The organism is Dankookia sp. P2, from assembly GCF_050632255.1.
In the GTDB taxonomy this organism is placed as follows: domain Bacteria; phylum Pseudomonadota; class Alphaproteobacteria; order Acetobacterales; family Acetobacteraceae; genus Paracraurococcus.
The window spans coordinates 4,471,804-4,529,474 of record NZ_CP192581.1 but is presented as its reverse complement, the minus strand read 5'-3'; the positions used below and the strand labels follow the sequence as shown (position 1 = coordinate 4,529,474).

Genomic DNA, 57,671 nt, shown 5'->3' with positions numbered 1-57,671 from the left:
TAGCGGGCAACCGCCTCGCGGTCGATGATGATCCTGAGGTAGGGCTGCCCGGCGGTTTGCTCCGCCTTCACGTCGGCCGCGCCCGGCACCCGCGCCACCGCCTGCACCGTGGCCTCGGCGGCCCGGCGCAGCGCCGCCGGGTCGTCGCCATAGATGATGACGGCGACGTCGGAGCGCACGCCCTGCAGCAGGTCCTGCATGCGCATCTCGATCGGCTGCGACCAGGAAAGCTGGAGGCCGGGCACTTCCCGATCGAGCGCCTCGCCATAGGCGGCGATCAGCCCCTCGCGGTCGGGTGCCGTGGTCCATTCCTCGCGCGGCTTCAGGATGATGAAGCTGTCGCTCTGCTCGACCCCATCGGATCGGTCGGGATCTCCGAACTGCCGGAGAGGCTGACCACGGTCTTCACCTCGGGGAAGCGCAGCAGCGTCTTCTCCACCAGCGTCGTCGTCTCGACCGCGGTCGAAAGCCCGATGCTCGGCAGCTTGGTGATGGTGACGGCCAGCGCGCCCTCGTCGAGGCGCGGGATGAACTCGGCGCCGAGCCGCGTCGCCAGGATGCCGCTGCCGACCAGCAAGGCGAGGGCGATGCCGATGGCCGGCACCGGATGCCGCTCCGACCGCTCGAGCAGCGGGGCATAGGCGCGGCGGACCCGGGCGATGACCCAGCTGTCGTGCTCGGAGACCGGGCCGCGCAGCGCGAAGCTGGCCAGCACCGGCATCAGCACCAAGGTCAGCACGAGGGAGGCGACGAGGGCGAAGATCACCGTCAGCGCCATCGGGCGGAACATCTTGCCCTCGACCCCCTGCAGGCTCAGCAGCGGCAGGTAGACGACGGTGATGATGGTGACGGCGAACAGGATGGGACGGCCGACCTCATGCGCCGCCTCCCGCACCACCTGCTCGACCGGCCGCTGCGGCGCCTCGCCGCGGCGGCGGACGACGTTCTCGATCATCACCACCGCGCCGTCGACGATCAGGCCGAAATCGATGGCGCCGAGGCTCATCAGGTTGCCGGAGATCCCGGCATGCACCATGGCGGTGGCGGCGGCGAGCATCGACAGCGGGATCGCCAGCGCCACCACCAGCCCGGCGCGGATATTGCCCAGCAGCACCAGCAGCACCACCACAACCAGGACGGCGCCCTCGATCAGGTTCTTGGCGACCGTGTGGATGGTGCGGCTGATCAGGTCGGCGCGGTCGTAATAGGGGGCGATCTCGACGCCCGGCGGCAGGCTGCGGCCGATGCTCTCGACCGCCGTCCGCACCCGGTCGCCGACCTCCCGCGTGTTCTCGCCCAGCAGCATCAGGGCGATGCCGACCACCGCCTCGCCGCGGCCATCGCGGGTGACGGCGCCGAGCCGCGGGCGCGGCGCCGCGGTGACCTCGGCGATGTCGCGGACATAGAGGGGGACGCCCCCTCCCCGGTCCGCAGCACGACGCGGCCGATATCCGCCGGGTCGGCGATCAGACCCTCGCCGCGGATCACCGCCTGCTCGCCGTTCCGCTCCAGCGTCGCGCCGCCGCGGGCGCCGTTGTTGCGCTCGATGGCGGCGAAGACCTCGGCCAGCGACAGGCCGAAGCGGGTCAGCGCATCGGCCGCGACCTGGACCTCGTAGGTCTTCAGCTCGCCGCCATTGGCATTGACGTCGATGATGCCCGGCACCTGGCGCAGCCTTGGTGCGACCTGCCAGTCGAGGATGCTGCGCAGCTCCATCAGGCTGCGGCCGGCACCGCGCAGCTCGAACTGGAAGATCTCGCCCAATCCGGTCGAGACCGGCCCCATCTCCGGCCGGCCGGATTCGGGCGGCACCTGCACCGAGGGCAGGCGGGAGAAGACCAGGTTGCGGGCGGCGTAGATGTCCGTCTCGTCCGAAAAGCGGACATAGACGACCGAAAGCCCGTAGCGGGAGACCGAGCGGAGGTTCTCCATCCGCGGCAGGCCCTGCAGGGCGAGCTCCACCGGGAAGGTGATGAAGCGCTCGACCTCGAGCGGGCCGAGGCCGGGCGCCTGGGTGATGACCAGCACCTGCCGGGGGAGATGTCGGGCTGCGCGTCGATCGGCAGGCGGCGGAGGTCGTAGAGCCCCATCGCCACCAGCAGGCCGACCAGCATCAGCACGACGATACGGTTGGCCAGCGCCGCATCGACCAGGCGGGCGATCATGGCGCGTTAGTCCTTGGCATCGACGCGGCCCTGCAGCAGCAGGGCCTTGAGGCGGAAGCTGCCCTCGGTGGCGATGCGGTCGCCGGCCTCGAGCCCCTCGGCGATCTCGGTCATGCCGTCCTGCCGCAGGCCGGGCCGCACCGCGCGGGGGCGAAGCGCGCCTCCCCCAGCGCCAGGAAGACCACCGGCTGGTCGTCCACCGATTGCAGCGCCGCATCCGGCACCAGCAGCCCGTCGCGGCCCAGGGGGGCCGAGATCTCGACGATGGCGAACATGTTGACCTTCAGCGCGCCGTCCGGGTTGGGGATCTCGCAGCGCACCTTGGCGGTGCCGGTGCGGACATCGAGCTGGTCGGCGACATAGGCGACGCGGCCGGGAAAGCGCCGCCCGGGATAGGCCTCGACCGCGATGGCGACCGCGGCGCCCGGCTTCACCGCGGCCAGGTCGCGCTCGGGCACATCCGCCATGACCCAGACCAGGGAGAGGTCGGCGAGGGTGAAGATCTCCCGGTTGGTATCGACCAGCTCGCCCGGCGTCGCGCCGATCGCCAGCACGGCGCCGTCGAAGGGCGCCAGGATGGCGCCGCGGGCGTCGACAGGCGTCGGGGCGGAGAGCCGCACCGCATCGGCCGGCTCCTGCGCCATCGGTCCGGTCGGGCTGTAGCGGGCCAGCATCTCCCGCCAGTGCTCGACCTCGGTCGCCCGGGTCTGCACCGCGGCATCGGCCCGGGCCAGGTCGGCGCGGCGCCGCTCCAGCTCGCTCTGCGCCAGGGATCCGCCGCGGACCAGCTCGGTGGCCCGGTTCAGCGCGGCGCGGGCGGTCTGGGTCTCCGCCTGGGCCTGGCGGAGCGCCGCCTCGGCGCCGGAGAGCTGGTGCCGCGCCTCGGCCAGGTCGAGCGCGTCGAGGATGGCCAGGCGCTGGCCGGTGCGGACCCGGTCGCCGATCGCCACCTCGATCGCCTGCACCCGGCCGCGGGCGAGCGGCTGGATATGCGCCAGGCGCAGCTCGTTGAAGCCGACGCTGCCGGTGACGCGGACGCTGCGGACCAGCGGCCGGCGCTCCACCGGGGCGGTGCGCAGGCCGAAATTGGCGGCCGCCTCGGCCGAAAGCGTCACCTCCTGCGGCAGGACGGGCTCGGGCGCGGCGGCGGTCGCCTCGGGCGGCGGCGGCGCGGCGCCATGGCCAAGCAGGTATCCGCCCGCGCCGGCTGCAGCCGCCGTGGCGCCGAGCAACAGCAACTCACGGCGCGTCATGGCGCGGCGGCGGTCCCTTCGGTCATCGTGAACTCCCCGGCGCCACCAGATGGCAGGCAAGGCACCCGTCGCAGGATGCACCCCTGGCAAGTGCGGCCGCCCTGTCCTATATCAATGCCGTCGTCCGGGAGCGATCCCGACCGACTATGGTGATAAACACGGCTCGGGATAAGCGTTGCGGACCCGGGGGCAGTGCCCGGCGCCTCCACCATCTCAAGCGTCCATGTCGGGACGCCGGCGAGGGGCGAAACAGGCTCGACGCGCGTGGTAATGGGGCCGTTTTTGCCCGGCATGGTTCCGCCGTCATCGGGCCATTGATAAGTGCGAACGACAACGACGCACTCGCTGTTGCTGCGTAAGCAGTAAACAAGCGCGGTTCGGGGGGCACCGGGCAACAGAAGCCCCCCACTTTCCGAAAATCTCCCGACGGTTAATGAATCCTCCCACTTCCGTGAGTTGATCTCCTCGCTTATTTATAGGGGAAGGGTTGGATCATGAACGAGACCACTGCGCCCGTTGACAGTCTGTTGCCCTATGCCGAATGGGCCGAGGAAGCGCTGCGCGCCGTCGCGGTCGAGGCGCTGGATCATGCCGGCCGCCGCGGCCTGCCGGGCGAGCACCATTTCTACGTCACCTTCCGCACGGGATTCCCCGGCGTGGCCATCCCGGGCCACCTGAAGGCGCGCTACCCGCAGGAGATGACCATCGTCCTGCAGCACAAATTCTGGGATCTGAAGGTGGATCGCGGCGCCGGCAGCTTCTCGGTCGGGCTGTCCTTCGGCGGCGTGCCGGCGACGCTGGTGGTGCCTTTCAAGGCGCTGACCGCCTTCGCCGACCCGCAGGCGCGCTTCGGCCTGCGCTTCCCGGCGCCGGAGCCGGCCGCCGCCGCGCGCCGGTCGCGAAGCCGGCGGCAGCCGCCCCCGATGCCAAGCCGCAGGTGGTCAGCCTGGACGCCTTCCGCCGCAAGCGGGACTGACGCGGCCAGGACCTGAGCTCCCGCCGCCGCGCCGGTTGGCTTCGCGCCCGCGCTGGAGTAATCCCGCCGAGGATTGACGGCGCCGCCCGGTCGCCCCTGCACCCGGCAGGGGCCCCGCGGTGCCCCCGTGCGGAGATCGCCCGTGACCCCTCCCCAGGATGCCGCCGCCGCGCTGTCGAAGGACGACCTGCGCGGCCCCGCGCAGGATGTCGATGCCGGCCCGGTGAGCCAGCCAAGCCGCCCCTCCGGCTTCCTCTACAGCCCGATGTTCCCGCTGGCCGAGGACACCACCCCTACCGCAAGCTCCCGATCGAGGGCGTCTCGACCATCGAGGTCGAGGGCAGGACGGTGCTCAAGGTCTCGCCCGAGGCGCTGGAGCAATTGGCCTTCCAGGCCTGCAAGGACGTCTCCCACCTGCTGCGCCCCGGCCACCTGCAGCAGCTGGCGAATATCCTGAAGGACCCCGAGGCCTCGGCGAACGACCGCTTCGTCGCGCTCGACCTGCTGAAGAACGCCTCCATCGCCGCCGGCGGCAGGCTGCCGATGTGCCAGGACACCGGCACGGCGATCGTCTTCGGCAAGAAGGGCCAGCGGGTCTGGGTCGAGGGCGACGAGGAGGAGGCGATCAGCTACGGCGTCGCCCGCACCTATACCGAGACCAACCTGCGCTACTCACAGATGGCGCCCTTGAGCATGTTCGAGGAGGTCAACACCGGCAACAACCTCCCCGTCGACTTCTCCATCATGGCGGCGCCCGGCGAGCACCACGCCGACGAACTGCACCTGATGTTCGTCCTCAAGGGCGGCTGGCTCGGCTAGCAAGACCTTCCTCTACCAGCAGACCCGCGCGGTGCTGAACAAGCCGAAGCTGCTGGCCTTCATCGAGGAGAAGGTGAAGACCCTCGGCACCAGCGCCTGCCCGCCCTACCACCTGGCGGTGGTCATCGGCGGCACCACGGCCGAGACGGCGCTGAAGGCGGTGAAGCTTGCCAGCACGCGCTACCTCGACGGGCTGCCGACCGAGGGCGACCGCTCCGGCCACGCCATCCGCGACACGGCGCTGGAGGCCGAGGTGCACAAGCTGACGCAGAATCTCGGCATCGGCGCGCAGTTCGGCGGCAAGTACTTCTGCCACGACGTGCGCATCGTGCGGCTGCCGCGGCACGGCGCCTCGCTGCCCATCGCCATCGGCGTGAGCTGCTCCGCCGACCGGCAGATCAAGGCGAAGATCACGCCGGAGGGCGTGTTCCTCGAGGAGCTGGAGCACGACCCCGCCCGCTTCCTGCCGGAGACCACGGCCGACATCCTGGGCGGCGAGGTGGTGAAGATCGACCTCAACCGCCCGATGGCGGAGATCCGCGCCGAGCTTTCGAAGCACCCGGTGAAGACGCGCGTCTCGCTGACCGGCACCATGGTGGTGGCGCGCGACATCGCCCATGCCAAGCTGCAGGAACGCATCGACGCCGGCCAGGGACTGCCCGACTACATCAAGGACCACCCGGTCTATTACGCCGGCCCGGCCAAGACGCCGGAGGGCATGCCGACCGGCAGCTTCGGCCCGACCACCGCGGGGCGCATGGACAGCTACGTCCAGGCCTTCCAGGCGGCCGGCGGCAGCCTGGTGATGCTGGCCAAGGGCAACCGCAGCAAGGCGGTGCTGAACGCCTGCAAGGCGCATGGCGGCTTCTACCTCGGCAGCATCGGCGGCCCGGCGGCCCGGCTGGCGCAGGACTGCATCAGGAAGGTCGAGGTGCTGGAGTATCCCGAGCTCGGCATGGAGGCGGTCTGGCGCATCGAGGTCGAGGATTTCCCCGCCTTCATCGTCATGGACGACAAGGGGAACGACTTCTACGAGGGGCTGGAGTAGGCGCCGATGCGCAAGCTGATTTCCTCCGGTAGCCGCTTCGAGGAGGAGATCGGCTACAGCCGCGCCGTGGTGGACGGCGACCATGTCTGGGTCTCCGGCACCACCGGCTACGACTATGCCGCGATGACCATCGCCGACGACGTCGTTGCCCAGGCCGACCAGGCCTTCCGCAACATCGCGCAGGCCCTGGCCGAGGCCGGCGCCAGCCTCGACGACGTCGTCCGCGTGCTCTTCATCGTGCCGCGGCGGGAGGACTGGGAGCCCTGCTGGCCGGTGGTGAAGCGCCACCTGGGCAAGGCGAAGCCTGCCTCCACCCTCATCCATGCCGGGCTGCAGACCGATGCCATGCGCATCGAGATCGAAGTGACGGCACGCCTGCCGAAGGGACATCCGTAACCATGCGTTTCGCCGTGGATCGCCTCGACCACCTGGTCATCAACTGCACCGACATCGAAAAGATGGCGAGCTGGTACCAGCGCGTGCTGGGCATGGAGCGGGAGGATTTCGGCAGCCCCTCCCGCGTTGCGCTGAAATCTCGGCGGGCAGAAGATCAACCTACGGCCGCATGACGCCAGCCAGGCGGATTGGCTGGCGGCCAAGACCTGCCTGCCCGGCACCCAGGACCTCTGCTTCATCGTCGCCGTCGCGGTGGACGACATCGTCGGCCAGTTCCACAGCTGCGGCGTGACGATCGAGCTCGGCCCGGTCACGCGGCAGGGCGCGCTCGGCGCCATGGGCTCGGTCTATTGCCGCGACCCCGAGGGCAACCTGATCGAGGTCTCCTCCTACTCCCCGTGACCGCCGGCGCTTGACGGGCGGGTGATCTTCCCGCCCCCTCGGCGTTCTTCCGCAGACCATCCCTGCAGGGAGTGCGCCATGGCCGACCAGACCCGCACCGAGACCGACAGCCTCGGCACCATCGACATCCCGGCCGCCCGCTACTGGGGCCCGCAGACCGAGCGCGCCCCGGCAGCTCTTCCGCATCGGGACGGAACGCTTCCCGCCCGGGCTGATCCGCGCCGTCGGCCTCCACAAATGGGCCTGTGCCGAGGCCAATGGCCGGCTCGGCGAGCTGCCGGCCGAGCTGGTGGATCCCATCAAGCAGGCGGCGCAGGAAATCGCCGACGGCGCCCGCGACGCCGATTTCCCGTTGCCGGTCTGGCAGACCGGATCGGGCACCCAGACCAACATGAACGCCAACGAGGTGATCTCGAACCGCGCCAACGAGATCCTCGGCCAGCCGCTGGGGTCGCGGAAGCCGGTGCATCCGAACGACCACGTCAATCGCGGCCAGTCCTCCAACGACAATTTCCCGACCATGATGCACCTTGCCGCGGCCGAGGCGGTGGCGGGGCGGCTGCTGCCGGCGCTGGGGCGGCTGCATGCGGCGCTCTGGAAACGGTCGGAGGAATGGGCGGGCATCATCAAGATCGGCCGCACCCACATGATGGATGCGGTGCCGGTCACGCTCGGTCAGGAATCGGCGCCTGGGCGCGGCAGGTGGAGCTGGCTCAGGAACGGCTGCGCGGGGTCATGCCGCGGCTGCTCTCGCTGCCGCAGGGCGGCACCGCGGTCGGCACCGGGCTGAACCGGCACCCGGATTTCGACACGGTGTTCTGCGCGATCGTCGCCGAGCGCAGCGGCGCTGGCCTTCACCCCCAACCCGAACAAGTTCGAGGGCATGGGGGCACATGACGCCATGGTCGAGCTGCAGGGGGTGATGAACGTCATCGCCGTCTCGCTCAACAAGCTCGGCAACGACATCCGCCTGCTCGGCAGCGGGCCGCGCTCCGGCCTTGCCGAGCTGATCGTGCCGGCGGACGGGCTCTCCTCCTCCATCATGCCGGGCAAGACCAACCCGACCCAGTCGGAGGCGCTGACCATGGTCTGCGCCCAGGTGATGGGCAACACTACTACCGTCACCGTCGCCGGGGCGCAGAGCTTCCTCGAGCTCAACGTCTTCAAGCCGGTGATCATCCAGGCCGTGCTGCAATCGGCGACGCTGCTGGCCGACGCGGCGGAGAGCTTCGCCGAGAACATGGTGGCCAAGCTGCAGCCGAACCACGAGCGCCTGGCGGAGAACATGGCCAAGTCGCTGATGCTGGTGACCGCGCTGAACCCGCATATCGGCTACGACAAGGCGGTGCGGATCGGCAAGAAGGCGCTGGCGGAGAACCTGACCCTGCGCAACGCGGCGCAGCAGCTCGGCTTCGTCAGCGGAGAGGATTTCGACCGCTGGGTCCGGCCGGAGGACATGGTGGCGCCCGGCGCCTCGCTCGGGGATTGAGATGGCGGCGGCCCGTCATCTGCGGAAGCGCAGCTTCCAACTGGCGGGCCACCGCACCTCCGTCGCGCTCGAGCCCGAGTTCTGGACGGCGCTCGAGGCAGCGGCGCAGCGGCATGGGCTGAGCCTGGCGGCATTGGTGACGCGGATCGACACCGCCCGCGGGGACGCGGCGCAGCCGCTGGCCAGCGCGCTGCGGGTGCATGCCCTGGCGGAGGCGGCGCAAGGCTGACGCGGCGCGCCGCCGCCCATCGATGCGGCAAATGCGGGCACGTCGCCTATTCGTGCGGCACAACAAATGCCTTGCCGGCCAACTGCCCCTGTGGTGTTCAATTGCCCCATCGCGGAACGCGCCTCGTGCCGCGCCGCCTGACGGAGCAGCAGCCCCCATGCAGATCGGCGTCTTCATCCCCATCGGCAACAATGGCTGGCTGATCTCCTCCACCTCTCCGCAATACAAGCCGAGCTTCGACCTGAACCGCGAGGTGACGCAGCGCGCCGAGCGCCACGGCTTCGACTTCGCGCTGTCGATGATCAAGCTGCGCGGCTTCGGCGGGCCGAGCCGCTACTGGGACTTCAACCTGGAAAGCTTCACGCTGATGGCCGGCCTCGCCGCCGTCACCAGCCGGATCAAGCTCTTCGCCTCGGTCGCCGTGCTGTCGATCCCGCCGGCGCTGATCGCCCGCATGGCGGTGACCTGCGACAGCATCAGCCATGGCCGCTTCGGGGTGAACATCGTCTCCGGCTGGCAGAAGGCCGAATACACCCAGATGGGCATCTGGCCCGGCGATGCGCATTTCGAGCGGCGCTACGAATTCTGCGAGGAATACGTCACCGTCCTGCGCGACCTGTGGACGACCGGCGTGTCGAACCACAAGGGCCCCTATTTCCAGATGGAGGATTGCCGGCTGGACCCGCAGCCGATGGCGCCGATCGAGATCATCGCCGCCGGCCAGTCGAACCGCGGCATGCGCTTCGCGGCCGAGCACGCCGACTACAACTTCCTCTCGGGCGGCGGCATCAACACGCCGCAATCCCTCGCCCCGCATGTCGAGCGGCTGCGTGCGGCGACCGCTGCCTCGGGCCGCAACTGCGGCGCGCTGGCGCTGACCATGATCATCGCCGACGAGACCGACGAACTGGCCATGAAGAAGTGGGACCACTACGTCGCCGGCACCGACCTCGAGGCGCTGGCCTGGCGTGATGGCCAAGCCGGCCAGGATGTGAAGGCGGAGGCGCATTCGACCGTCGGCCGCATGGTGCGGTCGGACCGCGTGCCGACCAACATGCTGCGGCTGATCGGGTCCTACGAGACGGTGGCGCGGCTGCTCGACGAATGCGCCGAAATCCCCGGCCTGCAGGGCGTCATGCTGACCTTCGACGAGTTCGTCTCGGGCGTCGAGAATTCCGGCACCCGCATCCAGCCCATGATGAGGAGCCGCGCCAATCTCGGCATCGCGGCCTGAGCCGGCGATGCAGGAAAGCCCGCTGACCGCGCGACAGCTCTGGGCGGCGCTGCAGGTGGCGCCGCCGCGGCGGCGTTTCGGCTTCGGCCGGCGCGCCGCGCTGATCAACGTGGACCTGCAGCGGGCCTATACCGACCTCGTCGCCTTCCCAACTACGGCCTACGAGACCGATCCGCGGCAGCTGGACCAGGTGGACCGCCTCGCGGCGCTTTGCCGCACCCGCGGCTTCCCCGTCGTATGGACCCATGTCGCCTACGACGCCGACGGCGCCGATTGCGGCGTCTGGGGGACCCGCAGCGACACGCCGGACAGCCTGCAGAACATCAGGCCAGGCTCGCCGCGCGCCGCGCTCGACCCGCGGCTGAACATCGCCGCCGGCGACATCCTCCTTCGCAAGCGCATGGCCTCGGCCTTCTTCGAGACCCATCTCCGCTCCCTGCTGACCTTTCGCGGCGTCGACACCATCGTCGTCACCGGCGGCTCCACCTCAGGCTGCGTCCGCGCCACCGCGGTGGATGGCCTGTCCTGCGGCTTCCGCGTCATCGTGCCGGTGGAGTGCACCGCGGACCGGCATGAGGGCCCGCATTTCGCCAATCTCTACGACATGGCTGTCAAATACGCGGATGTGCTGCCGGTGGAGGAGGTGCTGGCCGGCCTCGCCGCCATGCCCGGCGCCTGAAGCCGCCGCCTCGTGACCGATGCCGCACGCTGACGTGTAGGGGAGCCGCCTCGCGCCGCCCTGCCCCGCAGCGCATCATCGGCGCCGCTCGCCCGGACCGGGGCCGCAATCACGCCTTTTCGGCCAGACGGCGGGGTCGTTGCGGGATTTTCGGTTGTGGGGCAAGCTTCGCCGGCCCGTAAGGGCGTGGGAGGAAATCAATGCGAGTCCTGGCCATCCAGCCGGTTCCGGCGTCGCGTGCCGGGCGGGCGGAGCGCCACCGGCTCCCATCCCAGCTGCAATGATCCCCGCAACGAGGGAACCGTCCGCTTGAAGCCGACCGACATCCGCGATCCGGACTACTTTCACAAGGTCGTCGATTGCCAGTGGGCCTGCCCCGCCCACACCCCGGTCCCCGAATACATTCGGATGATCGCCGCGGGACGGTACAGCGACGCCTACATGGTCAACTGGCAGTCCAATGTCTTCCCCGGAATCCTCGGCCGCACCTGCGACCGGCCCTGCGAGCCGGCCTGCCGCCGCAGCCGGGTGGAGGACGAGCCCGTCGCCATCTGCCGGCTGAAGCGCGTGGCGGCCGACAACAAGGCCGATATCCGTGGCCGGCTGCCCGCCATCCCCGCAGCCGGCAACGGCCGCCGCATCGCCTGCATCGGCGCCGGCCCGTCCAGCCTGACCGTCGCCCGCGACCTCGCCCCGCTCGGCTACGAGGTGCATGTCTATGACGGGGAGAAGCAGGGCGGCGGCTTCATCCGCAGCCAGATCCCGCGCTTCCGCCTGCCAGCCGAGGTGATCGACGAGGAGGTCGGCTACATCACCGACCGTGGCGGCGTCACCACGCATTACGGCCAGCGGGTCGAAAGCCTGAAGGCGCTGCTGGCCGAGGGCTATGACGCGGTCTTCGTCGGCTCCGGCGCCCCGCGCGGGCGGGAGCTGGACGTGCCCGGCCGGGCCGAGGCCGCGGCCAATATCCATATCGGCATCGACTGGCTCTCCTCCGTCTCTTTCGGCCACATCAAGGAGGTGGGTAGGCGGGTCATCGTGCTCGGCGGCGGCAACACCGCGATGGATTGCTGCCGCTCCGCCCGCCGCCTCGGCGGGGAGCAGGTCACGGTCGTGGTGCGGTCCGGCTTCGAGGAGATGAAGGCGAGCCCCTGGGAGAAGGAGGATGCGCTGCGCGAGGGCATCCCCATCCGCAACTTCCTGGTGCCCAAGGAAGTGCTGCACGACAATGGCCGGCTCACCGGCATGGTCTTCGAGAAGGTGCGCGCCGAATACGACGCCCGCGGCCGCCGCCAATTGGTGCCCTCCGGCGAGCCGGACGAGGTGATCGAGGCCGACGACGTGCTGGTGGCGATCGGCCAGGAGAACTCCTTCCCCTGGATCGAGCGCGACATCGGACTCGAATTCGACAAATGGGGCCTGCCGAAGCTCGACGAGGTGACCCACCAGTCCACCATCCCCAACGTCTTCTTCGGCGGCGACGCCGCCTTCGGGCCGAAGAACATCATCTGGGCCGTGGCGCATGGCCATGCCGCGGCGATCTCGATCGACCTCTTCTGCCGCGGGGAGGATGTGGCGAAGCGCCCGCCGCCCGACACCGCGCTCGTCAGCCAGAAGATGGGCATCCACGAGTGGAGCTATGACAACGACGTCTCGCTCGACCTGCGGTTCAAGGTGCCGCATGCCGAGGACGCGGTGGCGCTGCGCGACATCACGCTCGAGGTCGAGCTCGGCTACGACCGCGAGATGGCCTTCAAGGAGGCCGAGCGCTGCCTGAACTGCGACGTGCAGACGGTGTTCAGCGCCAGCCTCTGCATCGAATGCGATGCCTGCGTCGACATCTGCCCGGTGGACTGCATCACCTTCACCCCGGACGGGGAGGAAGCGGAGCTGCGCACCCGGCTGAAGGCGCCGGCGCTGAACCTGACCCAGGATCTCTATGTCCAGGACGGGCTGAAGACCGGCCGCGTCATGGTCAAGGACGAGGATGTCTGCCTGCACTGCGGCATGTGCGCCGAGCGCTGCCCGACGGGAGCCTGGGACATGCAGAAATTCCTGCTGGAAGCCGCCAAGGCCGTGAAGGGGGTGCACGCATGCGCAGCGGAGTGACGGCGACGAACGACTTCGTCGTCACACTCGCCAATGTCAACGGCTCGGGCTCGGCCAGCGCGAACCAGCTCTTCGCCAAGTCGATCCTGCGCATGGGCATCCCCATCGCCTCGCGCAACATCTTCCTCCAACATCCAGGGCCTGCCGACCTGGTTCGAGGTGCGGGTCAGCGGCGAGGGCCATCTCGGCCGCCGCGGCGGCGTCGATCTCATGGTCGCCATGAACCCGCAGACCTGGGATCGCGACATCGCCGAGATCGATCCCGGCGGCTACCTGCTCTACGACAGCACGCGGCCGATGCCGGCCTCCCGCTTCCGCAGCGACATCAACGTCATCGGCGTGCCGCTGACCCAGATCTGCAACGCCAACTACACCGATGCGCGGCAGCGCCAGCTGCTGAAGAACATCATGTATGTCGGCGCGCTCTCGGCCCTGCTCGGGATCGAGCCGCCGGTGATCGAGCAGCTGCTCGCCGAGCAGTACAAAGGCAAGGAGAAGCTGGCCAAGCCGAATCGCGACGCCTTCCACATGGGCCGCGACTGGGCGCTGAAGAACCTCGACTGCCCGCTCGGCCTGACCCTCCAGCGCTCGGACGCGGTCGGCGACCGCATCTACGTGGAGGGCAATGCGGCCGCCGCGCTCGGCGCGGTCTATGGCGGCGCCACGGTCTGCGCCTGGTACCCGATCACCCCCTCCACCTCGCTCGCCGAGGCCTTCGAGCGCCATTGCAAGCGCTTCCGGACCGAGCCGGAGACGGGCAGGAAGCGCTACGCCATCGTCCAGGCGGAGGACGAGCTGGCCTCGATCGGCATCGTCATCGGCGCCGCCTGGAACGGCGCCCGGGCCTTCACCGCGACCTCCGGCCCCGGCATTTCCCTGATGCGGAATTCTTCGGCCTGGCCTATTTCGCCGAGATCCCGGCCGTCATCTTCGACGTCCAGCGGGCCGGGCCCAGCACCGGCATGCCGACCCGCACCCAGCAATCCGACGTGCTCTCGGCCGCCTATGCCAGCCATGGCGACACCAAGCAGGTCGTGCTGCTGCCGGAAGATCCGCGCGAGTGCTTCGACTTCGGCGCCAGCGCCTTCGACCTGGCCGATCGGCTGCAGACCCCAGTCTTCGTGCTGCTCGACCTCGACATCGGCATGAACGACTGGCTCTGCGAGCCCTTCGCCTGGGACGACACGCGCCAGCTCGACCGTGGCAAGGTGATGACCGCCGAGGAGCTCGAGGCCGGGCGCACCTTCGGCCGCTACCTCGACGCCGATGGCGACGGCATCCCCTTCCGCACCTATCCCGGCACCCATCCGCAAAAGGGCGCCTTCTTCACCCGCGGCACCTCGCGCGACCGCTTCGCCAAGTACACCGAGGTCGGCAGCGCCTATGTCGACAACATGGAAAGGCTGCTGCGGAAGTTCGACACGGCGAAGCAGATCGTCCCCCATCCGGTCGAGCGCCCCGCCGCCCAGCCGACCCGCACGGGCGTGCTGTACTACGGCAGTTCCTCGGCGGCGATGAAGGAGGCGCTGGGGCAGCTGGAGGCCGATGGCATCCATCTGGATGCCATGCGCATCCGCGCCTTTCCCTTCCATGACGACGTGCTGGACTTCATCGCCCGGCACGACCGGGTCTTCGTGGTCGAGCAGAACCGCGACGCCCAGCTGCGCACCCTGATCATGACGGAGGGCAATGTCGATGCCTCCCGCCTGATCCCCATCCTCCACTACGACGGCACGCCGATCACCGCGCGCTTCATCCGCGCGGCCATCGCCGACCGCGCCTCGGCGCTGAAGGTCGTGCCCTTTGCCGGAGCCGCCGCGGAATGAGCTTCCTTCCCAAGCCCAAGCTGCACCACCCGAAGCTGCCGGTGAACGCGCTCGGCTTCACCCGCCGCGACTACGAGGGCGCGATCAGCACGCTCTGCGCCGGCTGCGGCCATGACAGCATCTCGGCCGCCATCATCCAGGCCTGCTTCGAGCTCGACATCGAGCCGCATCGCGTCGCCAAGATGTCGGGCATCGGCTGTTCGTCCAAGACGCCGGACTACTTCCTCGGCGCCAGCCACGGCTTCAACTCGGTGCATGGCCGGATGCCGTCGGTGCTCACGGGGGCCAACCTGGCGAACCGGGAGCTGACCTATCTCGGCGTCTCGGGCGATGGCGACAGCGCCTCGATCGGCTTCGGCCAGTTCGCGCACAGCATTCGCCGCGCCGTGAATATGACCTACATCGTCGAGAACAACGGGGTCTACGGCCTGACCAAGGGCCAGTTCTCGGCGACCTCGGACAAGGGCTCCAAGGCCAAGAAGGGCGCCATCAACAACGACGAGCCGATCGACTTGGTCGGCATCGCGCTGCAGCTCGGCGCCACCTTCGTCGCGCGCAGCTTCTCCGGCGACAAGACGCAGCTCGTGCCGCTCATCAAGGCGGCGCTACGGCATCCCGGCCCGGCCTTCATCGACTGCATCAGCCCCTGCGTCGCCTTCAACAACCACGAGGGCTCGACGAAGAGCTACGACTTCGTCCGCGAGCACAACGAGGCGATGAACCAGCTCGACGTCATCCTCGGCCGAGACCCGATCAGCGCGGAATATGCGCCGGGCGAGGTGCGGGAGGTGACGCAGCATGACGGCTCCGTCCTGCGGCTGCGGAAGCTGCACGAGGACTACGACCCGACCGACCGTGTCGCCGCCATGCACCACCTGCACGAGCGCAAGGCGGCCGGCGAGATCGTCACCGGCCTGCTCTACATCGACCCGGAGCCCGAGGACCTCCACCACCACCTGGATACGGTCGCCCTGCCGCTGAACCGGCTGGACGACGCATCGCTGGTGCCGGGCTCCGCGGCCCTCGACAAGATCAACGCCGCGCTGCGCTGAATTCCTCCGGGGGAGGCACCGCCCTCCCCCTTGGACCAGGGTTGTCGAGCCGGCGATTCAGCCGCCTGAATGCTTCCACTCAGGATGATCGCAGGTTAGCGACGCGTGGCGCAGCCGTTACGCACATGCGCCTGCTCGGCCGGCGACAGCGGCAGGCCCTGCTGGAAGCGGAACACCGCCTGGGTGCAGGCACGGTCGATCCGGTCCGGCGCCCGGGCCGCAGCCTTCTGCACCGGGGCCTTCGGCACGGTTGGCGGCAGCGGCAGGCTAGCCGAGGCGACCTCGGCCGGCTCACCGGTATCGGACCCACCGAAACTAGGTGCCGGCACCGCCGGCGGCAGGACCGGCGGCGCCTCGGCGACCCGCTCGGTGGCCGTCTCCGGGATCGGCTGCGGCACGGCCGGCATCGCGGCGACCACCGGCTCCGCCTCCCGCAGGACCGCCGCGGGCGGCGCGGCCGCCGGGGCCGCCGCCTCGCGCGGCGGAGTCGCCGCGGGGATGGGCAGCGCAGCCAGGTTGATGGGGGGCGGGGCGGCGGGGGTAGCCGGGGGAGCATCCGACAGCAGCATCACGCCGCTGGCCAGCCCGACCACGAAGGTCGCTGCGAAGCCCAGCATCAGGCCCAAGCGCCCGTGCCAGGGGCGCCGCGCCTCCACCGGGACGTCATCCACATCCTCGTCGTCCATCGGCGTCGCAACGGGCATCGCCCGCGGGCCACGCGCCGCGGCGCCGGGCACGTCCCAGGCGCCATCCTCGGCCAGCGCGGCCCGGGCAGCGGCGATCCAGGCACCCTTCCCCGGCACGGTCAGCGGCGGCAATCTGGAAAAACCCTCGGCCATGATGCCGGGCAGCGACCGCCAGGCGGCGAGCTCGATCCGCCCGTGCCAGACCGGCAGGTAGCCAGGAAAGGCCGGCCAGAAATTCGCCGCGCCCAGCGCCCGGCGCAGCCGCGCTTCGGCATTCGGGGTCGCGTCCGGCGCGACATCCACCAGCGCCACGCCGGTGGTCGGGTGCGCCAGTGCCCAGCAGCCGGTCGGATATCCCACCGGCCCGGCGGTGCCGGTCCGGCAACGACCGAGCATCGCCCAGCCTTCGGGCAGCGCGCCCAGCAAGCCTGCCGCGGCATCCTCAGTCGTCGCGGTCGGCCAAGCCCCTGCGGGGTGCAGTCCAGTTCCTTCGTTCACGCTGGGCTCCCCGTTTCCCATCCCTGTGCTTTAGGGAACGGAACCGGGATGTGGGGGTTGCAATCCCGTGATGGCAGGCCTTTCCACACCAATTACAGATCGGCGCGCCATATCCACAATCCGATCGCACCACTGACCACGGCACCACTCACCAGTGACGCGATATTGCCAACACCCAAATCGCGTGCAAGCGCCTGCCACAGCACGAAGACGCCGATCGCTACCGCGATCCCGCCGAACAACGAGGCGCGGGAGGTCTTGATGCCGCCGCCATCCAGCGGCGTCAGCGCGGCCACCGCCGCTACTCCGCCGCCACGGCCTGGGGCCGCGGCATGCCGGCCTGCGGGTCGTCCAAGGTATGGCGCACCCGCTTGAGGTCGCCGCGCACGAAGCGCACGTCATAGCCGTTCAGCAGATGGCCGAGCAGCCCACGCTTCAGGTCGCTGGTGCCGAAGAACCAATCGGCGATCGGATAGGTCAGGTTGAAGTTCCGCTCCATCATGATGGCCGTGTTGTGGTGCGCGGCATGGTGGCGGCGGATGGTGTTGATGAAGGGAAGGTGCCGGACGATCCGGTCGTCCTTCACGTGGCAGCAGAAGTGGAAGAATTCGTAGTTCAGGTAGAGCGCCGTGTTGGTCATCAGCAGCAGCCAGCCGGCATCCGGCAAGCCCGCCGCGCGCAGCACCCAGGCCGGCACCAGTGACATCGCCAGGAAGGTGATCAGCGCATAGGGCGGGAAGAAGACGATGCGGAAGTCCCGCGCATTGTCGATGGTGTACTCGTTCTCGGTGAAGAACTGGTGGTGCGCCAGGGTGTGCCGCTTGTAGATGCCCATCAGCCCCTTGAGCGGCCGGTGCATGACATACTTGTGGATCCACCACTCGAACGCATTGGCGCCGAGGAAGGCCGCGGGCACCACGAGCCATTCGTACCAGGCCGGGCTGCCGAGCTGCCGCGCGCTGTACCAGATGGCGGCGCCGCCGATCGCGTAGATCAGCGCGACATGCGCCCAGCCGTGATAGAGCCGGCCGATCCGCGCGCGGAAATCCGCCCGGAAGGCCTGTTGCCGGCGGGAGAGGCGTTCCCGCTTCAGCGCCGCCGTCGCCTGTGTCGCGATGCCATCCATCCCGCGTCTCCCCGGCGCAAGGCCAAGCCTGATATATCAGGCCCGTGTCGCGGGGGTCAAGGCGAGGGCTCGGGCGCGCGCGCCAGGGTCCGCCGGGTGAAGGCCTCGATGAAGTCGACCAGCGCGTCGGATGCCGCGGCGGCCTGCTCGGCATCGCCCGCCGCGATCGCCCGCGCCAGCGCCGCATGCACGGCGGCCGATGCCTCAAGCCCGGTTGCCTCGCGCCAATGCAGGAACCAGAAGCGCCGCGACAGCCCATGCATCAGCGCCATGGCGGCAGTGGCGAACTCGTTCCGCGCCGCCTCAAGCACCAGCAGGTTCAGTGCGCGGTCGAGCCGCAGGAAGCCGGTCTCGTCCTCCGTCGCCGCGGCCGCCTCCATCCCCGCGGCGATCTCGCGGAACCGCGCCCGCTGCGCCGCATCGGCCCGACTGGCCGCGGCACGCGCGATCAGCCGCTCGATCTCCCGCCGCACCTCCAGCAGGCGCAGCTGCTCACCCACATCGACGGCGGCGACGACGATGCCGCGCCGCGGCAGGATCCGCACCAGCCGCTCCCGCGCCAGGCGCTGCAGCGCCTCCCGCACCGGCGTGCGGCCGAAGCCGAGCCTGCTGGCGAGCTGCGCCTCGCTCACCACCTCGCCCGGGGCCACATCCAGCGTGACGATGGCTTCCTCGATGGCGCGGTAGGCCTGCTCGGTCAGGGTCGCGTCGGGCTCCGGCACCGGGCGGCGGCGAACAGGACTGGTATCAGGCATGATGCTGCTTTCGCGGAAGGACTCGGTTCGGCCACGCGCCCCGCATTGACAGACGACTGACCTTAAGACAGTTTGGCGCCGCGGGAGATATATCACTCGCCGCGAAGAATGCCGAGTTTGGGGAGGTAGGTGGCGGGCTGCGCAGGCGGGGTCCGACGGGGACTATTTTCCCGTACGGCCGGCTCGCGCGGCCCGTTCGTCCCGTCAGGTTTGCCCGGCCAGGGCCGCGTCGATCTCCTCGCTCGTCAGTATCCAGGCATTGTCCAGCTCCGCCACCACGCCGCGCATGAAGCCCTCGGTCAGCGCCAGCGCGCGCGCCGGATCGCCGAGATGGTCGCAGAGCAGGGCCAACGCCAATTGCCGCGGCCCGTCGCCCTCATAGGTCCATTCGAAGCCCATGGGGGAGAAGCGCCGCACCTCGAAGCGCGGGTCGAGCGGTTCACCATCCACCGTCACCTGCGCGCCCGAGAGGCCGCGCCCGCCTTCGTAGATCTTCATGCGAACATCACCACGCTGCGGATAGCCTCGCCGCGCTTCAGCGCGGCGAAGCCCTCGTTGACTTCCGGCAGCGATATGCGGCCGGTGATCAGGCTGTCGAGGTCGAGCCTGCCATCCAGCCAGGCCTGCGCCATGGCGGGGAAATCCTCGGCCGGGCGGGCGCCGCCATAGCTGCTGCGGGTGATGCGCTTCTCCTGCATCAGCGCGCCCCAGCGGAAGGCCACCTCCTCCTGCACCCCGACCTTGCCAAGCCAGACCACCTGGCCGCCGGCCCGAACCGCCTCGACGCTCAGGCGGAAGCCGGCGGGGACGCCGGCTGCCTCGAGCACCACATCGGCGCCGCGGCCCGCGGTCAGCGACTTCGCCAGCGCCACGGGATCCTCCGCCCGCGGGTCGCACAGCACCGCGGCGCCTGCGCGTTCCGCCATCGCCCGCCGCGCCGGGTTGGGATCGACCGCGATGATGCGCCCCGCCCCGGCCAGCCGCGCGCCCTGCACGGCGGCGAGGCCCACCGCGCCGGTGCCGATCACCATGACCGTCATGCCCCATTCGATGCGCGCGACATGCGTCGCGCCGCCGAAGCCGGTCATGACAGCGCAGCCGAGCAGGCAGGCCCGGTCGGGCGGGATCGCCGCCGGCACGCGCACCGCCTGCTGCGCCGGCACGACGACGTACTCGCTGAAGCCACCGAGATACATCAGCTGGTGCAGCGTGCCGCCATCGTCGCAGGCCAGGCGCGGCCTGCCGTCGAAATGCAGCGCCTTCGGCCCGTTCGCCAGGAAAGGCTCGCAAAGGATCGGCTGGCCGCGGCTGCAATGGAAGCAATGGCCGCAATGCGGGTTCCAGGACAGCACCACGGGATCGCCAACCGACAGCGACGTCACACCCTCGCCCAGCGCGGCGACATGCCCGGCGGTCTCGTGACCCAGCACGGCGGGAAGCCGCAAGCCGAGCTGGCCCTCGATCACCTCGAGATCGGTGTGGCAGAGCGAGGCGGCGGCGACCTTCACCAGCACGTCGCCGGGCGCCAGCGGGCCGAGGCGGATGCGCTCGACCGCCATGGGGCGGCCGACCTCGCGGAGGACCGCGGCCTGGCATTCCGTCATCGGCACCTCCGCAAGGAAGAACGGGGGAAGTATCCCCCCGTACCCCCTTCTACTTTTCTGAGTTTAGCCCGAGCACTTGATCAATCCGTCAACCGCGAGGCAGCCCCACTCGCCGGCGATCAGCGGGTTGGCCTCGGCTTCCTCGATGCGGCCATCAGCGGCGGCAAGTAGGACCGAGAAGGCGGAGACAGCCTGGGCCACCGCGGCCAGGTCCGCCTTCGGCGCGCCGCGGAAGCCGTCCAGCAAGGGAAAGCCCTTCAGGCCGCGCAGCATCGCCTCGGCCCGCGCCGGGCTGACCGGGGCGATGTCGAGCACCACATCCTTCCACAGCTCCGCCTGCACGCCGCCGGTGCCGACCAGCACCATCGGCCCGAACTGCCCGTCCTGCCGGCCGCCGAGGATCAGCTCGACGCCCTTCCGCGACATGCGCTGCACCAGCACGCCGTCGATCCGCGCCTTGGGCGCGTGGTACTTGGCGGAAGCGGTGATCTCGGCGAAGGCCGAACGCACCGCCGCCGCGTCGCCGAGGTTCAGCTTCACCCCGCCGACCTCGGTCTTGTGCGCGATGTCGGGGCTGTCGAGCTTGAGGACCACCGGGAAGCCGGTCGCCGCGGCCGCCTCCGCCGCCGCCTCGGCGGTAGCCGCCCGCCGCTCCTCCACCACCGGCACGCCGACCTTGGCGAAGATCGCCTTGGCCTCGGCCTCGGTCAGCACGCCGGCGCCGGGCGGCAGCGCCGCCAGCGCCGCCTCCAGCCCGGCCGGCCTTGCCACGGCGGCATCCTCGCGCCCGGCGTAGTACTGCTGCCAGAGCCGGATCGCATTCATCAGCCGCCGCATCGAGCGGAACAGCGGCACCACCGGGGAGGCATCCGCGGCGATCGTGCCCGGCGCCTCGAGCTGCTCCGGGATCCAGGCGACGATGATCGGTTTGCCGCCCTGCTCCGTCAGCTCAGCGATCTCCTGGATGCGGCCGGGCGTCGTCTGCTGGTGCGAATAGACCTGCGGATAGACGATCACCCCGTATTGCGGGTCCGCCATCATCGCCAGCACGCATTTGCCGAAGCTCGCCGGGTTGCCGGCCGCCTGCGCCGTCAGGTCGCAGGGGTTGCGCGCGGCGCCGAAATCCGGGATCGCCGCCTCCAGCACCGCGCGCGCCTCGGCCGAGGGCTGCGGCATGTCGAGCCCGAGCGCCTCGGCATGGTCGGCGGCCATGATGCCGGCACCGCCCGAGGCGGTGACGATGGCGACGCCCCGGGCCTTCGGCTTCCCCGCCTTGGCGAACAGCGCCGCCGTCTCCAGCAGCGCGTCGAAATCCTCGACCTCGACCATCCCCGCGCGCTTGAAGGCGGCCGACCAGGCGAGCGCCGAGCCGGCGAGCGAACCGGTATGCGAGGCCGCCGCCGCCGCCCCGGCATCGCCGCGGCCGAGCTTCAGCGCGACGATCGGCTTGCCGGCCTTCCGCGCCGCCTCGCCCAGCAGCAGCAGCCGCCGGCCGTCGCGCAGGCCCTCCACCGCCAGCGCCACCGCGCGGCATTCCGGCATGGAGAGCTGGTAGGCCGCGAGGTCGCGAGACATCGAGGTCGGTGGCATTGCCCGCTGTCGTCATGTGGCAGACGGAATAGCCGCGCTCCGCCGCCTGCATCAGCGCATAGCCGAGCGCGCCGGACTGCGACGTGATCGCCACGCCGCCTGCCGGCGCGGTCATGCGGACGTATTCCGGCATGAAGGTCACGCCGGCCTTCAGCACATGGTCGACGATGCCGAGGCAGTTGACGCCGACCAGCGGCAGCCCGGCCTCGCGGCAGCGGTCACGCAGCCGGGCTTCCTCGGCGATGCGGTCGGCCAAGCCGGTCTCGCCATAGCCGGAGGCGAAGGCGATGATGCCGCCCACCTTCTTCGCGATGCAGGCCTCGACCGCCGGCATCATCTGCTCGCGCGGCAGGGCGATCAGCACGCAGTCGGGTGAGTCAGGTATCTCATCCAGGCCGGCATGGCAGGGCCGGCCATGCAGCATCTGCCCGGCATATTTCGGGTTCACGCCCCAGACCGGGCCGGCGAAGTTCACCAGGTTCGTCACGGTCCGGCCGCCGAACCGCGTCGGCTCGGCCGAGACGCCGATCACGGCGACGCTGCCCGGCGACAGCAGCCGCCGCAGCGACGCCGGATCGCGCAGCGGTTCCGGTCCTGGCCGGCTGGTCGCCTGCCCGATGCTGCCTGGCTGCTGCAATCGCCCCTCCCACTCCCGCGCTTCGGCACGGCGTTCTTGCGTGACGGGGCAGCCTAGACGCGGCGCCCCGGCGGTCAACCCGTCGCTGCCGCGCGGCGCCCGGCCTGTTGCCGCCGCACGGCGCCCGCGGCACATCTGCGGCAAAGGGAAGGAAATGCGATGCAGGACCAGGGCTGGCCGGTGCCGGATGCGCCGGGATTCCTCGCCGCCTGGCAGGCGTCCGCGGCGGGCGACGCACTGCTGCGACGCTGGGCCCGGCATGCCGCGGTGCGCTTCGCCTTCGAGAGCGGCGGCGCCACTGCCGGCTTCGCCTTCAACGCCCCGCCCGGCGCCGCCGCCTTCACCCTCGCGGCCCCCGCCGAGGCCTGGGCCAAGGCCTTGCAGCCGGTGCCGCCGCGGCACCACCACAGCCTCTTTGCCATGCGCATGCGCGTCCCCGGCTTCACGCTGCGGGGCGAGGAGCTCGCCTTCGTCCAGCACTGCCACCTGGCGCGGCGGGTGTTGGAGATCGGCCGCTGGCTGGCCGCCGGGCATGCCACGCCGGTGCCGGTGTCGCTGCGCCCGGTAATGGCCGAGCCGGCGCCGGCCGAGATCATCGGCCGCTACCATCGCGTGGAGGCCGACGGCACCGCTCACCGCTTGCATGCCGAGCAGGCGGGCGAAGGCCTCGACCTGCTCTGCCTGCACACCGCCGGCGCCGATGGCCGGCAATCTCCATAGGCTGATGGCCGACCGCAGCATCACCCGCCACTGGCGGCTGACCGCCTTCGACCTGCCCTGGCACGGCAAGTCCCCTCCCCGTCCGGCGCCCTGCCCGGCGATTGGGCACTGACCACGAATCGCTACGTCCAGCTCATCATGGGCCTCATCCGCGCCGCCGGGCTGCGCCGCCCGGTGGTGCTCGGCGCCTCGATGTCCGGCGAGATCTGCCTGGAACTCGCCCTGCGGCATCCGGACGCCTTCCGCGGCATCGTCGCCTGCGAGGCGAGCGACCATATCGAGGGGCGCAAGACCCCTGGGCCGACCACAGCCAGGTCAACCAGGCGGTCTTCGTGCCCGAATGGATCGAGGGGCTGATGGCGCCGCAGTCGCCGGCCGCCTGCGCCACCGATGTCTGGTGGGGCTACAGCCAGGGCGGCCATGCCACCTTCGCCCGCGACATCGACTTCTATTCGGGCGAGTGGGACGCGCGCGACCGCATCCACCGGATCGACACGGCGCGCTGCCCGCTTTTCATGCTGACCGGCGAATACGACTATTCCTGCACCGCCGAGCATTCCGCCGCGACCGCCGCCCGGATCCCGGGCGCCCGCTTCGCCATGATGCCGGGGATCGGCCATTTCCCCTTCGCCGAGAACCCGCCGCTCTTCGCCCAGCACTTGCGGCCGATCCTGGAGGAGCTGCGCAGCCTGCCGTAACGGCGGTTGACAGGCCGGCCCCGACCATGCGCCGATATAGATAGCTAGCAATCAATGGCCCGAAGCGGCCCGGAGACCCGGAATGTCCGAGACCAAGACCCTGCCGAAGACCCTGGACGCGGTGATTGTCGGCGCCGGCTTCGGCGGCATGTACATGCTGCACCGGCTGCGCTCCTCGGCCTCTCCGCCCGCATCCTGGAACAGGCGGACGGCGTCGGCGGCACCTGGTACTGGAACCGCTACCCCGGCGCCCGCTGCGACGTCGAGAGCATGCAGTACAGCTTCTCCTTCGACGAGGCGCTGCAGCAGGAATGGAAATGGAGCGAGCGCTTCGCTGCCCAGCCCGAGCTGCTGCGCTACGCCAACCACATCGCCGACCGCTACGACCTGCGCCGCGACATCCATTTCGAGACCAAGGTCGCCAGCGCGCGCTTCGACGAGGCGGCCGAGCGCTGGACCGTTACCACCGAACAGGGCGAGGTCGTCTCCGCCCGGCATTGCGTGATGGCGACGGGATGCCTCTCGGCCGCCCGGCTGCCGGACATCAAGGGCATCGCCGATTTCAAGGGCGAGACCTACCACACCGGCTGGTGGCCGCACGAGACGGTGGATTTCACCGGCAAGCGCGTGGCGGTCATCGGCACTGGGTCCTCGGCCATCCAGGCGATCCCGGTGATCGCGGCGGAAGCCGCCCAGGTCACCGTCTTCCAGCGCACGCCGAACTTCTCCATCCCCTCGCGCAACGCGCCGATGGACGCGGCCTACGAGCAGTCCTGGAAGTCCGACTACGCGGCGAAGCGGCGGCAGGCGCGGATGATGCGCACCGGCATCCTCTACGACATCAACCCGCAAGCCGCGATCGAGGTGCCCGAGGCGGAGCGCACCGCCGAGTACGAGCGCCGCTGGGCCAATGGCGGCACCGCCTTCATGGGCGCCTATCACGACCTGATCCTGAACAAGGCCTCGAACGACACCGCGGCCGAGTTCGTCCGCAGCAAGATCCGGCAGATCGTCAAGGATCCGGCGACCGCCGAGGCGCTGGCGCCGAAGGATCACCCGATCGGCACCAAGCGCATCTGCGTCGATACCGACTACTACGCGACCTACAACCGGCCGAACGTCGCGCTGGTCAACCTGCGCGAGACGCCGATCGAGACCGTCACCGCATCGGGCCTCCGCACCAGAGCGCGCGATTTCGACTTCGACGTCATCGTCTTCGCCACCGGCTTCGACGCGATGACCGGCGCGCTGCTGAAGATCGACTTCGAGGGGCGCGGCGGCCGGCGCCTCTCGGCCGAGTGGGAGCACGGGCCGCGCAGCCAGCTCGGCCTGATGGTCGCCGGCTTCCCCAACCTCTTCATGATCACCGGGCCGGGCAGCCCCTCGGTGCTGTCCAACATGATCGTCTCGATCGAGCAGCACGTGGACTGGATCGCCGGCCTGCTCGGCCAGATGCAGGCCCGCGGGCTGACCTGCGTGGAGGCGACCGAGGCGGCGCAGGAGGAATGGGTGCGGCACGGCATGGAGGTGGCGGAGAAGACGCTCTATCCCTCCGCCGCCTCCTGGTACATGGGCGCCAACATCCCGGGCAAGCCGCGGGTCTTCATGCCCTATATCGGCGGCGTCGGCGCGTATCGCGAGCGATGCGACGAGATCGCCGCCCGTGGCTATGAGGGCTTCCGCCTGGCGGGGCCACAGGTGCAGGCGGCCGCCGCGGCGGAGTAGCGCCTCAGAAGCGGATACGCCCGGCGGCCTGCAAGGCGAGCAGCAGGCCGCCGAGATGCATCGCGTGCACGAAGAGCCCGCGTGTCACCCCGGCGAGCGCCTCGGCGACCGGCATGGTCAGCGTCTCGAGCTCCTCGCCGGCCTCGCGGTCATGCGCCCCGACCGGCACAGCATCCTCGGCCAGCACGACATGCATGCGGTTGGTGTTGTGCGCCGGGTCGGACCAGAGGGAGCCGACCAGGCGAACCCGCGCCGCGGCATAGCCGGTCTCCTCCCGCAGCTCGCGCGCCCCGGTGGCGCAGGGGTCGGCATCCTCGGCATCCATCACGCCGCCGGGCGGCTCAAGCACCCAGGTCTTGGCACCCTGGCGCCACTGCCGGACCAGCACCAGCCGGTCATCCGGCGTCAACGCCACCACCAGCACCCAGTCCGGGTAGTCCATCACCCAATAGGGATCGAGCACGTCGCCGGCGCTGGTGCGCACCGCCTCGGCATCCAGGTTGAGGTGGCGGTTGCGCACCACCTCGCGGCGCGAGAGGACCCGCCAGGGCCTCTCCGCCTCCGGGACCGGGCCTTGCGGCCAGGTGCTCTGGTCGCGGGATTCACGCCCTTCGGCCGGAGCGGCCTCGGGCGATCTCGCTCCGGTCACTCCGCCGCCTGCAGCTGCATCGCCTGGGCGTATTCCTCGAGCGGCGCGCAGGTGCAGACCAGGTTGCGGTCGCCATGGACGTTGTCCACCCGCTTCACCGGCGGCCAGTACTTGTGCGCGCGGACGAAGGGCAGCGGGAAGGCCGCCTCCTCCCGGGTGTAGGCGTGACGCCACTCGGTCGCCATGACCTCGGCCGCGGTATGCGGCGCGTGCTTCAGCGGGTTGTCCGCCTTGTCGGCGCGGCCCTGCTCCACCGCGCGGATCTCGGCGCGGATGGCGATCATGGCGTCGCAGAAGCGGTCCAGCTCCTCCTTCGGCTCGCTCTCGGTGGGCTCCACCATCAGCGTGCCGGCGACCGGCCAGGACATGGTCGGCGCGTGGTAGCCGTAATCCTGCAGCCGCTTTGCGATGTCCTCGACCAGCACGCCGCCGCCCTGCTGGAAGCCGCGGCAGTCGAGGATGCATTCATGCGCCACCATGCCGCGGACGCCGCGGTACAGCACGGGGTAATGCGCCTCCAGCCGCTTCGCTATGTAGTTGGCGTTGAGGATGGCGACCTGTGTCGCCCGGGTCAGGCCCTCGGCCCCCATCATGCGGATATAGGCGTAGGAGATCGGCAGGATGGCGGCGCTGCCGAAGGGCGCCGCGCTGACCGGCCCGTAGCCCGTCGCCGGCCCGGCGCCCGGGTGCAGCGGGTGGTTCGGCAGATGCGGCGCCAGATGCGCCGCGACGCCGATCGGCCCGACACCGGGGCCGCCGCCGCCATGCGGGATGCAGAAGGTCTTGTGCAGGTTCAGGTGGCAGACATCGGCCCCGATGGCAGCCGGGCTGGTCAGCCCGACCTGCGCATTCATGTTGGCGCCGTCCATGTAGACCTGGCCGCCATGCGCATGCACCAGGTCGCAGATCGCGCGGATCTCCTCCTCGAAGACGCCATGCGTGCTTGGGTAGGTGATCATCAGCGCCGCCAACCGCTCGGCGTGCTGCCCGGCCTTCGCCTTCAGGTCGGCGAGGTCGACATTGCCGTCGCGGTCGCAGCCGACCACCACCACCTTCATCCCCGCCATCACCGCGCTGGCCGGGTTGGTGCCATGGGCGGAAGACGGGATGAGGCAGATGTCGCGCCCCGCATCGCCGCGGGCTTGGTGGTAGGCGCGGATCGCCAGCAGCCCGGCATACTCGCCCTGGCTGCCGGCATTCGGCTGCAGCGACGCCGCGGCGAAGCCGGTGACGGCGCAGAGCCAGCCCTCGAGACGCTTGATCATCTCGAGATACCCCTCGGCCTGCGCCGGCGGCGCGAAGGGGTGGATCTCGGCGAAGCCCGGGAAGGTCACCGGGATCATCTCCGCCGTCGCGTTCAGCTTCATCGTGCAGGACCCGAGCGGGATCATGCTGCGGTTCAGCGCGACGTCCTTGTCCTCGAGCCGCTTGAGGTAGCGGAGCATCGCATGCTCGGAGTGGTGGCTGTTGAACACCTCCGCCGTGCAGAAGCCGCTGCGCCGCGCCAGCGCCGCCGGCAGGCCACCCTCGGGCGCGAGGCCCGCGAGATCGCCACCGCCCAGCAATTCGGCCAGCGCGGCGAGGTCGGCGCGCGTCACCGTCTCGTCCAGGGCGATGCAGACGAGGTTGCCGTCCCGCCGCAGGTTGAAGCCGCGCGCCAGGGCGCCCTGCACCAGCGCATCGGCGCGGTCGCCGGCCTCGATCGCGATGGTGTCGAAGAAGGCGCCGTGCCGCAGCGCGAAGCCGCCGCGCTTCGCCGCGCCCGCCAGCAGCCGCGCCTGCAGCGCGACGCGCCCGGCGATCCGCTTCAGCCCCTCCGGCCCGTGCCAGACCGCATACATGCCGGCCATGACGGCCAGCAGCACCTGCGCGGTGCAGATGTTGGAAGTCGCCTTCTCCCGCCGGATATGCTGCTCGCGCGTCTGCAAGGCGAGGCGCATCGCCGGGCTGCCCGCCGCGTCGATGGAAACCCCGACCAGCCGCCCCGGCAGCAGCCGCTTGAGCGCGTCCTTCACCGCCATATAGGCCGCGTGCGGCCCGCCATAGCCGAGCGGAACGCCGAAGCGCTGGGTGGAGCCGACGCAGACATCGGCGCCCATCTCGCCCGGCGGCGTCAGCAGGCAGAGCGAGAGCGGGTCGGCGGCGACGATGGCGAGGCCGCCGGCGGCCTGCACCGCGGCGATCTCGGGCGCCAGGTCGCGCACTTCGCCGGTGGTGCCGGGATATTGCAGCAGCGCCGCGAAGGGCTTCTCCGCCGCGGCCGCCGCGGCGATCCCGGCCGGCGGGACCACCACCACCTTGATCCCGACCGGCTCGGCCCGCACCCGCACCACGGCGAGGGTCTGCGGATGCAGGTCGGCGGCGACCAGCAGCGCGTCGCCCTTCCCCTTGTGCGCGGCATGCGCCAGCGTCACCGCCTCGGCCGCCGCCGTCGCCTCATCCAGCAGGGAGGCATTGGCGACCGGCAGGCCGCAGAGCTCGGCGACCATGGTCTGGAAATCGACCAGCGCCTCCAGCCGGCCCTGGGCGATCTCCGCCTGGTAGGGGGTATAGGCGGTGTACCAGCCCGGATTTTCCAGGACGTTGCGGAGGATGACGGGGGGCACATGGGTGCCGTGGTAGCCGAGGCCGAGCAGCGACTTCACCCGGACGTTCCGCTCGGACAGCGCGCGCAGCTCGGCGATCGCCTCGGCCTCGGTCGCCGGCGGCGGCAGGGCGGAAAGGTCGGCGCCGGCGATGGCGGCGGGCACCGTGCGGGCGGCCATCTCCTCGAGGCTCTTGGCCCCCACCACCTTCAGCATCGCGGTGATGTCGTCCGGGCCTGGGCCGATATGCCGGCGGGCGAACTCGCCCTGGTCCTCCAGCGCCGCCAGTTCGTTCAGCACGCTCACGCCTCGCTCTCCACCAGCGCGGCATAGGCCGTCTCGTCCAGCAGGGCGGCGAAGGCGGCTGGGTCCTTCGGCTCGATCCGGAAGAACCAGCCCTCCCCGGTCGGCGCGCTGTTGATCAGCGCCGGATTCTCGCCGAGGCCGGCATTCACCTCGACCACCTTGCCGGCGACCGGGGCATAGACGTCGGAGGCCGCCTTGACGCTCTCGACCACGGCGCAGGCCTCGCCCTCGGCGACCTCGCGGCCGACCTCCGGCAGGTCGACGAAGACCACGTCCCCCAGCGCGTTCTGGGCGTGATCGGTGATGCCGATGACCACGGTGTCGCCGTCCTGGCGCACCCATTCATGGTCCTTGGTGAACCGCATCTCGGGCATGGGTCGGGCTCCTGGGATCAGCGCTTGTAGCGATGGGGAACGAAGGGGTGGGGGCGACGCGGGCCGGCAGCGCCTTGCCGCGCACCAGCAATTCCAGCGCCGTGCCGTCCTCGGCATGGTGGCGGTCGACATAGCCCATGGCCATCGGGCCATCGAGCGAGGGGCCGAAGCCGCCCGAGGTGACCTCCCCGACCGGGCTGCCGTCGGCGGCCTGGATCGAGGTGTGGCCGCGGGCGGGTTGGCGGCCCTCCGGCTTCAACCCGACGCGGAGGCGCTTCGGCCCGTTGGCCAATTCCTCGCGCACCCGCTCGGCACCTGAGAAATCCCAGGCCATGCGGCGGCGCTTGCCGATCGACCAGACGAGGGCGGCCTCGACCGGGCTCGTCGTCTCGTCGATGTCGTTGCCGTAGAGGCAGAGCCCGGCCTCGAGCCGCAGCAGAATCACGGGCGCCGAGGCCGGCCGGCTGCACGCCGGGCTGCGCCAGCAGCAGCCTCGCCAGCGCCTCGGCCCGCTCGGCGGCGACGCTGATCTCGTAGCCGTCCTCCCCGGTATAGCCGGAGCGAGAGGCCAGCACCGGGATGCCGCCGATCTCGGCCCTGGCGACCCCCATGAAGGAGAGCGCGGCGAGGGACGGGGCCAGCGACTCGGCCAGCGCCGCGACCCCCGGCCCCTGCAGCGCCAGCAGCGCGCGGTCGGGCAGCGGCCGCAGCGTCACGCCGGCGGGAAGCACGGATTCGATCAGCGGGAAGTCGAGGTGCTTGCGGCTGGCATTGGCGACGAGGAAGAGCCGGTCGCCGAGGTTGGCCACCATGAAGTCATCATGGATGCCGCCCTCGGGCGTCATCAGCAGGCCGTAGCGCTGCCGGCCGGGCTTCAGCCCCTGCACGTCGGCGGGGGTGACGCGTTCCAGCGCCGCGGCCGCGCCCTCGCCGATCAGTTCGGCCTGGCCCATGTGGGAGACGTCGAAGAGCGCGGCGGCGGCGCGGCAGTGCAGGTGCTCGGCCATGATGCCGGCCGGGTACTGCACCGGCATGGCATAGCCGGCGAAGCCCACCATCCGCCCGCCGAGCGCGCGGTGCAGCCCGCCGAGCGGGGTCTCGAGAAGCGATTCGGTTTCGGCCACGGGTCCCCCGGCCACGGAACCGTGGCGTGAGTTGATAGTCCGTGGCCCCCCTCTGTCCGGTGACCTGAGAGATTCAGCCCCCTGGCTTCAGGGCCTTACTCCGTCGGTGCCGCCACCCATGCGGGCGGCAGGCTTTCCAGAGGCCCCTTCTCCGCGCGGTTCATGTGCCTGAGCGTTTCCGGGGGCCGGTTGCGCCTTCGGCGGGGGTGGTCCGCGGCGCGGACCCTCCTCTCTCCCGCGCGGGATCAGCGGGTGCTTCCGTCTACCGCGGAGCGGCCGAGCCGCGCAACTGCCGCGCCGCAAAAGACGGTGTGGGATCGGGCCTCAGCGCGGCCCGCGGCGCAGGTTGAAGGCGAAATCCTCCGGGCTCAGGTCGAAGGAGACGTAGATCCGGTAGTCATTGGCCCGGCGCTCCTCGCCGACCGGCAGGGACAGGCTGATCGGCCCGCTCTCGACCGTGGTGCGGGTCTCGTTCCGGGCGAAGGTGACCCGTTCGGTGAAGGCGCGCCGGGACAGGATGCGCTCGTCCCGGTTGTCCACCACGGCGACGAACCAGGGCAGGTCGATGACCCTCCCCTCGGTCCCGGCGCCGCGCTCGAGGCCGAAATTCGCCGTGAGCGTCACCTCGATGCTGGCGTTCCTGCGGCCCGGGTTGCAGCCGCCGCTGATCCCGGCGATCCGCGCATCCCATTCCAGCGTCGTCAGGTCGCGCACCGCGCCCGGCCGGTAGCGGGTGAGATCGGCGCCTTCGGCCAGGATCCCGGGCCGGGGGCAGGCCACCGGAAGCCGCGTATTGGTCGTGTTGCTGCACGCCGCGAGCGCCAAAAGCGGCAGCGCGACCAGGACAAACCTCCAACGCATCCCCATCTTCCCCCTTGAGCCCGAAGCCGCGGCGGCTAGTGTGCGGCCTTGCGCACCCTGCCCGCCGGCCGGCCGGCACGGCAACCCGCGGCTTGCGAGCGAGATCCGACCGATGAACCAGATCACCAGCCCAGCCGGTGGCGGGAAGCCCCGCCTCAATGTCCTGCTGGCCGGACCCCGCGGCTTCTGCGCCGGCGTGGATCGCGCCATCAAGATCGTCGAGGAGGCGATCCGCCGCTACGGCGCGCCTGTGTATGTCCGGCACGAGATAGTCCACAACCGGTTCGTGGTCGAAAGCCTCGAACGCCAGGGCGCCATCTTCGTCGAGGAGCTGGACGAGGTGCCGGACGACGCGCCGGTGGTCTTCTCGGCGCATGGGGTGCCAAAATCGGTCCCGACCGAGGCGACCCGCCGCAACCTCTTCTACCTGGACGCCACCTGTCCCCTGGTCAGCAAGGTGCACCGGGAGGCCGAGCAGCATTTCACCCGCGGCCGGCACATCCTGCTGATCGGCCATGCCGGGCACCCGGAGGTGGTCGGCACCATGGGCCAGTTGCCGGAGGGCACGGTGACGCTGGTGGAGGATGAGGCGCAGGCCCGGCTGGTGGCGGTGCCGGCGGACCGGCCGCTGGCCTTCATCACCCAGACCACCCTGTCGGTGGACGACACCGCCGGCATCGTGGCCGCGCTGCGGGAGCGCTTCCCGGAAATGCATGCCCCGGCGAAGGAGGACATCTGCTACGCCACCACCAACCGGCAGGCCGCGGTGAAGGCGATCGCCCAGCGGGTGGCGCTGATGGTGGTGGTGGGGGCGCCGAATTCCTCCAACTCCCTCCGCCTGGTCGAGGTGGCGGAGCGCGCCGGCTGCCCGAAGGCGGTGATGGTGCAGCGTGGCCGCGACCTCGACCTCGGCCTGACCGCCGGGCTCGGCAGCGTCGGCATCACCGCCGGCGCCAGCGCGCCTGAGGTGCTGGTCGAGGAGGTGCTCGCCCGGCTGGCCGAGCATTTCGACATCGCCATCGAGGAGGTGGTGGTGGCCGAGGAGCGGATCACCTTCAAGCTGCCGGCCGGGCTGCAGCAGGCCTGAGCCGGCGCTCGCGGCAGATCGCGGACCGGCGTGAACGCCCGGATGCCCAATCCTGCTCGGACGGCAATGACCGACAGCGGTGAAGCGTTCGGCCATGAACGCAGGCCGCCATGGGGCATGGGCGTGGCGGCACGCTCGCGTTAGAAGCCCAGCATGGCCGTCTATACCGAAGTCACCGACGAGGCGCTGCGCGCCTTCCTGGCCGACTACCCGCTCGGCGCGCTGCGGGCCTTCCGCGGCATCGCCGAGGGTGTCGAGAATTCGAACTACGCGCTGAAGACCGCGTCGGGCGACTTCATCCTCACGCTGTACGAGAAGCGGGTGGACCCGCGCGAGTTGCCCTGGTTCCTGGCGCTGATGGAGCACCTGGCGGCCCGCGGCATCGATTGCCCGTTGCCGGTGAAGGCGACCGACGGCGTGGCGCTGCGGCAACTGGCGGGGCGGCCGGCCGCGATCTGCACCTTCCTGGCCGGCGTCTGGCCGCGCCGCGTCCGGCCGGAGCATTGCGCGCCGCTCGGCGCGGCGCTGGCCCGGCTGCACCTGGCCGGGTCCGATTTCGAGGAGGTCCGGCCCAACGGCCTCGGGCCGCAGGCCTGGGCGCCGCTGCTGGACCGCTGCCGGGCGGGCGGCGATGCGGTGCAACCCGGGCTGGTCGCCGAGTTGGACTCGGCGCTGTCCGGCATTCTGGCGACCTGGCCGGCCGCGGGTGCCCTGCCGGTCGGGCAGATCCATGCCGACCTGTTCCCGGACAACGTCTTCTTCCTGGAGGCCGAGGGCGGGCCGCGGGTCTCCGGCCTGATCGACTTCTACTTCGCCTGCACCGACCTGCTGGCCTACGACCTCGCGGTCTGCCTGAACGCCTGGTGCTTCGAGCCGGACGGGTCCTACAACGTGACCAAGGCGCATGCGCTGCTGGCCGCCTATCAGCGCCTGCGGCCGATGGCGGCGGCGGAACGCGCGGCCCTGCCGGTGCTGTGCCGCGGCGCGGCGCTGCGCTTCCTGCTGACCCGGCTGTACGACTGGATGACGACCCCGCCCGGGGCCATGGTCACCCGCAAGGATCCGCTGGAATACCTGCGCAAGCTGCGCTTCTTCGCCGGGGCGGAAGGGCCCGCTTCCCTTGGCGTCTGAGGATGCCCAGCCCGTCGAGATCTGGACCGACGGCGGCTGCAAGCCCAATCCCGGCCCGGGCGGCTGGGCGGCGATCCTGAAATTCGGCGAGGCAGAGCGCGAGCTGTCCGGCGCCGACCCGGCGACCACCAACAACCGGATGGAGCTGATGGCGGCGATCAGCGCGCTCGAGGCGCTGAAGCGCCCCTGCAAGGTCGTGCTGAACACCGACAGCGAATATGTCCGGAACGGCATCAGCCGCTGGATCAACGGCTGGGTCCGCAACAACTGGCGCAACGCGGCGAAGGACCCGGTGGCCAACATGGAGCTCTGGCAGCGGCTGCTGGCCGCCGCCAAGCCGCATCAGGTGGAATGGCGCTGGGTGCGCGGCCATTCCGGCAACCCCATGAACGAGCGGGCCGACCAGTTGGCGACCGAGGCGCGGCGCAGCCTGGGGTAGGCGGACGCTGGCCTGTACTCAGCGCAGGAAGGTTCCACCTTCGCGCCTCCGCGCGGCGTGGCTTTGCCGCACCAGCGGCGGGCGTGATCCGCTGCCTCGGCCCTTGGGCCGCAGGTCGGACCCTGATTCGGCGGGTATCAGGCCCAGCCCGGCTGCGTCGCCAGCCAGCGCGCCATGCCGGCCAGGGACATGCGCCGCTCCGCCAGGCGCGCGGGATAGCCCGGTCCCGGCGGCAGCCCGGCGCGATGCGCCGCCGCCGCGGCCAGGACGCGCGCGGGATCCAGGCCGATCAGCGCCGCGCAGAAGGCATCCGGCCGGAGTGCCTGCAGCCCGAGCGGCGCCAGCAGCCAGCGTGGGAAGTCGCCGGTGTTGTCGGTGACGATCCAGCGTGCCTCCGCCGCCAGCGCCGTGGCCACGACATGCGCGTCCTTGCGCTGTGCCTCGCTGCGGCACAGCGCGCGGATGGCCGCGAGCCGGTCCGCCTCCGGCTCGCAGGCGGCGCCGGGGAAGGCTTCGGCCAGCGCTGCCCGGCGGGCCGCCAGCACGGTCGCGGGGACACCGCGGCGGCGCTGCAGGGCACGCATCCATTCCGCCTCGATCGCGCCGGACCAAGCGGGGTCGAACAGCCCGGCCTCGGCCAGGCGCAGCAGGAAATCCGTCAGCCGGCCGCGGAACAGGATGCAGGCATCGAGCACGGCGGTGCCGGCCGGCATGGGGTCGTCAGAGGTCATGCGCCTCCGACAATGCGGCGAGGCCGGCCAGCGCCTCCCGCCGGCGCGCGGCCTGACGGTCGCGCCAGGCAATCAGCGCGGCGACGGACAGCAAGGCCTCCAGGCGGCAGGGCGCCGCTGCGGACCAGGCGGAGCAAGGTGGGACCCGCGATGCCGAGCAGCCGGGCGGCCGCCTCGGGCGCGGTCTCGGCGACATCCGCGGTCATGGCCGGTTCCTCCTGCGGTTGCCGCTGCCCGGCGCAGCATAGCCCGGCGCAGCCATGGCCGGGCAGGCGCGTTGGCAGGCGGCACAGGGAGCATCTGCCGATGGCCGAACCACCGAAGGGCAGCGCGGAGCGGATGAACAGCGCCGATCCGGCCGCGAAGACCACCGCCGCGAAGGTGCAGGACGGGACGACGACGCGGAACCCGAAGGCCAAGGTGCCGTCCGACCTCTACCCGGACCCGCCCGGGGTCACCGACGAGACGCCGGGTGGGCGGGACGACTGAGAGCCTGACCCAAACGGGTGATGGTCTGGCGCGCGGTCGGACGATGAGCTGTCTGGTGGCGGGGTGGATGAAAGCGGGGGCGGCCTCGACAATGTCCTCGTCCTCCTTGGCCAATCGGCGGCTGCGGCCAAACCGGGCGAAGGTCCGCTCAATCACCCGACGCCTTGGCAGGCGCTGCCATGCAGTGGGCTGCGGGCGTTTGACGATCTCGATGCGCAGGCCCGGCACGACGGCAACGGCGGCATGGCCTGCCGGGCGAGATAGCCGGCATCAGCCCAGGCCAGGTCTAGGGTCGGGCCGCGCGCGCAGGCCGGACTATCGCCAGGACGGCGCCGTCGCGGGCCTGGATCCCGGCCGAGTTCACCACGACGCGCAGCGGCAGGCGGGGGATCGTCGGTCAGCAGGTACCGCTTGCCGGCGTCCTGGCGGCCGACCGGGTCCATCCGAGGTCCCCCTTCGGCTGCCCGGGCAGTCTGGCTGTCGAGGATGCCGGGATGCCGGCGCCCGGGTCGGGCTCCCGCCGCTGCGCTGAGGCCCGGCCTCGACCAGCGTCGCCGCGATCGCCCCTCGCACCCTGCGGCCCCGCATTTCCGTCGTCCTCCGCCGCCAGCCAGGCGTCGCCGGCGGGATCAGCCGCTACAACCCAGGCTGCGTCGACGCAACGCCGTTCCGGTCAGGTCCTGGGCGAAGGCCGCCCCGGCGAGGATGTTCGGGTGCAAGCGAGAATGGTGCTGCCAGAGAGGATTGAACTCTGCATGTTCTGAGGTCGGTCGGAGAATATATATACAATTCAAGCCGTTGACTATAGAACGCACAACGGGCGATGGTAAATTGTGTGCCGCTGTGTGTGCCATCCTGGGTGAGGTGACCAATTCGCGAAAGGCGTGGTAAGCGTGCGCCTGGAGGGGCTCCTAGTCAGTCTCGTACCGTCGCTTCCAGGCATAGGTCAGCCAGGCGTGGCGGGGCTTCTCGCCGCACTGCGAGCAGCGTAGCCGCAGCCCGATGTTCTCCAACGGCGTACTGCCACCCAGGAGGCCGATCAGCTCGTCACGACTGAAGGTGCGCTGGCGGCACCTGCACTGCACGCACACGCCCTCACCTAGCCCCAAGTCCGTCACGGTGAGCTGCTTCCGCATGGCGAGAACATACGCAGAACACCGCACGAAGGTTGCAAGCGCAAAGTTGTGACGCTCGCAGTATGGTGTGGGGATGGACATGTGGATACTGCGGAATAGCCCGGCTGCCCTAGCAGGGTCACAGCGCCAAGCCCCTACAGCACAGCCTCACGCACAGCAGCGCGGCCCAGCCCCTGTGCGGGGCTCTCAGGAGCAGCAGCACAGATGAGGTGTGACAAGACAACCGACGTTGCTACCAGGCCCAAAGTGTCAGCTGTCTCGATATGCCTGCAGCAAGGCGATCACCTGCTCCGATTGGTTCATTAAACAGTCAACCGCGATATATGCGAACACTTTGGGGTCTCGCCTATCGGCATCCGCAGGCAAATTCGGCAGAAGACCGTCGTGCAAGATGCTGAAAAGCTTGCGTCTAATTTCTCGATCAAGATCAGCGGCTACCGCCGACTGCTCAGTGTCGTCCTCGTCACCCTCGTCGTCCAGCCACACCTGCCTGGCCATTGCTGTCTTAGCCCCACAAGAGATAGTTTTTTCGGTGCCACGACTACCGTATGGGTGTGAGCATGAGGCTGTCGTGCCGCATGGGCGTGCTTAACGGAAAACTCACAGCCAAAGCGGGAGAAACCCGCAGGCGCCACCAATGCAGCATCAGCATCGCGTCACACAAGCGCCTGGTGGTTTCGGGTTGCTAGCGTCACTCAGGGCCAAGCAGATCCTTCTTGCCTGTTTTCAATGATCCGCTGAACGTCAGCGAGCCATTTCATCTCACCAATCCTGCTAACGACAGGTGTGATGTTCGCCACTCCACCAAGCACCGCTACCACCAAGGTGTAGGCGACAGCTTTGCCAAGCGGCTTTTTGATCTGATCCTTGGCTTCTGTGGCAATGTCACCAGCAGCACTAATCGCAAGAATTTATAGTCTTGCTGACCAGGTTCTCGAGGGTGCGAAGCGTTGCGAACGCTGCGCGCTTTGCCGCCCTACCAGGTGATGCTCTCAACTCAGCAAGGTGTCTGATTGTCTGCGGAACCTCTGGATCGGCTAGCTCCGGTGTGCGCTCCGCTCATCAGCAATCTTCTTCGCTCCTTCCTTTAACGGCAGGAGATCACGTTCATCAAGCTGATCAATGATGTCGTTCTCAGTGAAGCGTTGCCAATCAGGAAACTGTGCAACGTAGGCGGACACCCAACGTGAATAGGTGCCCAACAGATTGCCGGTGATGTCTGGCAACTCGCTCAAATAGCCCTTCACAACCACTTCCACGCTCTGATTTGCCATAGCGACGCGAATGACGTTCTGGTCGTCACGAAGCAGATCGTGGAGGTATTGCAGCTCAGCGATAAGTCGACGATCGCAGTTCGAAGCTGCAAGATCCATAAGCAATCTGCCGCCCCGGCTGATCAACTCCTGCCTCGCTACCTCCGCATTGTCTCGGTCCTCGATCCCCGCCTCACTGCTCTTTTTGACTAGCACGAGCCGTCCGTCGCGAACTTCAAACTGCGCAGGGGCGATTCTTTGCTCGGGAACGGCCTGCGCTAGTTTTGAAAGCGTGCCGCGCGCTTCCAGCCGCGAAAGTATGCCAACATCCAGCAGAGCATTCGTTTTTCCAGACTGAAGTTCCGGTGAAATACGCTGGAAGGCAATACTAGGACTATTTAAGAACTCATTTATTTTTTGAAATGCTGCTACCGCCGTTGAGATGTCTTCGTTTGGCGATGAGAGCACGCCGACAGCGCCAGAAGATACTGCTCTACGGAGACTCTGAGTTGCTGTAAGCAGACTGTCGTTCTTATCCATCATCGGTAAAGCACGGCGCAATTTGGAAGGAACCCGTTTCCAAACGCTACCGAGTTTTATCTGCTGTCCGGCACTATGCAACACGGGCGTCTGGGCAAGCGTGCGTAGGACTTCGGCAGCGACCGCAGGCGTAACAGCACCGTCCGGCTCAGCCTCGTTACCACTTGCACGGTAAAAGCCCCCTAGAGCTTTCCTGGACGTGTACCGCTACCGACATCGCCGGCCGTGTATTCAGCCTGTTGAGGCCATCAAGCAATGACTCAAGATAGGCAGCGACGATATTCACTATCGGATCTCGGAACATTAGCGTCACGCCCTTCCTGGAGGGAGGTCTGAACCAACACCTAGCTCTAACCCCGGGTGTATAGCCCCTTCAACCCTTTGACCTGACCTATTGGGCACCGCCCACCAACTGTTTCCGACGAGCACAGATCGCAGGATCAATTCCCTCCTGACTAAATACGACACAAGGCAGGAGGAATTATCCCATGAACCTACAAGAACAGCTGAACGCTATCCTGGCGAAGATTGCAGCACTTAGCACGCGCATTTGGAATGCTGGAGAAGGCCGCGAAGGATGCCGCCGCCGAGGCGCCGAAGGTCGCTTAATGGGCGACTTGGAAAACCTGATCGCAGATCTCGTGGTCAACGCCAGACGGAAGAGTCCTGCCTGCATATCGGTGAGGTGGAACGCCACGGCCGAATCCGACGGGTACCATCCGTCTAGCGCGAACCACTAGCCAACGTGAATTTTGACTAAGGTCAGCACTGCCGTTATCATCGCTACCAGGGCTGCAACTGCGCCTTTTGAAATTCGACAATTCGCCAAAGAATACCTGATACAAACCGAATGACAGAAAAAGTGATCCCGTCCCTATTGCCCAGGGAAAGATTTGCGATAACAGCGCTGCAAAGTAGCACATTGAGCATATATGCGAAGTAGATTTGCGCCAACAAGAAACTTATATATTGAGGATACTCTCTTAATCCCGCAGACGGCAAGAATCCGAGAGCAATGTTCATAAAAATTCCGAATAAACTTATTATAATATAGCTGCCTACCAAAACTATCGAGGATCCCAACAGGCTCAAAAAAACAACAGCCATCGCCTACTGCGGCGACGAGCCTCACTGGCCCACTTAATAAACCCCATCAAACCCCGACGGCGAATTAAAAGCGCCACAAAAATCCATAAGAAATAAATGAATAGCAGTTTCCAGGCAGTCTTTGTGTCGTCTCCTAATTTAATAGAAAAAGCCAATGCCGCTGTTTGAAGCGCACAGGCGACCCACCATGTCACTATCAAAATAAGAAATTGGTAATCTTCGTCATGTAAGCGCGACGACAGGTTGTTCTCATTTATATCATCGATCCAAAGTGTGAGTTCTTCCAAAAATGTCTGGATGGCTTGTCTTTGAAACGGTCTCACAATAAAATCTGCAAGGTTCAACATCACCATTAGGACGCCCACGCTGACGCTCACCGTCAGAATACCGTTCCAGATCGACATGCGTCGCTACCTACTTACCGTTTTGAACCGAGCCGTTTCCGTACATGCGACTCAGGGACAGCATGGCTTTCTTGTTCGAGCGCCAACCGAGTCCAGCGGTCAACGACAGACGGAAGAGTCCCGCCTGCATATCGGTGAGGTGGAACGCCACGGCCGAATCCGACGGGTACCATCCGTCTAGCGCGAACCACTAGCAGCACTCCACAAGGACGCTGGCAAATCGCGCGGTCGCAAGGAATTCCCAGAACTCCAACCGCGCAATATCACGGACGCGTTCATCAAGCTTGAAGACATCCTGGATGGCCACATTAAGCGCGGCGAAAACAGCGCAGCACGACGGGCGGAACGCCTATGAGTCGCTGCCGGCCCGTCCCCTGACTCATGCGCAGATTCTAGCCGTCTGGGCCGACACCCGCACCATCAGTCTAGCAACCGAGGACCAAGGGGTCTCGGGCACCATGGTGCGGTTGATCCTGGATGGCAAGATCCATCAAGCCACCAACGGTGGACCTAACCCGGCTACCCAGTGGGGAGCGGGTCGCACCAAGAACCGCCGGCGTACCGATGCAACCCAGGCGGCGAGGAGCTAACATATAACATATGAAGTCGCGATGGGCCGACCCAGCGGAACCGGCTTTCGTCATCTTTGGCGCAGACCTCCTCGCAATCCAGTTGAGGAGAAAGGGCACGCAGCGGTTCTCATTGAAGACTCGATCAGGAATCGCTCGATCCACTTCCGCGAATCTGTTATGATGTGATCATGACGTTGACACTGCTTTAGTCCGTCTGCGCTCCGTGGCTGGCGGCGCTTCCATCTCGTTACAGGCCAGAATACATAGATGCCCATATTATGTGGCGAAGGCACGCCCCCACCCTGACCATCCTCCAGCCGCGCGACGCGGCAGGTAATATCACTTCAATGGCGAAGACCTTAGTTCGCCACGATGACGGTTCACTGTTCGCCGAGATTGGCGACTTCCGGCCCTCCCGCTTCAAAGGGTGGACGCTCCCCGTCACCGAGTCGACCGCTTTGCGGAGTTGCTGTCCTACGCCAGTGAGGTGGGCGGTTGCGTCGTCCACGGTGAGATCATCCCTGGCACCGACACCGGCAACATGCGCCGCCGCTCGACACCGAAGCCGAACGAGCCCGCTACCATCCGCGACCGCGTGGTCCCCTATATGGTCCTCGATATCGACAGTCTGCCGTTACCTGAAGGCATGTCGGTCGAGACTGACCCCGAGGAGATCGTCAGATTCGCCCTAGGTCGCATCGGTGCCCTGAAGGGTGTGTCGTGCTGGTATCATCACTCACACTCCGCCGGTACGACGCGAAAGGTGAAGCTGCACCTAGCGTTCTGGCTCGGCGCCGAAGGCAGGACGTGCCTCCAATTAGAACGCTGGGTGAAGTACCAGAACGAGTTCGCGGACGCGAAGCTACTTGATCCGGCGCCTTACAGCCCCGCAGACTTCATCTTTCTCGGCAACCCGACACTGTCCGGGGGTGTGTCGGACCCTGTGCCGGCGGGGAAGCGGTACGGCGTAATCCGAGGCCAGGAAGACACCCTGTACCTTGATGTGCCAGAGACGTGGAAGCCGGAAGGTGAACGGCGCAACCGAGATCAGCAGATCATCGGGTCCGGTGTTGGCGTCAAAGGCGTCGCAGGGGTGCTCAAGCGGTTCGGTGCCGAATGCCACGACGTGATTGTGGATGCGGCAAAAGCGGCATTCCGTGCGCGAGAGTTGTCGGTAGACGATGACGCACTTGCAGACCGGATCGAGCGTGCTCTCTTGGCGGCGAAATGGGGTCCCGAGCGATCGGCCGCTTACCTCAGTACCGAAGCGGCAGGTATCCCTCGTGCGGTGAAGTGGTACCGTGCCACGACGCTTGCGACGGTCCAAGCGACGCCATACGGCGTGCCAGCGCCAAGGTTCCCCACCGCTGATACCGCTATCACGGCGCTTGACGAATCACTGGACAGTTTTTTCGCCCGGCTGACCGAGCACAATGACGCCGTGATCGCGGCAATCGGTAAGGAAGGCGTGGAGGTTCCTCCGCCACCGCTGATGGCGGTGAAGGCAACAACGGGGGTTGGTAAGACCCGCGGCGTCGTCGCCCGTCTCCTCGATTCACCGTGCCAGACGATCCTCTATGCAGCACCGACACACGCCGTGCTGGAGGAAATTCGCGAGGCGTTGGAACGGGAAAGCGCAAAGCGTCCGGGCGAGTGGGTCGAGATCATCCACATCATCGGACGCACGCACTTGGACACACGGACCAAAGAGCCGACGATGTGTAAACGTGCGGGGGTGGTCAGCGAGGTCCAGCGCGCGGGGGGCGACACGGGCAAACTGTGCTTCGATAAGGATGCCGGCACGCAATGCCCGTTCTACGATGGTTGCCCGTTCATCGAGCAGCGCGAGCGCTTAAAGGCGGTGGAGAAGACCAACACCCGCGCCATCTACCTGATGGCGGTGGACACGCTGCCTCATCGTCTCCCCGGCGGCGTGCGGAATCCCAATCTCGTTGTGATTGACGAAAGTTTCTGGGGCTCGCTGGCCAACGAGGGGAAGGCGGTGTCTCACCTCAAGCTGGAGACGATTCGCGGCATCAAGTGGCAGGTGCTGGATAACGTGAAGCTCGATGGTGTGCTCATCAACCAACGGGTTTTGCCGGCTGCCACGGCGGGATTGATGGCACTATGGCAGCAGTTCACCGTGATGCTGGAAGCGTGCGAGGAACATGCAGACAGCGCCGGATACTTCCCCCCAGCGCGATCACCATGCCCGAGAGGGAGATGGACAGGCTAAGGACGCTCTTAGCCAAATGTCGCGTCAACGTAGACCTCGCCATCGGTGGTGGGGGGCACAGCGATGCCATGGTGAGCAAGGCATTAGCCAAGGTCGGGGAGGTGAACAGCCGGGTCGTGGTGTTCCGCGCGTTGCTCGATGTCTTCAAGGTCGAGGCGGCGAAGACCGTGGCGACAATGACCGGCCAAGTTTCGGTGCGAGGGGGTCAGGTCAGGTTCCGCCGTGCGAGGACGCCGAGCGCGTTGGAAAAATGGGAAACCATCCCGACGCTGTTCCTCGACGCCGACCTCGACCCCGAGATCATCCGCCGCTGGTGGCCTGGGCTGCGCGATGAAGAGGTGATCGACGTCACCTGCGGGTGGTCGCCTCACGTCAGGGTCGTACAGGTGCGGGGAACCAGCTTCTCGAAAACTTGGGCGGTAGGGTACGGGAGGGATATGGCGGAGACGAAGCGCGTCGCAAAGCACCAGAGTGACCTAAATGCTTTCATTCGCCATGCGATGGCGGTGAACGGTGCTGCGATTAGTGAGACCATGATCATCACCTACAAGGGAACAGCCGAGGCGCTGGGCGAGCGGTTCAAGGATGACGACTTGTACGCTGTGCCGGAGGACCCGGCGGCGTGGCGCAGCGTCGGATGGTTCAATGCCTTGGCGGGTATGGATCGCTGGAAGGACGTGAAGGTCGGGTTCGTGGTCGGTCGGCCGCAAGCTACGCCAGAGCAGTTCAGTGATCTCGCTCGCTCGCTCTGGGGCCATGAGGACCGCGATTGGGCGGACGTGGAACCAGACGCGCAGGGATTCAAGAAGGCGCCTGTGAAGCGCTACAGGGTCCATACGCAGGATAGTGCGATGCCTGCCACCACGGGGGCTCAACTGATGCCGGATGAACGCTGCGACCGGGTCTATCGCCAGATCACATGGGGTCAGTCGATGCAGGCGGATGGGCGGATTAGGCCGGTTCATCGGACCGCTGACAAGCCATGCGTCCTGTTCGTGATGGGGGAACTGCCGCGCGGGATGCAGGTTGATGAAGTGGTTTATTGGGACGACGTGATCGTGGATCGCTTCGACGTGGCGGTTGCCCGTGCCGTTGCGGGGGGCGGTGTAGTGCCTTCGTCGGCTGGAGGATTGGCGAAGTTCGCGCCTGACCTGTGGAAGAACGCGAAAGCTGTGGAGAAGGATTGCCGATCTCAGGTGGACGATGATGAGGTGTCGGTCAGTCTGACGGACAAGCTGGAAGGCGCGACGCGGAAGTTGGCGGCGCTGACAGGGGGTAAGCCCCCTCTCCATGCTATAGGACTATCTCATAGCACGGAGAGGGGGCTTAGCGATAAAACTAGCCCGCCGCCCGATGGTCCATCGGGCCAACTCCGGCTCGCTCGCGTTCCTGGTAGCCCGCTCTCGTGGCTGCGCGTCCCCTCGTCCGCGCCCGCCGCACTCTCCGACGCTCTCACCGCCGCGTTTGGTCCAACGATCTCTCGAGTTCGCGTCGAAAGTGGCGATTGGATCGCATTCGCTGACCTCCGCATCGCTGAAGCCCAATACGCCAATGCGAAACTCGCTGAACAACTCCGCCGGCTGAACGCCGAGACGAGCAGGACCATCTATGGCGTGGAGCAAGACGACGATCTTCCTGAACCCATGACTCCGCGCGCCAAGTTCCGCCACCGTGCGGGCCTTGGTCGGGTAGAGCGTGCTCGCAGGAGAGGCAACGTTGCAGCGATCTACCGCAACACCGCCGAGGCTGTGCTCTGGCTGCTCGGCGAGGCACTGGCCTTCGAGTCGGTGGCGTGGGTCAGAAAGTAGCCCCTGATTGAAAATACTTTAAGCGGCTGCGGGTGCCCGTCAGGGCACCTTCTCCGGCTGTAATTTCCACCCCGCGCGGCACCTGTCGCCCTCTCAACTGCCCCCCGACTCTATGGGTTCGGTCCCTCCAAACTCAATTATGCGCCAGTCTGGGAGCGTTGTCTTTCAGTGCTCCATGATCAGTTTCTGGCCCTAGGGAACTGCGGAGTTGGTCGTTTAAGTGGCGCGGTGCCTACCTGCATCACAGCAGTTCTCGCGCGCTTAGAACCGTGGAACGAGGGAGCGCTGGTGTTCGAGAATGACTCAGTATGCACAGGCGTTCAGGAATCTCATCGTCGAGCGGATGCTGTCGACGGCGAGCGCGACCATTTGCCTTATATCTCGCGGAATGCGCCAACGAGCGCCACGCCGACCTACCCACCATCCGACGGCCTCGCGCGCAGCGCTTAGGATGTGAAATCAATCGCGATGTATGCGCAACGCCGAGTTTGAAATCGATGCCTCAGACGATGGTCGAGCCCTATCCGAAGCAAGCCCCAAAACGCATTATTCTCCGACACGCTGCCCCGTGCCGGGCAGTTCATCTCATCGCAGAACAATCTCTACCCGCCTATTCTGAGGTTCCCTTACACCGTCTGCCTCGGGCACCAATGGTCGACTGCTCCCGTACGCACTTACAACGATTCTTTGTCGCGGAACACCTTGCCGTATCAACTCAGCGGCCACGGAATCAGCACGAAGCTGCGAAACTCGTTGCGCGTAGAAAGGCTGATTAAACGAGTCCTCATGGCCTGCAACCTCGATAACGTTACTACCCAAAGCACGCGCATTAGATGCAGCCTCTGCAATGATTTGCCGAGCACGAGCTGTTAGGTCCGATCGGTCATAATCGAAAAATGTTAGGTACGTCCTGACCGATGGCCGCCCTTGAGACATGGGAATTGGTGGCGGCCTGCATCGTTCAAATTCGCGGGTCGCTGCTGCGACGGAGCGATCCCGACTTGGATAGTAGTTGTCGGTGTCTGGACGCAATCTATCAAGGATGTCGATAAGTTCCTCCGACCGAGCGTTCATGATGGCCGCGATGCACCCAGATATCGCATCGGCCTCCAGCTCTTTATCCAGTCGCGACAAATAAGACCTTGTGCCGAAATGATTTAGCACCAAATGGCCAAGCTCATGTCCAAAGATAATTATTGCCTCAGTTCTAAAGTTCTGTTGTTGGCAGAATCGTGATTCTAATATTTAATCCTACCACCTCACGAACCCACACTGGGTTGTACAGAACGTATTCTCGTCCGTTTACATAATTAGATTGAACTTTTGATACTGAAGGACACGGCACAACGGCCAAATTATTCACATTGCGCCTGAGCGCATTCGAGATTTGTATTAGTAAATTTTTCTACGTCAGATGGCGCGAACCCTAATGCCATTCCCCCGTTCTGTGCATATTCTTGGATACACGACATCTGAGCCTGTGCGTCTCTAACGACGCCCATGGCCGCGAACTGTGCGAAAAACGCAAGGCTCGTAATTTTTAGCCTTCTCATCATGGTCTGCCAGTCCTGATGTCGAGCAATTCCTCGGCGTCAGGTGCCGCCCCGAGTTGCCCGCAATCCTGACGCCGAAAGCGGGGAGAAGAAATATTGACATCGCCGCGAAACATCGCGGATTCGCAACTCCTTCTTGTAACGAGACCGTCAAGGACCCTTCCATTCGATTTAACCCACCGCATGAACTCCCTTTCTGCACCCTCGAACTCGCCATTGTTGACAAGTCTCAAAAGACGAGACCTTGAAAATGCACCAATCCCAACATTAAAGGTGAACGAAACCAGAGCGCCAAATTGTGCATCATCTAACGGAGCCTGCAGGAGATTATTCACAGCCGCCCGGGCTATCCGCGTATCCGCCTCAAGCAACAAGCTTCCGGTGGTCCGAGACATTGGTTGCCCATACGCTTGCAATTCAGCAAACGCTGCAGCGCACGGTTTCTTAGCGACCAAATGTCCGTAGCCAATTAGTACAATATGATGCGGCGTCGTTGTACGCTGCCGCAGACCAGCCTTCGAAGTCCTTGATCATGTTGAGCGCAGTTGCGACAATACTTCGTATCGGACCGGTATCGGCGATTCCAAGCCCGTCAAGAGCCTCTATTTGAGCACCGGATGTTATATGATTAGGATCGTAAAGGAAGTTTTGTGCCAACGAGGAAGTAAAGACCATGATTGTCAATACGATGACGATACATCTAACAAACATGATGCACCTCATTTCCTCCTACCTTTTCTTGACGGAGCCAAGATTGATTGATCACCAGCTTCGCCGCAGTTTCATAAAGCGTATACGAACCGGCGGGCCGAATGGCGCTCACATGTTCGACAGCAGCCCTCGGTATTGAATCAACTAATTGAATCATTTGGCAGGCACGGTAGTTGGTTGTTGCTGCTCCCCGCCCATCGGGCGCACGAGAGGCCTCGCTGTGATCCCGGTCATCCACCCTCACGTTTTTCTCTCGTGCTGATTGGAGGGGGTGAGTGTCAGCCGGGACGGCCAGGAACCGAGAAAGGTAATCGGCGCTGCTTGGCGGACAGTTTGGTTACATCCCGCGCCATGAGTGGGCTAGGCGCTGAAGCCATTACGAACAAATGTGTGACGGGGTGAGACAGACCAGGGGCGGTCTACTACGCGTCTCCCCCTTCAAGTGTACTCAAAGGACCGTACGTCACCTGTGTCCTCATGCGGCGCTCAGGTTACCCCCGCTACGGGTCCCCTCCGGATCAGTGTTACTGCGGCCGGTCGTAAACGGGCCGCCGAGCGTTGCGGAAGCATTGCAGGCTCACCCGTCACTGGGACAACTTTCAGCGCTCGCAAGTTGCAAATCGCCCGTTTCCTTTGGTCCGAGTTCGCAGCACTGCCGAGCGACGTTCCAATCCGTTGTTTTTGGGTATACCCGGACAGCACACGACAACGAGACGTTATCCATGTTCTTTTAGGGTTGTTCCGGCAATTCCGAGACACTAGAAAGCATGGATCTAGACCCAAACGAGACAGTGGAGCGCACACCATGGGTACGATGATCGGCTACGCTCGCGTCAGCACCACAGACCAGGACCTGGCGCTCCAGATCGATGCCCTAAAGGCTACGGGCTGCACCGTCATCCGAACAGAGAAGCGCAGCGGGACGACCACAGAAGGCAGGAGTGAACTCGCCACCATCCTCGACTTCATACGCGCCGGTGACACCCTGTGCGTGACCCGCATCGATAGACTTGCGCGTAGCATCGCCGACCTTGCCACCATCGTGCGGACGCTGGAGAGCAAGGGAGCGGCGCTGAAGGCGACCGAACAGCCGATCGACACCTCGACCGCCGCAGGCCGTGCCTTCCTCCAGATGCTGGGCGTCTTCGCTGAGTTCGAAACCGCGATCCGCAAGGAACGCCAGATGGAGGGCATCGCCCGCGCGAAGCAGGAAGGCGTCTACCAAGGCCGTCCGCCCTCGATCAGCGCCGATCAGATCCGCGCTTTGAAAAGCCAGGGCTTGGGTGCAACTGCCATCGCGGAGCAACTTCGCATAAGCCGGGCCTCTGTTTACCGGATCCTGGATGTATGATAGCAAAAAATTGCTGTATAACGCTGTCTGACGCAACATTATCTCAAAAACGGCGTGGGCGCGGCAATGAGAAGACTGCCTGCTATCTAGAAGCTCGGGTATCGATTCAATGTCCGATTTCTAGCTTCGCCTTGGATAATGACCTCGGGTGAAATCCGCCTTAAAGCGGGAAAAACATGTCTGAAGCCGTACAACAATTCCTTCAGCACCTGCAGCGGTTTGACTTGGCCATGCTGCTGAGCGCGTGTGAGGTTTCCATCGTTAACGGCGAAGGCTGCGGCTTTCGAGGACGAGGCTGGAACAGCCAAGAGGTAGTGATTTATGCCCCAGCGCCGGTCGATGACGCTCTGAGGGGGCTACCGCCGGAGGACAGGAAACGAGATTGCGGAAGCAGCCTGCAGCAGTCATCCTGACTTTAGAACTCCTGAAGATATCCGTGTTGAACGACGCGAAGGAAGTGTTGCGGGCACGGTTGCACTCCTGTCAAATCTTATCATTCAGCGGGCGACCATGATCTCGGTCGCAACCGGTGGCGAACGTATCCAAGACACGAATGATTACTACGTTGCCCGCGAGGCACGCATAAGGGACGCTCTGCCGTCGGAGGTGCAGTATGTTAATCCCCACGCTGACCTGTGGCATTGGTATCACCACTGGAAGGACAACCTGGCTTCCTACGCGGAACGGCGGAAATATGTTCGGATGCTCTTCGCGCCAGCCATCGGCTCCTTAGCCCGGCGCCCATCGCTTCCTATCCGACAGCGAGAGTCGACAGGGTGGGAACGTGTAGACCGAGCAATGGCGAAAGTGGGGGCGCAACTTGAAACGGCATCGGCTGAAGAGGATTTCCAGGCAATCGGACTGCTTTGCCGAGAAGTCATCATCTCCCTTGCGCAGGCGGTCTACGACCCTGCCATCCATGAGTCGTTAGATGGTACGAAGCCAAGCCTGACGGATGCTAACCGAATGTTAGAAGCCTTTATCTTGCATGTGTTTCCCGGTGAAAGTTTCAAAGAGGTCCGTGCTCACCACCGAGCATCGCTCGCGCTCGCTCTAAATCTACAGCATCGCCGCACCGCAACGCGCCAACTGGCGGCGCTCTGTATAGAGGCCACTGCTTCGACCTGTGCTGTCGTTTCAATAATCGCGCGCCCGCCGGCGGGGTGACAAGTTTCTTTCCCATACGAGGGGCTTCTCGGTTCTTTTCCGTGGTTTACCGAGGGCCGTCAAATCGGGGAACGTAGCCTGCTAAGTTCCTTCAAAACTTCGCCCGGCATACGTCGAAACCCCTTCCCGTAACCCGCGCCAGCGTTCCTTGGGTTATTGCGTCCGGTAATCGCATCAACAATCTCATCTGACGCGCGGACCCTGCGCAACTCATCTTCCATACGATGGCGCCAAGAGTGTGCCGGCGCCTTATTGGTGCCTTTGATGCCGACCGTAGCGCGTACCCATTCACTATGACGAGTCGTCGCCGGGCTTACGCGCGAGCCTGAAGGATCGGGTGGAATGGACGGGAACAGAGGTGCAGCAGGGTCAGCCGGGAGGGTGGCCAAATAGTCCAAGAAGCCTTCGCCGATGAGCGCCGGATGCAACGGAATCATCCGCTGGGCAGTGGCGTTCTTGCCCTGCCGCTTCTCGTTGGGGCTGACATCGAAGATCCAAACTGCATCTACCTGCCGCACGTCACGGCGTCGCATTTCGACAAGCTCACTGATCCTTGCTCCCGTGAAGCAGAGGACCCAAGGTATCCAACGTAGCCAACCGCTTTCAGCCCGTGCAGCCTCTAAAATCAGCGCTGCTTCATCGTCGTCGTAGGGTGTGCGCGGCTCCGGTCCTTGGCGCGGCGCGCGGGGCGCGAGCCCTGCAAAAGGATTGGTTAGGAGCATACGATTCTTCGCGGCCCACGAACAAACTGCTCCCGCGTTCAGAATATCATCCTGCACCGTACCGGGGCTTATTCCCTCATCGAGGCAAGCCGCCTTGAACCGCACCACATCGTCAGCCGTGATGCTCCTCACGTCATCGAAGCCTAGGAACACACTCACTCGGCGGAAGGCACCACCGTATTTTTTTAAGGTGGCTGGCGACGGCTGAGACTCTGCCGCCCAAGCTTCAACCAGCTTCGCCGCACTCAAAGGCTGGTCCGCCTTCGCGTCCCCGATGGCTGACGCTGCTTCCATCCGGACGTTCAACGGTAGTTCCTCAGCCGGGTAGCCAAGGCCCAGAAGCGCGGTAGCTGCGTCGCTAGTGGTCCGCAGAACTTCGGTCCGTATCGCGTCTCGAATGCGAGCCTGTGCCTCTGGAGGAAGCTTCGACCCCGGCAATGGGGCTAGCGGTGCGGGACGGGATATGGCCCATTCAGATTGAAAAAACTCGGTGGCAAGGCGCGCCATTGCCAGTTCAGCGTCCTCAATGGGACCGAATGTCTCTGCCGTGAGTGCGTCAGCAATCGCAACCACCTGCCCGCGCTGTTCCACTGTCAGGCTACGCAACCACGCATCCGTAGTCTTCGATGGTTTGGCGGTGGTGTAGGCGTCGCATTGCCGCTGATACTCTTGGTCAACCTGACTGTAGCAAGCCCACGCTGTTCGCGAGTCGGTGGTCTTCAGAGAACGCTGGAAGAACTCCCCCAAGTCTGGATGGAGCCGGCGCACGTAAGTAGACCATCGCCGCTTGTAGGTGAGGGTCTTTGCAGCTCCGATTGGACCAACGTGCGGCGGCAATGCGTCACTGCCAATCCCGGCTATCCGCTTCCCCATCGCGTCCTACTTGTGTAGCAGAATGTGTGAGTGATTGTGTGCCAAAAAGCCCGCTTAGTCAATGACCAGCGGGCTAAACGCATGATTCCAAGAGGTTCGGATGGTGCTGCCAGAGAGGATTGAACTCTCGACCTCTCCCTTACCAAGGGAGTGCTCTACCACTGAGCTACGGCAGCCACCGGCCCGGAAGCCCGCGCTCTCTAACGGGTCGCCCCCGCCGCGCAACCCCTTCGAGTGGCACGCGCGGCGACATCCGGGTGGGGCCGCTTCCGCCACCGGGGCAACCACCCGGTAAGGATTTGGATGCCAAGCTCAGCCCTCCCGGACGGGCGGCAGGACGCCGTCCGCGCAGGAGGAGCCAATACGGCCCATGATCCATCGCGTTTCGCCCCGGCATCCACGCTCACCCGGCCCGGCCGCCGCGCACCTCCCGCACCACGGTGGTCAGGCGCGACACGCAGCTGAGCCGCCCGTCACCGCGCCGGATCTCGATCTGCCAGACCTGCACGCTGCGGCCGAGTTGCAGCGGCCGGCAGACTGCCTCCACGCTGTCGCCCTTCGGCACCGCGGCCAGGTGGTTGGCATTCACCTCGAGCCCCACCACCGTCCAGCCTTCCTCCAGCGCCATCACACCGCAGACCGACCCGACCGTCTCGGCCAGCACGACGCTGGCACCGCCATGCAGGATGCCGGCCGGCTGCACATGGCGCTCGTCCACCGGCATGGTGGCGCGGACGTAATCCTCACCCATCTCCACCAGCCGGATCCCAAGCAGGCCGGGCAGCGTCGTCGCATGCGTCCCGGCGAAGACCTCGGGCGGCAATGGCCGTTTCCAGATGCCCATGACTTCATGCTCCCGCCACCGTTCGGGGCAGGATGGCGGGCTGCCGGACCGTGTCAAATCGCCCATACCCCGCGGGGCCGCCGACACCCTGTGGTTGACTTGCACATTACACCCGAGCACATAAACCCGTGAAGCGCCCCGATGGTCACGGCGGGCCGGGGGCCGTGCCTCCGTTCCGCGAGGCTCCGGGGCGGGCCGAGGCAAGGTTGCCGGGCGGCGTACCAGCAGGAGGCCAAGTGCACGTCATTCTCGACGTTTCGCGCCTGCTCTTCTGCGTGCACCGGACTTCCCCCTCGGGGATCGAGCGGGTGGAGATGGCCTATGCCCGCCGCTGGATCGGCCGCCCGGAGCATGAATGCACCTTCACCGCGCAAAGCCTCTGGGGCTGGTTCGCCGCCCTGCCGCGCGACCGCGTCCTGGCCCTGCTCGATGCGCTCGACGAGGTATGGGACCACGGCGCGCCGGCCGGCCGCGGCCTGCGCCGGGCCCAGCGCATCGCCCTATCGCTGCAGGCCGGGCTGGCACGCGGGGCCGGGCGGGCGCTGCTGCGTGACCGTCTGCGCGGTCCCCGCCAGGCGGTCTTCCTGCTCGTCTCGCACCGCTCGCTCGACCGGCACGGGCCGATCCAGGCGCTGCGCCAGGCCGGGGCCCGCTTCGTCCCGCTGATCCACGACCTGATCCCGCTGACCCATCCGGAATACACGAGGGCGCCGCAGGTCGGCCGCCATGCCGCGCGCATCGCCACCACCGCGGCCCTGGCGGACGGCATCATCGTCAACTCCGCCGCGACCGGGGCGGTCCTGCTGGACCATCTCGCCCCGCATGGAAGGGTGCCGCCCATCACCGTCGCGCCGCTCGGCACGCGCGAGATCCGCAGGCCCGACGCCCCGCTGCCGACCGAACCCTATTTCGTCTGCCTCGGCACGGTGGAGCCCCGCAAGAACCACCAGCTGCTGCTGCATCTCTGGCGCGACATGGCGATGGAAGGCCGCAACGGCCCCCGCCTGCTGCTCTGCGGCCGTCGCGGCTGGGAGAACGAGAACGTGCTGGACCTGCTGGAGCGCTGCGCGGCGCTGCGGGGCCTGGTGCTCGAGCTCGGCACCCTGCCGGACAACCGCGTCACCGAAGTGCTGTCCGGCGCCCGCGCGCTGCTCTTCCCGAGCTTCGCCGAAGGCTACGGCCTGCCTCTCGCCGAGGCGCTGGCGCTCGGCGTGCCCGTGCTCTGCAGTGACCTGAAGGCATTGCGGGAGGTCGGCGGCGATGTCCCCGAATACCTCGACCCGATCGATGGCCCCGGCTGGCGGCGCGCCATCCTCGACTATGCCCGGCCGGACAGCCGGCGCCGCGCGGCGCAGCTCGACCGGCTGCGCGACTGGCGCGTCCCGGGCTGGGACGCGCATTTCGCTGCGGTGGACGGGATGCTCGCCCAGGTGACCGGGCAGTCCGTGCCCAGCCGCCAACCGCTGCCGACGGCACGTGGCGGGCGCGCGGCGCGGCCGGCGCCGGCGGGCGCTGCGGTGGGCGCTCCGGTGGGTGCCACGCCGGCATGACCACACCGGTGCGGCGCCGCCCCGGCGGCGGCCGGAGCGGGCGATCGCCATCGTCGGGGCCGCCTGCCGCTTCCCCGGCGCACCCGACCTCGACGCCTATTGGCAGCTGCTGGCGGCGGGACGGGATGCCGTCACCAGCGTGCCGGCGGACCGCTTCAGCCAGGCCCGCTTCGTCCATCCGCGCCGCGGGGAGCCCGGCAAGTCCTACAGCTTCGCCGCCGGGACGTTGGGCGACATCACCGGTTTCGACCCTGGCGCCTTCGGCATCTCCCCGCGCGAGGCTGCGGAGATGGACCCGCAGCAGCGCCTGCTGCTGGAAGTCGCGGCCGAGACGCTGGAGGATGCCGGGCTGCCGCCCGGTGCGCTCGCCGGCAGCCAGACCGGCGTCTTCGTCGGCGGCTCGCTGACCGATTTCGGCGACCTGCGGCAGGCGGATGCCGCTTCGGGCGACCGCTACTTCATGACCGGCAGCGCGCTGTCGATCCTGGCCAACCGCATCGGCAACGTCTTCGACCTGCGCGGCCCGGCCCAGACCATCGACACCGCCTGCTCCTCCTCCCTCGTCGCCCTGCACTGGGCCTGCGAGGCGCTGCGGGCCGGCCGCATCCCGGCGGCCCTGGTCGGCGGGGTGAACCTGCTGCTCTCGCCCTTCCCCTTCCTCGGCTTCGCCCAGGCGGGGATGCTCTCGCCCAGCGGCCGCTGCCATGCCTTCGACGCCCGGGCGGATGGCTATGTCCGGGCGGAAGGCGCCGGCATGGTGCTGCTGAAGCCGCTTGAGGACGCGCTGGCCGCCGGCGACGCGATCCGCGGCGTCATCCTCGCCAGCGGCGTCAACGCCGCCGGCCGCACCCTGGGCATCTCCCTGCCCAACCAGGCGGCGCAGCAGGCGCTGCTGGAACAGGTCCTGGCCGAGGCCGCGGTCGCCCCCGGCCGCATCGGCTATTTCGAGGCGCATGGCACCGGCACCGCCGCGGGCGACCCGATCGAGGCCGCCGCGATCGGCCAGGCGATCGGCCGCGGGCGGCACGGCGCGGCGCTGCCGATCGGCTCGGCCAAGACCAATATCGGCCATACCGAGCCGGCCTCCGGCATGGCCGGGCTGCTCAAGGCCATGCTGGTGCTGGAGCACGGCCAAGTCCCGGCTTCGCTGCACCATGCGGCGCCGAACCCGGCCATCGACTTCGCCGGCCTCGGCCTGCGCGTGCCGACCCGGCTGGAGACGCTGCCCAATCGCCGCCGCGCCGTCGCCGGCGTCAACAGCTTCGGCTTCGGCGGCACCAATGCCAGCCTGCTGATCGGCGCCGCGCCCGCCGCCCGACCGCTGCCCGAGGAGGCCGGCCCGCTGCCGCCGCTGCTGCTCTCGGCCCGCAGCGCGCCCGGGCTGGCCGCGCTGGCCGCCCGGTGGAAGGCCACGATCGCCACCACGCCGGCTCCCGCCCTGCCGGCGCTGCTGTGCAGGGGCGGCCCGCCACCGCGGGCCCTGGCCGCACCGCCTCGCGCTGCGCGGCGCGGATGCCGCGGCGCTGGCCGTCGGCCTCGCCGGCCGGGAGCCCGGCGCGACGCCGGCGGCAGCCCCGGGCCAGGGCGTCGCCTTTGTCTTCAGCGGCAATGGCGCGCCCTTCGCCGGCATGGCGCAGGCGCAGCTCGCCGCCAACCCGGCCTTCGCCGCCGGGGTGGCGGAGGCCGATGCCGCGCTTGCCCCGCGGCTCGGCTGGTCCGTCGCCGGCCGCCTGGCCGGCGGCGTCAGCGCCGGGGCGCTGGCCGCCAGCGACATCGCCCAGCCGCTCCTGTTTGCCGTGCAGCACGGCATCGTCGCGGCGCTGGCGGCAGAGGGCATCCGCCCGGCGCTCTGCCTCGGCCATTCGGTTGGGGAGGTCGCCGCCGCCGTCGCCGCCGGCATGCTCGACCTCGGCACCGCCGCCCGGCTGGTCGCCGCCCGCAGCCGGCACCAGGCCGCCATGCGCGGCCAGGGCCGCATGGCCGCGCTCGGCGCGGCGCCGGCGGCGGCGCTGCCGGTCCTCGCCGGGCTCGGCACGATCGACGGGCGCGGGATCGAGGTCGCCGCGATCAATGCGCCGGAAAGCCTGACCGTCGCCGGGCCGGAGGCGCTGCTGGCGCAGCTCGAGACGGTGGCGGCCGAGCGGCGCTGGAGCTTCCTCGCCCTCGACATCGACTATGCCTTCCACAGCGCCGCCATGGACGGGCTGCGGGACGGGTTGCTGGCCGATCTTGCGGGCCTCGCCGCCGGCGCGCCGCGGGTTCCGCTGGTCTCGACCGTCACCGGCGCCCTGCTCGACCCGGCGGAATGCGGCCCGGCGCATTGGTGGCGCAACCTGCGCGAGCCGGTACGATTCCTGGCCGCAGTGCAGGCCGCCGCCGGTCTCGGCCCCTGCCTCTTCCTCGAGATCGGCCCGGCCGCGGTGCTGCAGGGCTACCTCCGCGATGCGCTGCGCGCCGCAGGCTCGGAGGCGGCGATCCTGCCCAGCCTGTCGCGCCGCGACCCTGCCGCGGATCCCTTCCCCGGCATCGCCGACCGCGCCTGGATCGCCGGCGCCGATCCGCGCGACGGCCCCGCCTTCGCCGGCCCCACCCGGCATCGCGGCCTGCCGCACACGCCCTTTGACCGCCAGCCCATCTGGTATGCCAGCACCACCGAGGCCGGGCATGCCACCGCCCCGGTCGAGGACCATCCGCTGCTCGGCTTCCGCCAGGGCGCCGAGCCGGGCCTCTGGTCGCGCCACGTCGACACCGCGATGGAGCCCTGGCTGGCCGACCACCGGCTGGCCGGAGAGCCGGTGCTGCCGGCCGCCGCGATGTGGGAGACGGCGCTCGCCGCCGGCCTCGCCCGCCACCCCGGAGCGGCGGCGATCGAGTTGCGCGAGGCGGCGATCCACGCCGCCTTGCCGCTCGAGGCAAGCCATGCGCGGGAACTGCGCGCCCGGCTCGACGAGGCCGGCCGCTTCACCCTGGAATCCCGCCGCCGCCTGGCGCCCGAGCCCTGGACCCTGCACCTCGAGGCGATGGTCGCAACCCTGCCGGCGCTGCCGGAGGCCGCGCCGGCGGCGCCGCTGCGCGGCACCCCGCTCGAAGGCGAGACGATCCGCGCCCTCGCGCGGTCGGTCGGACTCGATTACGGCCCGGCCTTCGAAGCGCTCGACCATGCGGTGATCGAGAGCGCCTCGGGCCGTGCCGCGGTGCGGCTCCGCCGGCCCGAAGCGGCACCTGCGGATGAGGGCTTCCCTGCTGCACCCGGCCCGGCTGGACGGCACGCTGCAGGGGCTGGTCGGCCTGCTGGCGGAGCTGCCGGCCGAGCCGGGCACCGGCCTGGTGCCGGTGCGCGTCGCCCGCCTCGTCTGCCGCACCGGCGCCGCCCCGGCTGCGCATGCCGAGATCCGTCTAGCCAGCCGCGGCGAGCGCAGCGCCAGCGCCGACCTGCTGCTGCGCGACGCCGCCGGTCGCAGCGTGGCGCTGCTGGAGGCCTGCACCCTGCAGCGCATCCGCCTGCCCGGCCGCGCCGACCCGGCCGCGGACGCCTTCCATGTCGAACTGCTGCCCGCGGCGCCGCTGCCCGGCCAGGATGGCGCCGCGCGGCCAGGGCTCGACGCCTGCCTGGAGGCCGCCCGGCGGCAGGACGAGGCACTCGGCCTCGGCGATGCCGCGATCCTGCTGGAAGGCTATTGCGCCGCCGCGGCGCATGCCGCGCTCTCGGCCCAACCGGCCGCCGGACCGCAGGCCCGCGCCCTGCTGGAGGAACTGGCCAAGGGCGGCCTCGCCGCGCCGAGTCCGGCCGGCCTCCGCCCGGTGCCGGCCCCGGACCTGCCCCCGGCAGTCGAGATCTGGCGCCAGGTGCTGCTGGAACAGCCCGCGCTCGCCCCCGACCTCGCCTGGGCCGCCCTGGCGGCGGAGCGGCTGCCGCAGGCGCTGCTCGACTGGCAGCTGCCGGCCGATCCCGCGCTGGCCGGCGGCCCGCCCGCCAATAGCGCCGGCCAGGCCCGGCTCGGCAGCGTGCTGGCCGAGGCGGTTGCCGCCTTCGCCGCGGCCTGGCCGCGCGGCCTGCCCTTGCAGGTGCTGGAGGTCGGCGCCGGCCCCGGCCCGCTGACCACGCGGCTGGCCGCGGCGCTCGCCGCCTCCGGCCGGCATGTCCGCTTCACCGCGGCCGCCCTGCCCGGCCGGCCGGGCCCGGCCTCCCCCGCTGCCGCCGCGGGGCTCGACTATGCCGCCGCGAGCTGGGACCCGCTCGGGGCGGACGCGCCGCCGCTGGCCGCCGACCTCGTGGTCGGGCTCGGCCTCGGCGCCCGGCTGCGCGCCGGCGCCCTGCTGCCGGAGGCGCTGCGCCAGGCCGCTGCGCCCGG

Annotated in this window: 44 protein-coding genes, 1 tRNA gene, 1 other RNA gene, 8 pseudogenes and 2 riboswitches (2 of these 56 only partly in view); of the genes and pseudogenes, 30 read left to right on the top strand and 24 right to left on the bottom strand. The window is 67.9% G+C overall.

Annotated features, from left to right (window positions below; translation table 11 throughout):
- Positions 1-2,165, bottom strand: a pseudogene (locus tag ACQ86J_RS26805) (efflux RND transporter permease subunit); it reaches 886 nt to the left of the window's first position.
- Between the two features lie 110 nt (positions 2,166-2,275).
- Positions 2,276-3,418: an efflux RND transporter periplasmic adaptor subunit gene (locus ACQ86J_RS26800; RefSeq protein ID WP_431267927.1), complete on the bottom strand. Its 1,143-nt coding sequence runs from the start codon at positions 3,416-3,418 to the stop codon at positions 2,276-2,278.
- An 80-nt stretch (positions 3,419-3,498) separates the two neighbouring features.
- Here ACQ86J_RS26800 and ssrA point away from each other — a divergent pair.
- From ssrA to ACQ86J_RS26735, 13 genes and pseudogenes are all read left to right on the top strand, one after another.
- Positions 3,499-3,828: a transfer-messenger RNA gene (gene ssrA, locus ACQ86J_RS26795) on the top strand.
- A gap of 84 nt (positions 3,829-3,912) precedes the next feature.
- On the top strand, positions 3,913-4,410 hold the full coding sequence (locus ACQ86J_RS26790; RefSeq protein ID WP_431267926.1) for an SspB family protein: 498 nt from the start codon (positions 3,913-3,915) through the stop codon (positions 4,408-4,410).
- A gap of 249 nt (positions 4,411-4,659) precedes the next feature.
- Positions 4,660-6,261: pseudogene (locus ACQ86J_RS26785) on the top strand (fumarate hydratase).
- A gap of 6 nt (positions 6,262-6,267) precedes the next feature.
- Positions 6,268-6,657: a RidA family protein gene (locus ACQ86J_RS26780; protein ID WP_431267925.1), complete on the top strand. Its 390-nt coding sequence runs from the start codon at positions 6,268-6,270 to the stop codon at positions 6,655-6,657.
- 2 nt (positions 6,658-6,659) lie between these two features.
- Positions 6,660-7,059 (top strand): annotated as a pseudogene (locus ACQ86J_RS26775) (VOC family protein).
- Positions 7,060-7,117: 58 nt separating this feature from the next.
- Positions 7,118-7,849, top strand: a complete 732-nt coding sequence (locus ACQ86J_RS26770; protein ID WP_431272542.1) for a lyase family protein — start codon at positions 7,118-7,120, stop codon at positions 7,847-7,849.
- Positions 7,850-7,942: 93 nt separating this feature from the next.
- Entirely contained in the window at positions 7,943-8,548 is a 606-nt protein-coding gene (locus tag ACQ86J_RS26765; protein WP_431267924.1) for a lyase family protein, read from the top strand.
- A 1-nt stretch (position 8,549) separates the two neighbouring features.
- The gene (locus tag ACQ86J_RS26760) at positions 8,550-8,777 is read left to right on the top strand and encodes a ribbon-helix-helix domain-containing protein (protein ID WP_431267923.1); all 228 of its coding nucleotides are present in this window, start codon (positions 8,550-8,552) and stop codon (positions 8,775-8,777) included.
- 157 nt (positions 8,778-8,934) lie between these two features.
- A complete protein-coding gene (gene rutA / locus ACQ86J_RS26755) occupies positions 8,935-10,011 on the top strand; it encodes a pyrimidine utilization protein A (RefSeq protein ID WP_431267922.1) in 1,077 nt (358 codons plus the stop codon).
- Between the two features lie 7 nt (positions 10,012-10,018).
- Positions 10,019-10,690 carry an isochorismatase family protein gene (locus ACQ86J_RS26750; RefSeq protein WP_431267921.1) on the top strand — a complete coding sequence of 224 codons (672 nt, stop codon included), beginning with the start codon at positions 10,019-10,021 and terminating at the stop codon, positions 10,688-10,690.
- 309 nt (positions 10,691-10,999) lie between these two features.
- On the top strand, positions 11,000-12,799 hold the full coding sequence (locus ACQ86J_RS26745) for an FAD-dependent oxidoreductase (protein WP_431267920.1): 1,800 nt from the start codon (positions 11,000-11,002) through the stop codon (positions 12,797-12,799).
- 33 nt (positions 12,800-12,832) lie between these two features.
- A pseudogene (locus tag ACQ86J_RS26740) lies at positions 12,833-14,625 on the top strand (2-oxoacid:acceptor oxidoreductase subunit alpha).
- Positions 14,622-15,677 carry a 2-oxoacid:ferredoxin oxidoreductase subunit beta gene (locus tag ACQ86J_RS26735; protein WP_431267919.1) on the top strand — a complete coding sequence of 352 codons (1,056 nt, stop codon included), beginning with the start codon at positions 14,622-14,624 and terminating at the stop codon, positions 15,675-15,677. The pseudogene ACQ86J_RS26740 and the gene ACQ86J_RS26735 overlap by 4 nt, the downstream one beginning before the upstream one ends.
- Before the next feature lie 95 nt (positions 15,678-15,772).
- On the opposite strand, the gene ACQ86J_RS26730 is transcribed toward ACQ86J_RS26735, so the two are convergent.
- The 8 genes and pseudogenes from ACQ86J_RS26730 to ACQ86J_RS26695 form a co-directional block, all read right to left on the bottom strand.
- The gene (locus tag ACQ86J_RS26730) at positions 15,773-16,789 is read right to left on the bottom strand and encodes a hypothetical protein (protein WP_431267918.1); all 1,017 of its coding nucleotides are present in this window, start codon (positions 16,787-16,789) and stop codon (positions 15,773-15,775) included.
- 164 nt (positions 16,790-16,953) lie between these two features.
- Positions 16,954-17,157 (bottom strand): hypothetical protein, encoded by a 204-nt coding sequence (locus ACQ86J_RS26725; protein WP_431267917.1) that lies wholly within the window; start codon positions 17,155-17,157, stop codon positions 16,954-16,956.
- Positions 17,158-17,162: 5 nt separating this feature from the next.
- A complete protein-coding gene (locus ACQ86J_RS26720) occupies positions 17,163-17,987 on the bottom strand; it encodes a sterol desaturase family protein (RefSeq protein WP_431267916.1) in 825 nt (274 codons plus the stop codon).
- 56 nt (positions 17,988-18,043) lie between these two features.
- Positions 18,044-18,742: a GntR family transcriptional regulator gene (locus tag ACQ86J_RS26715; RefSeq protein ID WP_431267915.1), complete on the bottom strand. Its 699-nt coding sequence runs from the start codon at positions 18,740-18,742 to the stop codon at positions 18,044-18,046.
- Between the two features lie 204 nt (positions 18,743-18,946).
- A complete protein-coding gene (locus ACQ86J_RS26710; RefSeq protein ID WP_431267914.1) occupies positions 18,947-19,240 on the bottom strand; it encodes a DUF6166 domain-containing protein in 294 nt (97 codons plus the stop codon).
- Entirely contained in the window at positions 19,237-20,346 is a 1,110-nt protein-coding gene (locus tag ACQ86J_RS26705; protein WP_431267913.1) for a Zn-dependent alcohol dehydrogenase, read from the bottom strand. The genes ACQ86J_RS26710 and ACQ86J_RS26705 overlap by 4 nt, the downstream gene beginning before the upstream one ends.
- Positions 20,347-20,409: 63 nt before the next feature.
- Positions 20,410-21,921: an acetate--CoA ligase family protein gene (locus ACQ86J_RS26700; RefSeq protein WP_431267912.1), complete on the bottom strand. Its 1,512-nt coding sequence runs from the start codon at positions 21,919-21,921 to the stop codon at positions 20,410-20,412.
- A 238-nt stretch (positions 21,922-22,159) separates the two neighbouring features.
- Positions 22,160-22,708 (bottom strand): annotated as a pseudogene (locus tag ACQ86J_RS26695) (CoA-binding protein); the annotation flags it as partial.
- Positions 22,709-22,732: 24 nt separating this feature from the next.
- Here ACQ86J_RS26695 and ACQ86J_RS26690 point away from each other — a divergent pair.
- From ACQ86J_RS26690 to ACQ86J_RS26675, 4 genes are all read left to right on the top strand, one after another.
- Entirely contained in the window at positions 22,733-23,293 is a 561-nt protein-coding gene (locus tag ACQ86J_RS26690) for a hypothetical protein (RefSeq protein WP_431267911.1), read from the top strand.
- A 138-nt stretch (positions 23,294-23,431) separates the two neighbouring features.
- A complete protein-coding gene (locus ACQ86J_RS26685) occupies positions 23,432-23,650 on the top strand; it encodes an alpha/beta fold hydrolase (RefSeq protein ID WP_431267910.1) in 219 nt (72 codons plus the stop codon).
- The gene (locus ACQ86J_RS26680; RefSeq protein WP_431267909.1) at positions 23,626-23,991 is read left to right on the top strand and encodes an alpha/beta fold hydrolase; all 366 of its coding nucleotides are present in this window, start codon (positions 23,626-23,628) and stop codon (positions 23,989-23,991) included. The genes ACQ86J_RS26685 and ACQ86J_RS26680 overlap by 25 nt, the downstream gene beginning before the upstream one ends.
- Positions 23,992-24,045: 54 nt before the next feature.
- Positions 24,046-25,716, top strand: a complete 1,671-nt coding sequence (locus ACQ86J_RS26675; protein WP_431267908.1) for a flavin-containing monooxygenase — start codon at positions 24,046-24,048, stop codon at positions 25,714-25,716.
- 4 nt (positions 25,717-25,720) lie between these two features.
- Here ACQ86J_RS26675 and ACQ86J_RS26670 read toward each other — a convergent pair whose 3' ends face one another.
- The 5 genes and pseudogenes from ACQ86J_RS26670 to ACQ86J_RS26650 all read right to left on the bottom strand — a co-directional run bounded on the left by ACQ86J_RS26670 (position 25,721) and on the right by ACQ86J_RS26650 (position 31,615).
- Positions 25,721-26,365: an NUDIX hydrolase gene (locus tag ACQ86J_RS26670; protein ID WP_431267907.1), complete on the bottom strand. Its 645-nt coding sequence runs from the start codon at positions 26,363-26,365 to the stop codon at positions 25,721-25,723.
- The gene (gene gcvP / locus ACQ86J_RS26665; RefSeq protein ID WP_431267906.1) at positions 26,362-29,256 is read right to left on the bottom strand and encodes an aminomethyl-transferring glycine dehydrogenase; all 2,895 of its coding nucleotides are present in this window, start codon (positions 29,254-29,256) and stop codon (positions 26,362-26,364) included. The genes ACQ86J_RS26670 and gcvP overlap by 4 nt, the downstream gene beginning before the upstream one ends.
- Positions 29,253-29,630, bottom strand: coding sequence for a glycine cleavage system protein GcvH (gene gcvH / locus ACQ86J_RS26660; RefSeq protein ID WP_431267905.1), 378 nt, complete (start codon positions 29,628-29,630; stop codon positions 29,253-29,255). The genes gcvP and gcvH overlap by 4 nt, the downstream gene beginning before the upstream one ends.
- 17 nt (positions 29,631-29,647) lie before the next feature.
- A pseudogene (gene gcvT / locus ACQ86J_RS26655) lies at positions 29,648-30,688 on the bottom strand (glycine cleavage system aminomethyltransferase GcvT).
- Positions 30,689-30,803: 115 nt separating this feature from the next.
- A riboswitch (glycine riboswitch) is annotated at positions 30,804-30,897 on the bottom strand.
- Positions 30,898-30,900: 3 nt separating this feature from the next.
- Positions 30,901-31,002, bottom strand: a riboswitch (glycine riboswitch).
- 76 nt (positions 31,003-31,078) lie between these two features.
- Positions 31,079-31,615, bottom strand: coding sequence for a hypothetical protein (locus ACQ86J_RS26650; protein WP_431267904.1), 537 nt, complete (start codon positions 31,613-31,615; stop codon positions 31,079-31,081).
- Positions 31,616-31,727: 112 nt separating this feature from the next.
- On the opposite strand from ACQ86J_RS26650, the gene ispH reads away from it, so the two are divergent.
- From ispH to rnhA, 3 genes are all read left to right on the top strand, one after another.
- Positions 31,728-32,702, top strand: coding sequence for a 4-hydroxy-3-methylbut-2-enyl diphosphate reductase (gene ispH / locus ACQ86J_RS26645; protein WP_431267903.1), 975 nt, complete (start codon positions 31,728-31,730; stop codon positions 32,700-32,702).
- 153 nt (positions 32,703-32,855) lie between these two features.
- Entirely contained in the window at positions 32,856-33,833 is a 978-nt protein-coding gene (locus ACQ86J_RS26640) for a homoserine kinase (protein WP_431267902.1), read from the top strand.
- Positions 33,823-34,272, top strand: coding sequence for a ribonuclease HI (gene rnhA, locus ACQ86J_RS26635; protein ID WP_431267901.1), 450 nt, complete (start codon positions 33,823-33,825; stop codon positions 34,270-34,272). The genes ACQ86J_RS26640 and rnhA overlap by 11 nt, the downstream gene beginning before the upstream one ends.
- Before the next feature lie 137 nt (positions 34,273-34,409).
- Here rnhA and ACQ86J_RS26630 read toward each other — a convergent pair whose 3' ends face one another.
- On the bottom strand, positions 34,410-35,003 hold the full coding sequence (locus ACQ86J_RS26630; protein WP_431267900.1) for a PIN domain-containing protein: 594 nt from the start codon (positions 35,001-35,003) through the stop codon (positions 34,410-34,412).
- Positions 35,004-35,309: 306 nt separating this feature from the next.
- Here ACQ86J_RS26630 and ACQ86J_RS26625 point away from each other — a divergent pair, with 306 nt between their 5' ends.
- Positions 35,310-35,492, top strand: coding sequence for a hypothetical protein (locus ACQ86J_RS26625; RefSeq protein ID WP_431267899.1), 183 nt, complete (start codon positions 35,310-35,312; stop codon positions 35,490-35,492).
- A 1,385-nt stretch (positions 35,493-36,877) separates the two neighbouring features.
- Here ACQ86J_RS26625 and ACQ86J_RS26620 read toward each other — a convergent pair.
- Complete coding sequence (locus tag ACQ86J_RS26620) at positions 36,878-37,114, bottom strand: hypothetical protein (protein WP_431267898.1); 237 nt, start codon at positions 37,112-37,114, stop codon at positions 36,878-36,880.
- A 230-nt stretch (positions 37,115-37,344) separates the two neighbouring features.
- Here ACQ86J_RS26620 and ACQ86J_RS26615 point away from each other — a divergent pair, with 230 nt between their 5' ends.
- Positions 37,345-37,545 carry a hypothetical protein gene (locus ACQ86J_RS26615; protein ID WP_431267897.1) on the top strand — a complete coding sequence of 67 codons (201 nt, stop codon included), beginning with the start codon at positions 37,345-37,347 and terminating at the stop codon, positions 37,543-37,545.
- 120 nt (positions 37,546-37,665) lie between these two features.
- Here ACQ86J_RS26615 and ACQ86J_RS26610 read toward each other — a convergent pair whose 3' ends face one another.
- Together ACQ86J_RS26610 and ACQ86J_RS26605 are read right to left on the bottom strand one after the other, a co-directional pair.
- Positions 37,666-38,424 carry a hypothetical protein gene (locus ACQ86J_RS26610; RefSeq protein ID WP_431267896.1) on the bottom strand — a complete coding sequence of 253 codons (759 nt, stop codon included), beginning with the start codon at positions 38,422-38,424 and terminating at the stop codon, positions 37,666-37,668.
- Positions 38,425-39,509: 1,085 nt separating this feature from the next.
- Positions 39,510-39,932, bottom strand: coding sequence for a hypothetical protein (locus ACQ86J_RS26605; protein ID WP_431267895.1), 423 nt, complete (start codon positions 39,930-39,932; stop codon positions 39,510-39,512).
- A gap of 1,038 nt (positions 39,933-40,970) precedes the next feature.
- Between ACQ86J_RS26605 and ACQ86J_RS26600 the strand changes: the two genes are divergently transcribed.
- Entirely contained in the window at positions 40,971-42,740 is a 1,770-nt protein-coding gene (locus ACQ86J_RS26600; RefSeq protein WP_431267894.1) for a hypothetical protein, read from the top strand.
- A 68-nt stretch (positions 42,741-42,808) separates the two neighbouring features.
- Positions 42,809-44,548: a hypothetical protein gene (locus ACQ86J_RS26595; protein ID WP_431267893.1), complete on the top strand. Its 1,740-nt coding sequence runs from the start codon at positions 42,809-42,811 to the stop codon at positions 44,546-44,548.
- Between the two features lie 585 nt (positions 44,549-45,133).
- Here the strand turns inward: ACQ86J_RS26595 and ACQ86J_RS26590 are convergent.
- Together ACQ86J_RS26590 and ACQ86J_RS26585 are read right to left on the bottom strand one after the other, a co-directional pair.
- A complete protein-coding gene (locus ACQ86J_RS26590; RefSeq protein WP_431272541.1) occupies positions 45,134-45,484 on the bottom strand; it encodes an OmpA family protein in 351 nt (116 codons plus the stop codon).
- Between the two features lie 616 nt (positions 45,485-46,100).
- Entirely contained in the window at positions 46,101-46,556 is a 456-nt protein-coding gene (locus tag ACQ86J_RS26585; protein ID WP_431267892.1) for a lysozyme, read from the bottom strand.
- 1,061 nt (positions 46,557-47,617) lie between these two features.
- On the opposite strand from ACQ86J_RS26585, the gene ACQ86J_RS26580 reads away from it, so the two are divergent.
- Positions 47,618-48,163 carry a recombinase family protein gene (locus ACQ86J_RS26580; RefSeq protein WP_431267891.1) on the top strand — a complete coding sequence of 182 codons (546 nt, stop codon included), beginning with the start codon at positions 47,618-47,620 and terminating at the stop codon, positions 48,161-48,163.
- A gap of 510 nt (positions 48,164-48,673) precedes the next feature.
- Positions 48,674-49,330 carry a hypothetical protein gene (locus tag ACQ86J_RS26575; RefSeq protein WP_431267890.1) on the top strand — a complete coding sequence of 219 codons (657 nt, stop codon included), beginning with the start codon at positions 48,674-48,676 and terminating at the stop codon, positions 49,328-49,330.
- Between the two features lie 59 nt (positions 49,331-49,389).
- Here the strand turns inward: ACQ86J_RS26575 and ACQ86J_RS26570 are convergent, their stop codons facing one another.
- The 3 genes from ACQ86J_RS26570 to ACQ86J_RS26560 all read right to left on the bottom strand — a co-directional run bounded on the left by ACQ86J_RS26570 (position 49,390) and on the right by ACQ86J_RS26560 (position 51,769).
- Entirely contained in the window at positions 49,390-50,799 is a 1,410-nt protein-coding gene (locus tag ACQ86J_RS26570; RefSeq protein ID WP_431267889.1) for a hypothetical protein, read from the bottom strand.
- A 227-nt stretch (positions 50,800-51,026) separates the two neighbouring features.
- Positions 51,027-51,101 (bottom strand) — tRNA-Thr (locus tag ACQ86J_RS26565).
- A gap of 227 nt (positions 51,102-51,328) precedes the next feature.
- Positions 51,329-51,769, bottom strand: a complete 441-nt coding sequence (locus ACQ86J_RS26560) for a hotdog fold thioesterase (RefSeq protein ID WP_431267888.1) — start codon at positions 51,767-51,769, stop codon at positions 51,329-51,331.
- 236 nt (positions 51,770-52,005) lie between these two features.
- On the opposite strand from ACQ86J_RS26560, the gene ACQ86J_RS26555 reads away from it, so the two are divergent.
- From ACQ86J_RS26555 to ACQ86J_RS26540, 4 genes and pseudogenes are all read left to right on the top strand, one after another.
- A complete protein-coding gene (locus ACQ86J_RS26555) occupies positions 52,006-53,319 on the top strand; it encodes a glycosyltransferase family 4 protein (RefSeq protein WP_431267887.1) in 1,314 nt (437 codons plus the stop codon).
- Positions 53,246-54,679 (top strand): annotated as a pseudogene (locus tag ACQ86J_RS26550) (polyketide synthase); the annotation flags it as partial. The gene ACQ86J_RS26555 and the pseudogene ACQ86J_RS26550, both read left to right, overlap by 74 nt.
- A 268-nt stretch (positions 54,680-54,947) precedes the next feature.
- Positions 54,948-56,228: pseudogene (locus ACQ86J_RS26545) on the top strand (acyltransferase domain-containing protein); the annotation flags it as partial.
- Between the two features lie 319 nt (positions 56,229-56,547).
- On the top strand, positions 56,548-57,671 hold the 5' portion of the coding sequence (locus ACQ86J_RS26540) for a polyketide synthase dehydratase domain-containing protein (RefSeq protein WP_431267886.1). It continues 703 nt past the right edge of the window; the window shows 1,124 of its 1,827 coding nt (coding positions 1-1,124); it begins with the start codon at positions 56,548-56,550; its stop codon lies off the right edge, out of view.

Bases quoted from the DNA above. Each gene is read 5' to 3' on its own strand.
- ACQ86J_RS26800 (WP_431267927.1), bottom strand. From the start codon at position 3,418: ATGACGCGCCGTGAGTTGCTGTTGCTCGGCGCCACGGCGGCTGCAGCC.
- ACQ86J_RS26790 (WP_431267926.1), top strand. From the start codon at position 3,913: ATGAACGAGACCACTGCGCCCGTTGACAGTCTGTTGCCCTATGCCGAA.
- ACQ86J_RS26780 (WP_431267925.1), top strand. From the start codon at position 6,268: ATGCGCAAGCTGATTTCCTCCGGTAGCCGCTTCGAGGAGGAGATCGGC.
- ACQ86J_RS26765 (WP_431267924.1), top strand. From the start codon at position 7,943: ATGGGGGCACATGACGCCATGGTCGAGCTGCAGGGGGTGATGAACGTC.
- ACQ86J_RS26760 (WP_431267923.1), top strand. From the start codon at position 8,550: ATGGCGGCGGCCCGTCATCTGCGGAAGCGCAGCTTCCAACTGGCGGGC.
- rutA (WP_431267922.1), top strand. From the start codon at position 8,935: ATGCAGATCGGCGTCTTCATCCCCATCGGCAACAATGGCTGGCTGATC.
- ACQ86J_RS26750 (WP_431267921.1), top strand. From the start codon at position 10,019: ATGCAGGAAAGCCCGCTGACCGCGCGACAGCTCTGGGCGGCGCTGCAG.
- ACQ86J_RS26735 (WP_431267919.1), top strand. From the start codon at position 14,622: ATGAGCTTCCTTCCCAAGCCCAAGCTGCACCACCCGAAGCTGCCGGTG.
- ACQ86J_RS26720 (WP_431267916.1), bottom strand. From the start codon at position 17,987: ATGGATGGCATCGCGACACAGGCGACGGCGGCGCTGAAGCGGGAACGC.
- ACQ86J_RS26715 (WP_431267915.1), bottom strand. From the start codon at position 18,742: ATGCCTGATACCAGTCCTGTTCGCCGCCGCCCGGTGCCGGAGCCCGAC.
- ACQ86J_RS26710 (WP_431267914.1), bottom strand. From the start codon at position 19,240: ATGAAGATCTACGAAGGCGGGCGCGGCCTCTCGGGCGCGCAGGTGACG.
- ACQ86J_RS26705 (WP_431267913.1), bottom strand. From the start codon at position 20,346: ATGACGGAATGCCAGGCCGCGGTCCTCCGCGAGGTCGGCCGCCCCATG.
- ACQ86J_RS26700 (WP_431267912.1), bottom strand. From the start codon at position 21,921: ATGTCTCGCGACCTCGCGGCCTACCAGCTCTCCATGCCGGAATGCCGC.
- ACQ86J_RS26690 (WP_431267911.1), top strand. From the start codon at position 22,733: ATGCAGGACCAGGGCTGGCCGGTGCCGGATGCGCCGGGATTCCTCGCC.
- ACQ86J_RS26685 (WP_431267910.1), top strand. From the start codon at position 23,432: ATGGGCCTCATCCGCGCCGCCGGGCTGCGCCGCCCGGTGGTGCTCGGC.
- ACQ86J_RS26675 (WP_431267908.1), top strand. From the start codon at position 24,046: ATGGCCCGAAGCGGCCCGGAGACCCGGAATGTCCGAGACCAAGACCCT.
- gcvH (WP_431267905.1), bottom strand. From the start codon at position 29,630: ATGCCCGAGATGCGGTTCACCAAGGACCATGAATGGGTGCGCCAGGAC.
- ACQ86J_RS26650 (WP_431267904.1), bottom strand. From the start codon at position 31,615: ATGCGTTGGAGGTTTGTCCTGGTCGCGCTGCCGCTTTTGGCGCTCGCG.
- ispH (WP_431267903.1), top strand. From the start codon at position 31,728: ATGAACCAGATCACCAGCCCAGCCGGTGGCGGGAAGCCCCGCCTCAAT.
- ACQ86J_RS26640 (WP_431267902.1), top strand. From the start codon at position 32,856: ATGGCCGTCTATACCGAAGTCACCGACGAGGCGCTGCGCGCCTTCCTG.
- ACQ86J_RS26630 (WP_431267900.1), bottom strand. From the start codon at position 35,003: ATGACCTCTGACGACCCCATGCCGGCCGGCACCGCCGTGCTCGATGCC.
- ACQ86J_RS26625 (WP_431267899.1), top strand. From the start codon at position 35,310: ATGGCCGAACCACCGAAGGGCAGCGCGGAGCGGATGAACAGCGCCGAT.
- ACQ86J_RS26610 (WP_431267896.1), bottom strand. From the start codon at position 38,424: ATGATGGATAAGAACGACAGTCTGCTTACAGCAACTCAGAGTCTCCGT.
- ACQ86J_RS26605 (WP_431267895.1), bottom strand. From the start codon at position 39,932: ATGTCGATCTGGAACGGTATTCTGACGGTGAGCGTCAGCGTGGGCGTC.
- ACQ86J_RS26595 (WP_431267893.1), top strand. From the start codon at position 42,809: ATGGTGAGCAAGGCATTAGCCAAGGTCGGGGAGGTGAACAGCCGGGTC.
- ACQ86J_RS26590 (WP_431272541.1), bottom strand. From the start codon at position 45,484: ATGTCTCAAGGGCGGCCATCGGTCAGGACGTACCTAACATTTTTCGAT.
- ACQ86J_RS26580 (WP_431267891.1), top strand. From the start codon at position 47,618: ATGGGTACGATGATCGGCTACGCTCGCGTCAGCACCACAGACCAGGAC.
- ACQ86J_RS26575 (WP_431267890.1), top strand. From the start codon at position 48,674: ATGATCTCGGTCGCAACCGGTGGCGAACGTATCCAAGACACGAATGAT.
- ACQ86J_RS26560 (WP_431267888.1), bottom strand. From the start codon at position 51,769: ATGGGCATCTGGAAACGGCCATTGCCGCCCGAGGTCTTCGCCGGGACG.